60 protein-coding genes, 1 tRNA gene and 3 pseudogenes (2 of these 64 only partly in view) are annotated in these 57,138 nt (G+C 45.2%); 45 read left to right on the top strand and 19 right to left on the bottom strand.

Annotated features, from left to right (window positions below; translation table 11 throughout):
- Positions 1 to 400, bottom strand: partial view of an SDR family oxidoreductase gene (locus tag PXH59_RS09675; protein WP_285811485.1) — the 5' portion only. Its footprint begins 368 nt before the window's first position; 400 of the gene's 768 nt are visible here — the first part of the coding sequence; the start codon lies at positions 398 to 400; its stop codon lies off the left edge, out of view.
- Positions 401 to 760: 360 nt separating this feature from the next.
- Here PXH59_RS09675 and PXH59_RS09680 point away from each other — a divergent pair, with 360 nt between their 5' ends.
- Entirely contained in the window at positions 761 to 1,798 is a 1,038-nt protein-coding gene (locus tag PXH59_RS09680) for a zinc-dependent alcohol dehydrogenase family protein (protein ID WP_285811487.1), read from the top strand.
- A 186-nt stretch (positions 1,799 to 1,984) separates the two neighbouring features.
- On the opposite strand, the gene hpaR is transcribed toward PXH59_RS09680, so the two are convergent.
- Positions 1,985 to 2,434 carry a homoprotocatechuate degradation operon regulator HpaR gene (gene hpaR / locus PXH59_RS09685; protein WP_047768160.1) on the bottom strand — a complete coding sequence of 150 codons (450 nt, stop codon included), beginning with the start codon at positions 2,432 to 2,434 and terminating at the stop codon, positions 1,985 to 1,987.
- Between the two features lie 387 nt (positions 2,435 to 2,821).
- Here hpaR and PXH59_RS09690 point away from each other — a divergent pair, with 387 nt between their 5' ends.
- The 12 genes from PXH59_RS09690 (at position 2,822) to hpaC (ending at position 14,927) form a co-directional block, all read left to right on the top strand.
- Positions 2,822 to 3,454, top strand: a complete 633-nt coding sequence (locus PXH59_RS09690) for a fumarylacetoacetate hydrolase family protein (protein WP_285811488.1) — start codon at positions 2,822 to 2,824, stop codon at positions 3,452 to 3,454.
- A complete protein-coding gene (locus PXH59_RS09695; protein ID WP_285811489.1) occupies positions 3,451 to 4,215 on the top strand; it encodes a fumarylacetoacetate hydrolase family protein in 765 nt (254 codons plus the stop codon). The genes PXH59_RS09690 and PXH59_RS09695 overlap by 4 nt, the downstream gene beginning before the upstream one ends.
- Positions 4,212 to 5,678 (top strand): 5-carboxymethyl-2-hydroxymuconate semialdehyde dehydrogenase, encoded by a 1,467-nt coding sequence (hpaE, locus tag PXH59_RS09700; RefSeq protein ID WP_285811490.1) that lies wholly within the window; start codon positions 4,212 to 4,214, stop codon positions 5,676 to 5,678. Before PXH59_RS09695 ends, hpaE begins: the two co-directional genes overlap by 4 nt.
- A gap of 32 nt (positions 5,679 to 5,710) precedes the next feature.
- Complete coding sequence (hpaD, locus tag PXH59_RS09705) at positions 5,711 to 6,592, top strand: 3,4-dihydroxyphenylacetate 2,3-dioxygenase (protein WP_047768167.1); 882 nt, start codon at positions 5,711 to 5,713, stop codon at positions 6,590 to 6,592.
- Between the two features lie 12 nt (positions 6,593 to 6,604).
- Positions 6,605 to 6,994 carry a 5-carboxymethyl-2-hydroxymuconate Delta-isomerase gene (locus PXH59_RS09710; protein ID WP_285811492.1) on the top strand — a complete coding sequence of 130 codons (390 nt, stop codon included), beginning with the start codon at positions 6,605 to 6,607 and terminating at the stop codon, positions 6,992 to 6,994.
- A 24-nt stretch (positions 6,995 to 7,018) separates the two neighbouring features.
- The gene (locus PXH59_RS09715) at positions 7,019 to 8,491 is read left to right on the top strand and encodes an NAD-dependent succinate-semialdehyde dehydrogenase (RefSeq protein ID WP_285811493.1); all 1,473 of its coding nucleotides are present in this window, start codon (positions 7,019 to 7,021) and stop codon (positions 8,489 to 8,491) included.
- 5 nt (positions 8,492 to 8,496) lie between these two features.
- Positions 8,497 to 9,300 carry a 2-oxo-hept-4-ene-1,7-dioate hydratase gene (gene hpaH / locus PXH59_RS09720; protein WP_047768172.1) on the top strand — a complete coding sequence of 268 codons (804 nt, stop codon included), beginning with the start codon at positions 8,497 to 8,499 and terminating at the stop codon, positions 9,298 to 9,300.
- Positions 9,301 to 9,318: 18 nt separating this feature from the next.
- A complete protein-coding gene (gene hpaI, locus PXH59_RS09725) occupies positions 9,319 to 10,086 on the top strand; it encodes a 4-hydroxy-2-oxoheptanedioate aldolase (RefSeq protein ID WP_047768175.1) in 768 nt (255 codons plus the stop codon).
- Between the two features lie 170 nt (positions 10,087 to 10,256).
- Positions 10,257 to 11,624, top strand: a complete 1,368-nt coding sequence (gene hpaX / locus PXH59_RS09730) for a 4-hydroxyphenylacetate permease (RefSeq protein ID WP_285811494.1) — start codon at positions 10,257 to 10,259, stop codon at positions 11,622 to 11,624.
- Between the two features lie 53 nt (positions 11,625 to 11,677).
- On the top strand, positions 11,678 to 12,592 hold the full coding sequence (hpaA, locus tag PXH59_RS09735; RefSeq protein WP_285811495.1) for a 4-hydroxyphenylacetate catabolism regulatory protein HpaA: 915 nt from the start codon (positions 11,678 to 11,680) through the stop codon (positions 12,590 to 12,592).
- A gap of 234 nt (positions 12,593 to 12,826) precedes the next feature.
- A complete protein-coding gene (hpaB, locus tag PXH59_RS09740; RefSeq protein ID WP_285811496.1) occupies positions 12,827 to 14,389 on the top strand; it encodes a 4-hydroxyphenylacetate 3-monooxygenase, oxygenase component in 1,563 nt (520 codons plus the stop codon).
- Between the two features lie 19 nt (positions 14,390 to 14,408).
- Positions 14,409 to 14,927, top strand: a complete 519-nt coding sequence (hpaC, locus tag PXH59_RS09745; RefSeq protein ID WP_285811497.1) for a 4-hydroxyphenylacetate 3-monooxygenase, reductase component — start codon at positions 14,409 to 14,411, stop codon at positions 14,925 to 14,927.
- Between the two features lie 537 nt (positions 14,928 to 15,464).
- On the opposite strand, the gene fbaA is transcribed toward hpaC, so the two are convergent.
- The 4 genes from fbaA to tkt form a co-directional block, all read right to left on the bottom strand.
- Positions 15,465 to 16,541 carry a class II fructose-bisphosphate aldolase gene (fbaA, locus tag PXH59_RS09750; protein ID WP_285811498.1) on the bottom strand — a complete coding sequence of 359 codons (1,077 nt, stop codon included), beginning with the start codon at positions 16,539 to 16,541 and terminating at the stop codon, positions 15,465 to 15,467.
- A gap of 57 nt (positions 16,542 to 16,598) precedes the next feature.
- Complete coding sequence (gene pgk / locus PXH59_RS09755; RefSeq protein WP_047768189.1) at positions 16,599 to 17,765, bottom strand: phosphoglycerate kinase; 1,167 nt, start codon at positions 17,763 to 17,765, stop codon at positions 16,599 to 16,601.
- A 74-nt stretch (positions 17,766 to 17,839) separates the two neighbouring features.
- Positions 17,840 to 18,859, bottom strand: coding sequence for an erythrose-4-phosphate dehydrogenase (gene epd / locus PXH59_RS09760; RefSeq protein ID WP_285811499.1), 1,020 nt, complete (start codon positions 18,857 to 18,859; stop codon positions 17,840 to 17,842).
- Between the two features lie 289 nt (positions 18,860 to 19,148).
- Positions 19,149 to 21,143: a transketolase gene (tkt, locus tag PXH59_RS09765; RefSeq protein WP_285811500.1), complete on the bottom strand. Its 1,995-nt coding sequence runs from the start codon at positions 21,141 to 21,143 to the stop codon at positions 19,149 to 19,151.
- Positions 21,144 to 21,843: 700 nt separating this feature from the next.
- On the opposite strand from tkt, the gene PXH59_RS09770 reads away from it, so the two are divergent.
- A complete protein-coding gene (locus PXH59_RS09770; protein WP_053014216.1) occupies positions 21,844 to 22,698 on the top strand; it encodes a hypothetical protein in 855 nt (284 codons plus the stop codon).
- 277 nt (positions 22,699 to 22,975) lie between these two features.
- On the opposite strand, the gene PXH59_RS09775 is transcribed toward PXH59_RS09770, so the two are convergent.
- Positions 22,976 to 23,052, bottom strand: a tRNA-Asp gene (locus tag PXH59_RS09775).
- A gap of 137 nt (positions 23,053 to 23,189) precedes the next feature.
- On the bottom strand, positions 23,190 to 23,939 hold the full coding sequence (gene dnaQ, locus PXH59_RS09780; protein WP_047768195.1) for a DNA polymerase III subunit epsilon: 750 nt from the start codon (positions 23,937 to 23,939) through the stop codon (positions 23,190 to 23,192).
- 1 nt (position 23,940) lies between these two features.
- Here dnaQ and rnhA point away from each other — a divergent pair.
- Positions 23,941 to 24,473 (top strand): annotated as a pseudogene (rnhA, locus tag PXH59_RS09785) (ribonuclease HI).
- Here rnhA and PXH59_RS09790 read toward each other — a convergent pair.
- Positions 24,470 to 25,198: a class I SAM-dependent methyltransferase gene (locus tag PXH59_RS09790; protein ID WP_285811501.1), complete on the bottom strand. Its 729-nt coding sequence runs from the start codon at positions 25,196 to 25,198 to the stop codon at positions 24,470 to 24,472. The pseudogene rnhA and the gene PXH59_RS09790 overlap by 4 nt on opposite strands.
- Positions 25,199 to 25,250: 52 nt before the next feature.
- Here PXH59_RS09790 and gloB point away from each other — a divergent pair, with 52 nt between their 5' ends.
- From gloB to PXH59_RS09810, 4 genes are all read left to right on the top strand, one after another.
- The gene (gene gloB, locus PXH59_RS09795; protein ID WP_285811502.1) at positions 25,251 to 26,006 is read left to right on the top strand and encodes a hydroxyacylglutathione hydrolase; all 756 of its coding nucleotides are present in this window, start codon (positions 25,251 to 25,253) and stop codon (positions 26,004 to 26,006) included.
- A gap of 72 nt (positions 26,007 to 26,078) precedes the next feature.
- Positions 26,079 to 27,410, top strand: coding sequence for a murein transglycosylase D (gene mltD, locus PXH59_RS09800; protein ID WP_285811503.1), 1,332 nt, complete (start codon positions 26,079 to 26,081; stop codon positions 27,408 to 27,410).
- A 304-nt stretch (positions 27,411 to 27,714) separates the two neighbouring features.
- Positions 27,715 to 28,884 (top strand): IS701 family transposase, encoded by a 1,170-nt coding sequence (locus PXH59_RS09805; protein WP_285809069.1) that lies wholly within the window; start codon positions 27,715 to 27,717, stop codon positions 28,882 to 28,884.
- Between the two features lie 1,299 nt (positions 28,885 to 30,183).
- The gene (locus tag PXH59_RS09810; protein ID WP_285811726.1) at positions 30,184 to 32,097 is read left to right on the top strand and encodes a type VI secretion system Vgr family protein; all 1,914 of its coding nucleotides are present in this window, start codon (positions 30,184 to 30,186) and stop codon (positions 32,095 to 32,097) included.
- A gap of 24 nt (positions 32,098 to 32,121) precedes the next feature.
- Here PXH59_RS09810 and PXH59_RS09815 read toward each other — a convergent pair.
- From PXH59_RS09815 to PXH59_RS09845, 7 genes and pseudogenes are all read right to left on the bottom strand, one after another.
- Positions 32,122 to 32,828, bottom strand: a protein-coding gene (locus tag PXH59_RS09815; protein WP_285808308.1) for an IS1 family transposase whose coding sequence is annotated in 2 segments (ribosomal slippage) — positions 32,122 to 32,579 and positions 32,579 to 32,828 — 708 coding nt in all. Because the reading frame shifts where the segments join, the coding sequence is not laid out codon by codon here.
- A gap of 31 nt (positions 32,829 to 32,859) precedes the next feature.
- Positions 32,860 to 33,183 (bottom strand): antiterminator Q family protein, encoded by a 324-nt coding sequence (locus PXH59_RS09820; protein WP_285811728.1) that lies wholly within the window; start codon positions 33,181 to 33,183, stop codon positions 32,860 to 32,862.
- An 18-nt stretch (positions 33,184 to 33,201) separates the two neighbouring features.
- Positions 33,202 to 34,153: pseudogene (locus PXH59_RS09825) on the bottom strand (toprim domain-containing protein); the annotation flags it as partial.
- Positions 34,154 to 34,158: 5 nt separating this feature from the next.
- On the bottom strand, positions 34,159 to 35,739 hold the full coding sequence (locus tag PXH59_RS09830; RefSeq protein ID WP_285811730.1) for a DEAD/DEAH box helicase: 1,581 nt from the start codon (positions 35,737 to 35,739) through the stop codon (positions 34,159 to 34,161).
- A 49-nt stretch (positions 35,740 to 35,788) separates the two neighbouring features.
- Positions 35,789 to 36,280, bottom strand: a complete 492-nt coding sequence (locus PXH59_RS09835) for a hypothetical protein (RefSeq protein ID WP_285811504.1) — start codon at positions 36,278 to 36,280, stop codon at positions 35,789 to 35,791.
- A 134-nt stretch (positions 36,281 to 36,414) separates the two neighbouring features.
- Positions 36,415 to 36,714, bottom strand: coding sequence for a hypothetical protein (locus PXH59_RS09840; protein ID WP_285811505.1), 300 nt, complete (start codon positions 36,712 to 36,714; stop codon positions 36,415 to 36,417).
- Positions 36,715 to 36,987: 273 nt separating this feature from the next.
- Positions 36,988 to 37,173 carry a Cro/CI family transcriptional regulator gene (locus PXH59_RS09845; protein WP_285811506.1) on the bottom strand — a complete coding sequence of 62 codons (186 nt, stop codon included), beginning with the start codon at positions 37,171 to 37,173 and terminating at the stop codon, positions 36,988 to 36,990.
- Positions 37,174 to 37,253: 80 nt separating this feature from the next.
- Between PXH59_RS09845 and PXH59_RS09850 the strand changes: the two genes are divergently transcribed.
- The 26 genes and pseudogenes from PXH59_RS09850 (at position 37,254) to acpS (ending at position 55,518) form a co-directional block, all read left to right on the top strand.
- Entirely contained in the window at positions 37,254 to 37,901 is a 648-nt protein-coding gene (locus tag PXH59_RS09850; RefSeq protein WP_285811507.1) for a LexA family protein, read from the top strand.
- A 439-nt stretch (positions 37,902 to 38,340) separates the two neighbouring features.
- A pseudogene (locus PXH59_RS09855) lies at positions 38,341 to 39,377 on the top strand (IS630 family transposase).
- An 8-nt stretch (positions 39,378 to 39,385) separates the two neighbouring features.
- Positions 39,386 to 39,715: a transcriptional antitermination N peptide gene (locus PXH59_RS09860; RefSeq protein WP_285811508.1), complete on the top strand. Its 330-nt coding sequence runs from the start codon at positions 39,386 to 39,388 to the stop codon at positions 39,713 to 39,715.
- Between the two features lie 149 nt (positions 39,716 to 39,864).
- Entirely contained in the window at positions 39,865 to 40,635 is a 771-nt protein-coding gene (locus tag PXH59_RS09865) for a 3'-5' exonuclease (protein ID WP_285811509.1), read from the top strand.
- Positions 40,636 to 40,810: 175 nt separating this feature from the next.
- A complete protein-coding gene (locus tag PXH59_RS09870) occupies positions 40,811 to 41,212 on the top strand; it encodes a hypothetical protein (protein ID WP_285811511.1) in 402 nt (133 codons plus the stop codon).
- Positions 41,213 to 41,214: 2 nt separating this feature from the next.
- Entirely contained in the window at positions 41,215 to 41,625 is a 411-nt protein-coding gene (locus tag PXH59_RS09875) for a hypothetical protein (protein ID WP_285811513.1), read from the top strand.
- 74 nt (positions 41,626 to 41,699) lie between these two features.
- A complete protein-coding gene (locus PXH59_RS09880; RefSeq protein WP_285811514.1) occupies positions 41,700 to 42,035 on the top strand; it encodes a hypothetical protein in 336 nt (111 codons plus the stop codon).
- Positions 42,032 to 42,310 carry an ANR family transcriptional regulator gene (locus PXH59_RS09885; protein ID WP_285811515.1) on the top strand — a complete coding sequence of 93 codons (279 nt, stop codon included), beginning with the start codon at positions 42,032 to 42,034 and terminating at the stop codon, positions 42,308 to 42,310. The genes PXH59_RS09880 and PXH59_RS09885 overlap by 4 nt, the downstream gene beginning before the upstream one ends.
- Entirely contained in the window at positions 42,297 to 42,485 is a 189-nt protein-coding gene (locus PXH59_RS09890) for a PerC family transcriptional regulator (RefSeq protein ID WP_285811516.1), read from the top strand. Before PXH59_RS09885 ends, PXH59_RS09890 begins: the two co-directional genes overlap by 14 nt.
- Complete coding sequence (locus PXH59_RS09895) at positions 42,485 to 42,730, top strand: hypothetical protein (protein ID WP_285811518.1); 246 nt, start codon at positions 42,485 to 42,487, stop codon at positions 42,728 to 42,730. The genes PXH59_RS09890 and PXH59_RS09895 overlap by 1 nt, the downstream gene beginning before the upstream one ends.
- The gene (locus PXH59_RS09900) at positions 42,723 to 43,487 is read left to right on the top strand and encodes an ORF6N domain-containing protein (RefSeq protein WP_285811519.1); all 765 of its coding nucleotides are present in this window, start codon (positions 42,723 to 42,725) and stop codon (positions 43,485 to 43,487) included. The genes PXH59_RS09895 and PXH59_RS09900 overlap by 8 nt, the downstream gene beginning before the upstream one ends.
- Positions 43,484 to 44,014 carry a beta clamp domain-containing protein gene (locus PXH59_RS09905; protein ID WP_285811521.1) on the top strand — a complete coding sequence of 177 codons (531 nt, stop codon included), beginning with the start codon at positions 43,484 to 43,486 and terminating at the stop codon, positions 44,012 to 44,014. Before PXH59_RS09900 ends, PXH59_RS09905 begins: the two co-directional genes overlap by 4 nt.
- A 76-nt stretch (positions 44,015 to 44,090) precedes the next feature.
- Positions 44,091 to 44,429 (top strand): DUF551 domain-containing protein, encoded by a 339-nt coding sequence (locus tag PXH59_RS09910; protein ID WP_285811522.1) that lies wholly within the window; start codon positions 44,091 to 44,093, stop codon positions 44,427 to 44,429.
- A 105-nt stretch (positions 44,430 to 44,534) separates the two neighbouring features.
- Positions 44,535 to 44,795: a pyocin activator PrtN family protein gene (locus tag PXH59_RS09915; protein ID WP_047768541.1), complete on the top strand. Its 261-nt coding sequence runs from the start codon at positions 44,535 to 44,537 to the stop codon at positions 44,793 to 44,795.
- Between the two features lie 229 nt (positions 44,796 to 45,024).
- Positions 45,025 to 45,792 carry a tRNA(1)(Val) (adenine(37)-N(6))-methyltransferase TrmN gene (trmN, locus tag PXH59_RS09920; protein WP_047768515.1) on the top strand — a complete coding sequence of 256 codons (768 nt, stop codon included), beginning with the start codon at positions 45,025 to 45,027 and terminating at the stop codon, positions 45,790 to 45,792.
- A 278-nt stretch (positions 45,793 to 46,070) separates the two neighbouring features.
- Positions 46,071 to 46,646, top strand: a complete 576-nt coding sequence (rpoE, locus tag PXH59_RS09925) for an RNA polymerase sigma factor RpoE (protein ID WP_047768512.1) — start codon at positions 46,071 to 46,073, stop codon at positions 46,644 to 46,646.
- 45 nt (positions 46,647 to 46,691) lie between these two features.
- On the top strand, positions 46,692 to 47,339 hold the full coding sequence (gene rseA / locus PXH59_RS09930; protein WP_285811524.1) for an anti-sigma-E factor RseA: 648 nt from the start codon (positions 46,692 to 46,694) through the stop codon (positions 47,337 to 47,339).
- Positions 47,339 to 48,298: a sigma-E factor regulatory protein RseB gene (gene rseB, locus PXH59_RS09935; protein ID WP_285811525.1), complete on the top strand. Its 960-nt coding sequence runs from the start codon at positions 47,339 to 47,341 to the stop codon at positions 48,296 to 48,298. Before rseA ends, rseB begins: the two co-directional genes overlap by 1 nt.
- On the top strand, positions 48,298 to 48,762 hold the full coding sequence (gene rseC, locus PXH59_RS09940) for a SoxR-reducing system protein RseC (RefSeq protein ID WP_285811526.1): 465 nt from the start codon (positions 48,298 to 48,300) through the stop codon (positions 48,760 to 48,762). Before rseB ends, rseC begins: the two co-directional genes overlap by 1 nt.
- Before the next feature lie 228 nt (positions 48,763 to 48,990).
- On the top strand, positions 48,991 to 50,787 hold the full coding sequence (gene lepA, locus PXH59_RS09945) for a translation elongation factor 4 (protein WP_047768505.1): 1,797 nt from the start codon (positions 48,991 to 48,993) through the stop codon (positions 50,785 to 50,787).
- 22 nt (positions 50,788 to 50,809) lie between these two features.
- Positions 50,810 to 51,781 carry a signal peptidase I gene (lepB, locus tag PXH59_RS09950; RefSeq protein WP_285811527.1) on the top strand — a complete coding sequence of 324 codons (972 nt, stop codon included), beginning with the start codon at positions 50,810 to 50,812 and terminating at the stop codon, positions 51,779 to 51,781.
- Positions 51,782 to 52,008: 227 nt separating this feature from the next.
- A complete protein-coding gene (gene rnc, locus PXH59_RS09955; RefSeq protein WP_047768501.1) occupies positions 52,009 to 52,689 on the top strand; it encodes a ribonuclease III in 681 nt (226 codons plus the stop codon).
- Positions 52,686 to 53,591, top strand: a complete 906-nt coding sequence (gene era / locus PXH59_RS09960) for a GTPase Era (protein WP_285811529.1) — start codon at positions 52,686 to 52,688, stop codon at positions 53,589 to 53,591. Before rnc ends, era begins: the two co-directional genes overlap by 4 nt.
- 9 nt (positions 53,592 to 53,600) lie before the next feature.
- Positions 53,601 to 54,338, top strand: a complete 738-nt coding sequence (recO, locus tag PXH59_RS09965) for a DNA repair protein RecO (protein ID WP_285811530.1) — start codon at positions 53,601 to 53,603, stop codon at positions 54,336 to 54,338.
- Positions 54,339 to 54,406: 68 nt separating this feature from the next.
- Positions 54,407 to 55,138, top strand: a complete 732-nt coding sequence (gene pdxJ / locus PXH59_RS09970; protein WP_285811532.1) for a pyridoxine 5'-phosphate synthase — start codon at positions 54,407 to 54,409, stop codon at positions 55,136 to 55,138.
- Positions 55,138 to 55,518 carry a holo-ACP synthase gene (acpS, locus tag PXH59_RS09975; protein ID WP_047768492.1) on the top strand — a complete coding sequence of 127 codons (381 nt, stop codon included), beginning with the start codon at positions 55,138 to 55,140 and terminating at the stop codon, positions 55,516 to 55,518. The genes pdxJ and acpS overlap by 1 nt, the downstream gene beginning before the upstream one ends.
- A 2-nt stretch (positions 55,519 to 55,520) precedes the next feature.
- Here acpS and PXH59_RS09980 read toward each other — a convergent pair whose 3' ends face one another.
- The 3 genes from PXH59_RS09980 to PXH59_RS09990 form a co-directional block, all read right to left on the bottom strand.
- Positions 55,521 to 55,781, bottom strand: coding sequence for a YfhL family 4Fe-4S dicluster ferredoxin (locus PXH59_RS09980; protein ID WP_285811533.1), 261 nt, complete (start codon positions 55,779 to 55,781; stop codon positions 55,521 to 55,523).
- A 535-nt stretch (positions 55,782 to 56,316) separates the two neighbouring features.
- Complete coding sequence (locus PXH59_RS09985) at positions 56,317 to 56,865, bottom strand: IS630 family transposase (RefSeq protein ID WP_285811610.1); 549 nt, start codon at positions 56,863 to 56,865, stop codon at positions 56,317 to 56,319.
- Positions 56,834 to 57,138, bottom strand: partial view of an IS630 transposase-related protein gene (locus PXH59_RS09990; RefSeq protein WP_285808283.1) — the 3' portion only. The gene runs 19 nt beyond the window's last position; only the last 305 of its 324 coding nucleotides appear in the window; its start codon lies beyond the right edge, outside the window; it ends in the stop codon at positions 56,834 to 56,836. The genes PXH59_RS09985 and PXH59_RS09990 overlap by 32 nt, the downstream gene beginning before the upstream one ends.

Below are 57,138 nucleotides of genomic sequence, written 5' to 3' on the forward strand. Positions count from 1 at the left end.
GCGCTTTGGTCAGCAAGATAGAACCTGTTATACCTGAATTCACCGTACTGACAATATCGGCGTCATTGTCACCTTCCCCTAACCGCCCCTCCAGCCATTGAGCTGCACTTAAGATCAAAATATCGATAGGTTGATTGTCTTGTAGCAACTGAATAGCAAAATCGCTAACGGAGTGGGCATGACTCATATCGCATTGATAACCTCTGGCGATACCTCCTTCACGGCGAATAATCTCACAGGTTGCTTCCGCACTGGCTAACTGACGGGCACAGAGATCAACATATGCCCCTTCACGCGCCAGCCAAACAGAAACTGCTTGCCCAAAATCGCGTCCTCCGCCTGTTACAACAACACGCTTACCTTTTAATTTGCTTGTTCCGCTGGCTTCATTAAACATCATGTTGGCTTTCCTTATATCAGTTATCAAAGCTGGATGAGGAACCGTCACTTTGTCAGTTAGGTTTATTGATAATTTACTGTTTAGAAAGCCAATCTTACTTGATAATTTTCACCACAGCCCTACTGTTTTGTGCTGTTTTTTTGTACTATCTGAAAAAACGTTAATCATGTTTCAAATACGAACGTTTTCCTGCACATATTCGCCATATTTTATTTCACAACTGACTCAGAAAGTACTCTGAAAATCGAAAATGTTTACATCTGCTAAACTTTAGGCAACAGATAACGTCAATCGTGTGCTCTGGGTTACTGTCATTCTTAACACCATAAAATCACAACCATTACCTGTGAAGGGGGTTATATGAAAGCACTTGTTTATCATGGAGCCGGAAAAAAACGCTGGGAAGAAAAAGCACCACCCCAACTCATTGAACCAACAGATGCTATCGTCCGTATTGTCAAAACCACCATCTGTGGTACAGATCTGCATATCCTCAAGGGAGATGTTCCTACTGTCGAGCAAGGCCGAACATTGGGTCATGAAGGTATTGGGATCGTCGAATCAATTGGGGTATCGGTCCGCAATATCAAAGTCGGTGATAAGGTCATTATTTCCTGTATCACTGTCTGCGGGAGTTGCAACTATTGTAAACGCCAGCTTTATGCGCACTGTAAAGAGGGTGGCTGGATCCTGGGGCATAAAATTGATGGTACACAGGCAGAAAAAGTGCGTATTCCTCATGCTGATAATAGCCTGCATCGTCTGCCAGACGGTGTCGATGAAAACGCGGCATTAATGCTCAGTGACATCCTGCCAACAGGTCTTGAAATGGGTGTTATCAATGGCAAGGTCCAGCCGGGCCAGACCATCGCCCTAATTGGTGCGGGTCCCGTCGGGCTATCAGCATTACTGGCCTCACAATTTTACTCTCCGGCACACATCATCATGATCGATACTGATGATAACCGCCTCAGTGTTGCCCGGCAGCTTGGGGCTAACACGGTTATCAACCCGGCAAAACAAAACGTCGTAGAAGCTATCAATAAACTGACTGACGGTATTGGTGTAGACGTCGCCATTGAGTGTGTAGGTATTCCCGCAACGTTCAAAATATGTCAGGACATCATTGCAGCGGGTGGATTCATTGCTAATGTTGGTGTCCACGGCAAATCTGTTGACCTGCATCTGGAAAGCCTCTGGATAAAAAACATTACCATTACGACTGGACTGGTAAACACAAGCAGTACCCCCATGCTGCTGAAAAGTGTTCAATCCGGCAAAATTGCACCTGAAAAGCTGGTCACTCACCATTATCCATTGAGTGAAATAGAGACCGCTTATGAAATATTTGGTAATGCAGCTCAAGAGAAAGCACTGAAAATTGTTTTGTCGGCATAGTGGGTATAGGTATAACAGGAGACAATTCTTCCAGCTAAATGATGACACTGCCATTCGACTGATACAGAAAAGCCGCCGCAATATACTGCATCAATACGCTTATGCAATTCATTACGGCGGCCTTTATACTGTACTTGGCACTGCGCTTGATTTCTTGCTTTGTTAACTCATTAATAAACCTTCAACCTACAGTTTGCATTCTTCATCCAAATCTGCTTGAGAGAGGTTCCCGATAGTAATAAATTCATCCAATAGCCCTAAAAGTTGGGCCAATTTTTCTGGAGAAAAAGCGTTCTCAATCGCCTTATATCCCTCAGCGATCTGCCCTTTTGCCTGCTCATAGAGTTCCTGGCCTGCCGGAGTCAAAGAAACATACAGCTTACGCTGATCATTCATAGGCTTCATGCGGAAGATAAGTCCATCACGCTCCATACGTGTCAAAATACCTGTCAGACTTGGACGCAAGATACAAGTAAGACAAGCTAAGTCATGAAAATCAATAGAACGGCTACTCGCAAGTACACGAATAATACGCCATTGTTGTTCAGTTAAATTATAGCTCTTCAAAATAGGCCGAAAAAAACCCATAGCGGTTTCTCTCGCTTGAAGCAATGCAATTGTCAAGGATTCATGCATAAGTAAAAGTGACTCTTTAGTTAATCGCCAGTCATTCTTTATAAGTTTAACGCCCATGCTATTTATTACAGACAACATGAACACCAAAAAGCCTAACACGCTCAAAATCATCCACAAAGGGGAAAGATTTCAACATTAACAAATAAATAAAATCATCCCATCCGCAAAAAGTTAATTAAAAGTTAAATCTAATCCCAAATGACCTTGATTAAAAATATAACAGGCTGATCTTTATGTAGTAAAAATGATCAACAATAAAGTGTTGTTACATAGATCACAATTAAAACTAACAATCCCCTTAACATATTGAAGATTGCCAACACATAGCTTATTAATATATTAATAAGTGATCTTGCAACACGTCATTCAGGTTTCAAGGAGCTGTCCATGAAAGGCACTGTCTTTGCCGTTGCCCTCAATCATAGTAGCCAGATCCGTTTCTGGCATGAGGCATTTAACCAAGAACCTTATAAAACACCCCCCAAAACGCCTATTTGGTTTATCAAACCCCGCAATACCGTGATTAATTCAGGGGATATTATTCCGCATCCTGTCGGGGAAACAGTACAAAGCGGCGCAACTCTGGCGCTGTTGATTGGAAAAACAGCCCGCAAAGTTTCTGTTCAGGATGCCGAACAGTATATTGCTGGTTACGCATTGGCAAACGAAGTTAGCCTGCCTGAAACGTCATTCTACCGTCCTGCCATTAAAGCAAAATGTCGGGACGGTTTTTGTCCGATAGGCCAAATGACCAGGATCAGCTCGGTAGCATCACTCGATATTGTGACTGAAATCAACGGCCAGGAAGTTGATCGTTGGTCTACTCAAGATCTCGTCCGTTCAGCCGCTGAATTATTGGCAGCATTAAGCGAATTCGCCACCTTAAACGAAGGCGATGCAATTCTATTGGGAACGCCTCATCAGCGCGTTACTCTTCATCCTGCCGATAAGGTCACGGTCAAGGCCAAGGGCTTCTCTGACTTAGAAAATACGGTTGTATCGGCAGGAGGTCAGGCATGAGATACGCCAAAATTCATTATCAGGGTCAGGATCTCACTGTTACCGTTGACGCACAGGAAAATGTCTTCTTGCCAGATGGAAATACGGTCAGCGATGAAGCGGTTATATGGCTTCCCCCCGCCAGCGGCACACTGTTCGCATTGGGGCTAAATTATGCCGATCACGCAACAGAGCTGGAATTTAAGCCACCAGAAGAGCCACTGGTATTTATCAAAGCAGCCAATAGCTTAACCGGACACCGGCAGGTTTCTGTCCGTCCTGATAATGTGGCATATATGCATTATGAAGCAGAATTGGTTGTCGTGATGGGTAAACCTGCTCACAAAGTTTCCAGAGAAGAGTCCATGAACTACGTTGCGGGTTATACCGTTTGTAACGATTACGCCATTCGTGATTATCTGGAAAATTACTATCGGCCAAACCTGCGGGTAAAAAGCCGCGATACGCTCACCCCAATCGGTCCGTGGATCATAGATAAGCAGCAGATCGCTGATCCGCATAATCTGACCTTGAAAACATGGGTAAACGGTGAACTCCGTCAACAAGGCACAACCGCCGATTTGATCTTCGACATTCCTTTCTTAATCACCTATCTCAGTGATTTTATGACATTGCAACCCGGCGACATGATCGCCACCGGAACCCCCAAAGGGTTGTCCAACGTTGTTCCCGGGGATGAAGTTATCGTGGAAGTCGAAGGTGTTGGACGCTTAGTTAATCGCATTGTCAGCCCGCAAGAATATGAGGAGCGTTTGTCATGACCATGATTAACCATTGGATCAATGGCAAGAATATCGGCAGCAAAACCTATTTCACAACGACTAATCCTGCAACAGGTGAGGTGCTGGCTGAGGTTGCATCCGGCGGGCAGGAAGAGATTACCCAAGCCGTTGCGGCGGCCAAAGAAGCGTTCCCCAAGTGGGCAAATACCCCAATGAAAGAACGCGCCCGTTTGATGCGCCGTTTGGGTGAATTAATCGACCAAAATGTTCCCGATATTTCTGAGCTGGAAACCAAGGATACGGGTCTTCCCATCCATCAGACACAAAATGTCTTGATCCCACGGGCTTCGCAGAATTTCAGTTTTTTCGCTGAAATTTGTCAGCAGATGAACGGGCGCACTTATCCCGTTGATGACACCATGCTCAACTATACATTAATCCAGCCTGTTGGCGTTTGCGCACTGATTTCCCCGTGGAACGTGCCTTTTATGACGGCGACGTGGAAAGTCGCACCCTGTCTGGCGCTGGGAAATACGGCGGTTTTGAAGATGTCCGAACTTTCCCCGTTGACAGCCAACCGTCTGGGCGAACTGGCGTTGGAAGCCGGCATTCCGGCCGGGGTGTTAAATGTGGTACAGGGCTACGGTAACACCGCAGGCGATGCGCTGGTAAAAAATCATGATGTGCGCGCGGTCTCTTTCACCGGCGGGACCGCAACGGGTCGCCTGATCATGCAAAATGCCGGACTGAAAAAATACTCTATGGAATTAGGCGGAAAATCCCCTGTCCTCATTTTTGAGGATGCAGATATTGAACGCGCACTGGATGCCGCCCTGTTCACCATTTTCTCTCTCAATGGTGAACGCTGTACGGCGGGTTCCCGCATTTTTATCCAGGAAAGTATCTACCCCGAATTCGTCAAACGCTTTGCTGAACGCGCTAATCGGCTACGTGTCGGTGATCCCCAGGATCCGCAAACTCAGGTTGGCAGCCTGATAAGCCAGCCACACTGGGAAAAAGTCTCCAATTATATTCGGTTGGGGATCGAAGAAGGTGCCACACTGCTGGCCGGAGGTCCCGATAAACCTGCCGATTTACCTGCCCCTCTAAAAAATGGCCACTTCTTGCGCCCTACCGTATTGGCGGATGTGGATAACCGTATGCGGGTGGCACAGGAAGAGATTTTCGGCCCTGTCGCTTGTCTGCTGCCGTTTAAGAGCGAAGAAGACGGGCTGCGCATGGCTAATGATGTGGAATATGGCCTGGCCTCTTATATCTGGACACAGGATGTCAGCAAGGTTTTGCGTCTGGCACGTAATATTGAGGCCGGCATGGTGTTTGTCAATTCCCAGAACGTTCGAGATCTGCGTCAACCATTTGGCGGCATAAAAGCTTCCGGTGTGGGGCGTGAAGGCGGGGAATACAGTTTCGACGTGTTTGCCGAAGTGAAAAACGTTTGTATCTCAATGGGAAAGCACCCAATTCCTCGTTGGGGTGCTTGAATAACTGCCATCCTGATACCAGGTGAGGGTTTATGGGAAAGTTAGCGTTAGCAGCGAAAATTACACATGTCCCTTCTATGTACCTGTCTGAATTGCCAGGCAAGCATCACGGTTGCCGACAAAGCGCTATTGACGGGCACAAAGAGATCAGCCGGCGCTGCCGTGAGATGGGCGTTGATACGATTATTATTTTCGATACGCATTGGCTGGTTAACAGCGCCTATCATATTAACTGTTCCGACCATTTTTCCGGCATTTATACCAGTAATGAGTTGCCACATTTTATCCGCGATATGACCTATGAGTATGACGGCAACCCGGCGTTAGGCAGGATGATTGCAGAAGAAGCACGCCAGATGGGTGTTCGTGCTCAGTCACACGAGATCCCGAGCCTGAAACTGGAATATGGCACGCTGGTGCCCATGCGTTATATGAACAGCGACCGCCATTTCAAGGTCATTTCAATTTCTGCCTTTTGTACTGTCCATGCGTTTGACGACAGCCGTAAACTGGGAGAAGCGATTTTACGGGCGATTGAGAAATACAATGGCACGGTTGCGGTACTGGCAAGCGGTTCGCTGTCACACAGTTTCATTGACGATCAACGGGCCGAAGAAGGCATGAACAGCTATACCCGTGAGTTCGATGAGCAGATGGATCGCCGTGTCGTGCAGCTTTGGAAAGAAGGCAAGTTCGAAGAATTTTGCAAAATGTTACCGGAATATGCGCAATATTGCCGGGGAGAAGGCAACATGCATGATACCGTGATGTTGCTGGGACTGCTCGGATGGGACAAGTATGACGGCAAGGTGGAATTTTTGACGGAATTGTTTGCCAGTTCCGGGACGGGGCAGGTTAACGCGGTTTTCCCGCTGCCGGATTATTTTGTTAACCAAAAGAAAACGGATGCCTGACAGGAGAAAACCATGCCACATTTTTATGCTGAATGTACTGAAAATATCCGTGATGAAGCCAGATTGCCGGCATTATTTGCCAAAGTGAATCAGGCGCTGGCGGATACAGGCATTTTTCCGCTGGGCGGTATCCGCAGCCGTGCCATTTGGTTGGATACCTGGCAAATGGCGGATGGTAAGCAGGATTACGCCTTCGTTCATATGACACTGAAAATAGGTGCCGGACGCAACCTTGAGGATCAACAAAAAGTCGGAAAAATGTTGTTTGACTTAATCAAGGCGCATTTCAACGAATTGATGGCACAGCGTTATCTGGGCCTCTCTTTCACGATGGAAGAACTTGATCCGGTGCTGAATTATAAATCCAATAATGTTCATAGCCTGTTTAAAACAAAAAAGTAACGATTTTAGTGAGAAGAAGAAACTATGACGAATCATCTGGATATACCATTGCTGCGTCAACAGGCCTATATCAACGGTCAATGGGTTGATGCAGAAAATAAAGCGACTTTTGAAGTCATTAACCCGGCCAATGATAAGATCATTGCCAATGTCAGTGACCTGGGCGCCAAAGAGACACAGTCTGCCATTGAAGCCGCCCAGAATGCCCTGCCTGCATGGCGGTCGTTGACAGCAAAACAGCGTAGCCAAAAGCTCAAGCAATGGTTCCATCTGGTGATGGAAAACCAAACCGCCTTAGCAGAAATACTGAGCATGGAACAAGGCAAATCCCACACCGAGGCAATGGGCGAAATTGCTTACGGTGCCAGTTTTATCGAATGGTTTGCGGAAGAAGGCAAACGCATGTATGGCGAAACATTGCCTTCGCCAATGCCGGGCCGCCGTCTCGCCACCATCAAACAACCGATTGGCGTCGTTGCGGCTATTACACCGTGGAATTTCCCCAATGCGATGATCACCCGTAAAGTGGCCCCTGCACTGGCGGCGGGATGTACGGTGGTTCTGAAACCTGCGGCTGAAACGCCCCTTTCTGCGCTGGCTTTAGTCGTCCTGGCGGAACAGGCAGGCATACCGGCTGGCGTCTTCAATATCGTCACAGGAATGGATGCCAAAGCCATGGGTGAAGTGCTGACCTCAAGCCCTATCGTGCGCAAACTTTCGTTCACCGGCTCTACGCGGGTTGGCAAGTTATTAATGGCACAAAGCGCCGATACGGTGAAAAAACTCTCCCTCGAACTGGGTGGCAATGCGCCTTTTATCGTGTTTGATGATGCCGATCTTGATGCGGCGGTAGCGGGCGCAATGGCGGCGAAATTCCGTAACAGCGGGCAAACCTGTGTGTGTGCCAACCGTATTTTGGTACAGGAAGGGATTTATGAGGCTTTTGCCGAACGTCTGGCTCATGCAGTCAAACAGCTTCGGGTGGGGCCAGCCACTGATAGCGCATCACAGCAAGGCCCGCTGATTAATCAGGCGGCTGTAGAAAAAGTACGGGCGCATATCAGTGATGCCGTTTCCAACGGCGCACGCATCCTGACGGGAGGAAAATCCCACACGCTGGGGGGGTTGTTCTTTGAGCCAACGGTACTGACAGATGTTACTGAATTCATGTTAGTTGCTCACGAAGAAACCTTCGGCCCTCTGGCTCCACTGTTCAAATTCCGTGATGAAGACGAGGCTATCCGCATTGCTAACAGTACTGAATTTGGCCTGGCTGCTTATTTCTATTCCCGTGATATTGGCCGAATTTACCGTGTGGCGGAAGCGTTGGAAAGTGGCATGGTAGGTATCAATGAAGGTTTGATTTCCAACGAAATCGCGCCATTTGGCGGGATCAAGCAATCGGGGCTGGGACGTGAGGGTTCACGTTACGGTATTGAGGATTATCTGGAAGTGAAATACCTCTGTTTTGGCGGGTTGGAAGCGAAAGGAGCTTAACCCCTATGCTACAGCAAGAAATCGTATCACGCGCCGCACGCCGTTTACATCAGGCAGAGCAAAGCCGTGAGCAAATCCGACAAATCTCATTGGACTATCCAGAGATAACAATTGAGGATGCTTACGCCATTCAACGTGAATGGGTGAATTTAAAAATCAAGGAGGGCCGAATTCTCAAGGGACATAAGATTGGTCTGACCTCCAAGGCCATGCAAGCCAGTTCACAGATTAATGAACCGGATTATGGTGCCCTGCTGGATGATATGTTTTTTCAAGACGGCGGTGATATTCCTTGTGAACGCTTTATTGTGCCCCGTATTGAGACCGAACTGGCCTTTGTGCTGGCAAAACCCTTGCGAGGCCCGAACTGTACGCTGTTTGATGTGTATAACGCAACAGATTACGTCATTCCCGCCCTGGAACTGATTGATGCCCGTTGTCACAACATCGATCCCGAAACGCAGCGTCCACGCAAGGTATTCGATACGATTTCTGACAATGCCGCCAATGGTGGGGTGATTATCGGGGGGCGGCCGATCAAGCCAGATGAACTGGATCTGCGCTGGGTTAGTGCCCTGCTCTACCGTAATGGTGTGATTGAAGAATCCGGCGTGGCGGCCGCAGTTCTCAATCATCCCGCCAATGGTGTGGCATGGCTTGCCAATAAACTGGCACCACATGGTGTTCAACTTGAAGCAGGCCAGATTATTCTGGCTGGATCTTTTACCCGTCCAGTCCCGGCACGTAAAGGTGATACCTTTCATGTGGATTATGGCGTGTTAGGGTCAATTAGCTGTCACTTTGTTTAAATCTGTCGAGGTAACACCATGGATCAGCTAACAAATAAATTTAAACATGCCCTGAAAGCAGGGCATCCACAAATCGGATTATGGCTTGGGTTATGCAGCGGGTATAGCGCGGAAATACTGGCAGGAACAGGATTTGATTGGCTGTTGATTGATGGTGAACACGCGCCCAATGAGATTTCCACCATTCTTGCCCAATTACAAGGCATGGCCCCTTACCCAAGCCAGCCGGTTGTTCGTCCGGCATGGAATGATCCGGTGATCGTCAAACCGTTGCTGGATATTGGTGCCCAGACGTTATTGTTCCCGATGATTCAAAATGCGGCGCAAGCGCGTGACGCGGTCAGGGCGACTCGCTATCCCCCCACGGGTATTCGTGGCGTAGGCAGTGCTCTGGCACGCGCTTCCCGCTGGAACCGCATTCCTGACTATCTGTCTCGTGCCAATGACGAAATTTGTGTATTAGTACAGGCAGAAACCCGTGAGGCCCTGCAAAACCTACCGGAGATAGCGGCTGTCGAAGGCGTTGATGGTGTGTTTATCGGCCCGGCCGATCTCAGTGCGGATATGGGCCACATCGGTAACCCGCAACATCCTGAAGTTCAGGCTGCCATCGACCAAGCCATTGTTCAGATCCAGTCTGCCGGCAAGGCTGCCGGCATTTTGATGACCAATGTCGATGCAGCTAAACATTATCTTAATTTGGGGGCGCTGTTCGTTGCCGTAGGGGTTGATACCATCCTATTAACCGGAGCAGCCCATGCTTTGGCAAAGCATTTCGGCAAATAATCAGCCAATCATCGACAAAAAACAATGCCCCGGAATGGCTGATGTTGATCACGACACCAGCCATAGCAATTGAAGTTTCTAATCTCTGAGCAAACAAGCACATATAACTAATAGATTTCAAATCCCCGCCCAAAGGAAAATCAAGCCACTCACAAAACAAGGAAACAGCGATGAGCATTTCACCTGATACTATACCAAAATCCGAAAATCCCCCCCATCAACCTAAAAAACTGACCGCCCAACAGCAAAGTGTCATCAATAAATTATTCCGACGCCTGATCCTCTTTCTCTTTGTCCTGTTTGTTTTCTCTTTTTTGGATCGTATCAATATTGGGTTTGCTGGTTTGACGATGGGAAAAGATCTCGGTTTAACATCCACCATGTTCGGTTTGGCTGCTACGCTGTTTTACGCCACTTACGTTATTTTCGGCATTCCCAGCAATGTGATGTTGAGTATTGTGGGAGCTCGTCGCTGGATTGCGACCATCATGGTGTTATGGGGGATCGCTTCCACCGCCACAATGTTTGCCACGGGTTCCACGAGCCTGTATATCCTGCGGATGTTGGTGGGCATTGCGGAAGCAGGCTTTTTGCCGGGGATTTTGGTTTATCTGACTTATTGGTTTCCGGCCTATTATCGTGCGCGTGCCAATGCGCTGTTTATGGTTGCCATGCCCGTAACGATGGCGTTTGGTTCACTCATTTCCGGTTATATTCTGGCAATGGATGGCATCTGGGATCTGCGTGGTTGGCAGTGGTTGTTTTTGCTGGAAGGCTTCCCTTCTGTTTTACTTGGTTTTGCTGTCTGGTGTTATCTGGATGATTCACCAGAAAAGGCCAAATGGTTAACTCGTGAAGATAAGCAGTGCCTTCACGAGATGATAGAAAACGATAAGCTTTCTATAACCCAGCCCAATGAACAGATTCAACCGCAAAAAAACCGCTTATGGCGCGAAGTTTTTACCCCAATGGTATTGATGTACACCTTCGCTTATTTCTGCCTGACCAACACCTTAAGTGCCATTAATATCTGGACGCCACAGATTATGCAAAGTTTCAATCAGGGCAGCAGCCATGTGATGATCGGCATTTTGACTGCCATTCCACAATTCTGCACGATCTTGGGCATGGTTTACTGGAGCCGCCGCTCAGACCGCCGGCAAGAACGCAAAATGCACACAGCCTTACCCTACCTGTTTGCCGCCGCAGGTTGGATTTTAACTTCACTGACTAATAACAGCATAGTGCAACTGTTGGGGATCATTATGGCTTCCACCGGATCGTTTACCGCTATGGCGGTATTCTGGACAACGCCAGATCAATCGATTAGCTTGCGTGCCCGCGCCGTGGGGATCGCGGTGATCAATGCTACGGGTAATGTGGGGTCTGCCGTCAGTCCTTTACTGATCGGCTGGTTAAAAGATCAAACAGGGCATTTTAACACCGGGCTTTATTTCGTAGCCGGATTACTCATCATCGGTGCGTTAATCGTTTTTCTGATCCCGATGAAACATTCACGGCCACAGGCAAGCGCATAAATAACGAGCAACTATTGATACCTTAGCCAACAATAAGATACAGGAGGAAATTGATGACTGTATCCAATGTGCCCAAAGCCAATAAATCCATCATCACTAATATCGATATCAGCAAGGACTATGACGAAACTCGGGGATCGGATGATGTTCACTACCAAACTTTTGGTCATATGGCGGCATTTTTCGGGCGTAATATGCAGGCGCATCGCCATAACGGTTTTTTCCAACTCCATTATCTGGTGACAGGACGAATCGAACTGCAATTAGACGCACAGCATTATTCCGTACAAGCCCCTCTGTTTATCCTGACGCCACCTTCTGTTCCCCACGCCTTTTTTACGCAGGAAGATACGGATGGTTATGTACTGACCGTCCGTCAGGAGCTGATCACTCCATTGCTCGGTTCACTTTATCCCACCCATCGAGAACTGGTTGATATTCCGGCTATCTGTCTTTCCGTCGCGGATAAATATGATGAATTGGAAACATTCAACCATTATTGGGCACTGATTAGGCGTGAGTCTGCCAACCCATTCACCGGACGAGAACAAGTACTAACTTTCCTGGCTCAATCTCTGTTTACCTTTTTGCTACGTAGTATTCCCCTTGACGATCATCATTGCGGTGGTGTCAGAGGAGAATTGAAACTGTTTCAGCGCTTTAACCGATTGATTGATCAACACTATCACCAGCATCTTGCCGTGCCAGAATATGCAGAAAAATTGGGAATTACAGAATCACGCCTAAAGGATATGTGCCGACGCTTTGCCAATCGACCACCAAAAAAGCTGATCTTTGACCGACTACTGCGGGAAGCAAAACGGTTATTGCTGTTTAGTGATAGTCCCGTATTTGAGATAGCGTACCAGCTTGGGTTTAAAGATCCTGCTTACTTCACCCGATTTTTTAATCGGTTAGTGGGGTGTTCACCGAGTGTCTGGCGGGAGAGAAATGTAATTGGGGAATAAACCGGGATAAGCAAGCAAAAAATAATGATTACCAAAACACAAAGCCGATCACATTTACGCAACAAACTCTCTGCTTTTATCGAAAAGTACCAGTAAATCCTCCGAAAGTCTCTTCTAAAAGAGCCGTTTAATCGCTTCAATCAAACAGTGAAACAAACATAAAATTAACAACCACCCCCCCCCCATATGGATAACAAATCAAAATAAGGGGATTTTTTGGAGCATGAGGTTGCTATGAGACTAGAAAATTTGCGTGCTGATCATAAACGCCCATTTACCAGTAAAGAATACCTGAATTCACTTCAGGATAGCCGCGAGATTTACATCTATGGTGAACGGGTCAAAGATGTCACAACACACCCGGCTTTCCGCAATGCGGCTGCTTCAATCGGTCAACTGTATGATGCCCTTCATGCCCCGGAAACCCACGATGTACTCTGCTGGGATACCGATACCGGCAGTGGTGGCTACACGCACAAATTCTTCCGTTTCGCCACCAGCGCTGATGATATCCGCCAGCAGCGCGATGCTATTGCTGAGTGGTCACGCCTAAATTATGGCTGGATGGGGCGTTCACCCGATTATAAAGCGGCATTCTGCTGCTCACTGGGTGCTTATCCTAAATATTATGGACAATTCGCTGACAATGCCCGTATCTGGTATAAGCGCATTCAGGAAAGCTGTGTCTATTTCAATCATGCGATTGTTAATCCACCGATTGATCGCCATAAACCCGCAGATCAGGTCAAAGATGTTTTTATCCAGATAGAAAAAGAGACAGATGCCGGAATTATTGTCAGTGGTGCCAAAGTCGTTGCCACCAATTCAGCCCTGACGCACTATAATTTTATCGGTTTTGGCTCTGCACAAGTTATGGGAGATAATCCTGATTTTGCCCTTATGTTTGTTGCACCAATGGATGCCGATGGCGTGAAATTAATCTCCCGCGCCTCTTATGAATTGGTGGCCGGTGCGACTGGCTCCCCCTTTGATTACCCCCTTTCCAGTCGGTTTGATGAAAATGACGCCATTCTGGTCATGGATAAGGTATTAATTCCGTGGGAAAACGTGTTAATTTATCGCGATTTTGATCGCGCCCGTAATTGGGCGGTGCAAAGTGGTTTTGCGCGGCTATTCCCCATGCAAGCCTGTGTACGTCTTGCCGTTAAGCTCGATTTCATGACGGCACTGTTGCAAAAAAGCCTTGAATGCACTGGCGTGGTGGAATTCCGCGGTGTTCAGGCTGATTTGGGAGAAGTCGTTGCATGGCGCAATCTGTTCTGGTCACTGACAGATGCGATGTGGGCAGAAGCCAAGCCGTGGGAAAATGGCGCTTATTTGCCTGATATTCAAGCAATTCAGACTTATCGCGTGATGGCTCCCATGGCTTACACAAAAATCAAGAATATTATTGAAAGCAATGTCACCAGCGGCTTGATTTATTTGCCATCCAGTGTGCGTGACATGAATAATCCTGAGATCAATAAGTATCTTGAAAAATATGTCCGTGGCTCAAATGGTATTGATCATGTGGAACGGATCAAAATCTTGAAATTAATGTGGGATGCCATTGGCAGTGAGTTCGGTGGTCGCCATGAATTATACGAAATTAATTATGCCGGCAGTCAGGACGAAATTCGCCTGCAATGCCTGCGTCACGCCCATGGTTCCGGCAATATGAAGAAAATGATGGCATTGGTCGATCGCTGCCTTTCTGACTATGATGTGAAGGGTTGGAGCCGTCCCCATTTACACAATAACTGTGATATTAACCTGTTAGATAAGCTGCTGAAATAAATCAGGAGCAGGAGCTAGTATGTCTGTAGAAAATAAACATCGCTTGCGTTTCAGGGATGCGATGGCAAGCCTTTCCGCTGCGGTGAATATCATCACCACGGATGGTTCTGCGGGACGTTGCGGTATGACTGCAACGGCGGTGTGCTCAGTGACAGATACGCCTCCGACTCTGATGGTATGTATTAATCGCGATAGCGCCATGAATCCGGTATTTCAGGAAAATGGTCATCTGTGTGTCAATATCCTGGATCATGAACAGGAATTGATGGCACGCCATTTCGCGGGCATGACGGGCATCAGCATGGAAGAGCGCTTTAATTGGGATATCTGGAAAACTGGCATACTGGGACAACCCTTGCTACAAGGGGCACTCGCCAATTTAGAGGGATGTATTAAGCAAGTACAGGAAGTCGGTACTCACTATGTCTATCTGGTGGAAATAAAACAGATCCTTGTTCGTGAAGAAGGTCATGGCCTTATTTACTTTAAGCGTAATTTTCATCCAGTGATGGATAAAAATATGGCAGCCGTTATTTAAAAACAGCGCATTAAAACAGAAATATTCTTAACACAACCTCCTGACATGAAAGCTCCTTAACAAAGAGCTTTCATCTCTCAATTCTTATCAATATCTTTTTAATGGATATTTAATAGATTTAGCACTGAATATTGGCCAAAAATTTCAGTCTGAAAATCCTCAATCTCATTTCAAAATACATAATTAAAAATTCATATATAAATAAAAGGAATTCAATTTCATAACCTTTTTTATTTCATCTACCTCGATTAAACAACTGAACAACCATACTGCCCATCGCCTACCCCCTGGTGCTAGTTTTACTCTCGGATGACGTGTAATAAGCAAGCTATTTCCTGTAATTATTATCAATAAATAACAAACTCACTTTGATTTAATATTATGAAAACGTAACCTGCTTGATTAAACAAATTTTCCACCCGTTGATAAATCGAATTATAGGAAGAGAAATACCAAGTTAAAAGCTGGCTAATTCAAAAAGAATTTAGCCAGCTTTTACATAAAATCAGTAATAATTTTTATCTAAATAGCCATTTATTACAGCACATCAACCGCATTCAGCTCTTTAAAGGCCTGTTCCAGACGAATAACCATAGAAGCCTGAGCAGCACGCAGCCAAACCCGTGGGTCGTAGAATTTCTTGTTAGGCTTATCTGCGCCTTCTGGGTTACCCAACTGGCCTTGCAGGTAACCTTCGTTCTTTTTGTAGTAATTCAGAATACCTTCCCAAGTTGCCCACTGGGTATCGGTATCGATATTCATTTTCACTACACCGTAGCTCACGGCTTCCTGAATCTCTTCTGCGGTAGAGCCTGAGCCACCGTGGAAGACAAAGTCCAGGCTGTTGTGTGGCAGGTTGAATTTTTCAGAAACGTAATCCTGTGAGTTGCGCAGGATTTTTGGCGTCAGTTTAACGTTGCCTGGTTTGTATACACCGTGAACATTACCGAAAGAAGCCGCGATGGTGAAACGTGGGCTGATAGCGTTCAGTTTCTCATACGCATAAGCCACATCTTCCGGCTGAGTGTACAGGGAAGAACTGTCCAGATGGGAGTTATCAACACCATCTTCTTCACCACCAGTACAACCCAGTTCGATTTCCAGTGTCATGTCGATTTTTGCCATGCGTGCCAGATATTGACTGCAAATCTCGATATTTTCTTCCAGAGATTCTTCTGACAGGTCGATCATATGAGAGGAGAACAGCGGTTTGCCAGTTTGTGCGTAGTGTTTCTCACCCGCATCCAGCAGACCGTCGATCCATGGTAGCAGTTTACGGGCACAATGGTCGGTATGCAGGATAACCGGCACACCATAATGTTCTGCCATCTGGTGAACGTGGTGAGCACCCGAAATAGCACCAATAATCGCCGCTTGCTGACCTTCTGCTTTCAGCCCCTTACCGGCAATGAAAGAGGCACCACCGTTGGAAAACTGGATAATGACCGGAGCACGTACTTTTGCCGCCGTTTCCAACACTGCGTTGATGGAATCAGTACCAACGCAGTTAACCGCTGGCAACGCGAAATTGTTTTCTTTAGCGATGGCAAAGACTTTTTGAACATCATCACCAGTGATGACACCCGGTTTTACGAAATCAAAAATTTTAGACATGTTACGTGGTCCTGTATTGACATTGAACAGGCAGCCAATGCTGCCTGTTATCACAACTTAATTACTTTTAGCACGTTCTTCCAGCATCACAACGGCGGGCAGTTTTTTGCCTTCAACGAACTCAAGGAAAGCACCACCACCAGTAGAGATGTAAGAGATCTTGTCAGCAATTTCGAACAGATCGATTGCCGCCAAGGTATCACCGCCACCTGCGATTGAGAAAGCATCACTTTCAGCAATTGCACGGGCAATAATTTCGGTTCCTTTACGGAAGTTAGGAAATTCAAACACACCGACCGGGCCATTCCACAAAATGGTCCTGGCGCTTTTCAGGATTTCAGCCAGACGTTCGGCAGAAGCATCACCCAGGTCAAGGATCTGCTCTTCATCTTTAATTTCGCTGGTCGATTTCAGCGTCGCTTGCGCAGTCTCAGAGAATTCTGTCGCAACACGAACATCGGTAGGGACTGGGATGTCACAGCTTTCCATCAGTTTTTTCGCTTCAGGAATCAAATCATCTTCGTACAGTGAACGGCCAACATTATGCCCTTCTGCGGCAACAAACGTATTGGCAATTCCACCACCGACGATCAGCTGATCGGCAATTTTGGTCAGTGAATCAAGAACAGTCAGTTTGGTTGAAACCTTAGAGCCACCCACAATCGCCACCATTGGACGAGCAGGATTGTGCAGTGCCTTACCCAACGCTTCCAGCTCACCAGACAGCAGCGGACCAGCACAAGCAATTGGAGCAAACTTGGCAACGCCGTGAGTGGATGCCTGAGCACGATGTGCAGTACCAAAAGCATCCATTACATACACATCACACAGTGCAGCATACTGCTTCGACAACATTTCATCGTCTTTTTTCTCACCTTTGTTGAAGCGAACGTTTTCCAGAACAACGAGTTCGCCTTCCGCCACGTCAACACCATCCAGATAGTTTTTTTCCAGACGAACAGGAGAAGAAAGTGCTTCTTTCAGATAATCAACGACAGGTTGCAGAGAGAACGCTTCGTTGTATTCCCCCTCAGTCGGACGTCCCAGGTGAGAAGTAACCATGACCTTGGCTCCCTGACTCAACGCAGCCTCAATCGTCGGCAAAGATGCACGGATACGTGCATCAGAGGTAACTTTGCCATCTTTTACAGGCACATTCAGATCAGAACGGATCAAGACACGTTTACCCGCCAGATCTAAATCAGTCATCTTAATTACAGACATGGTGAATCCTCTCATTGATTCTTTATAAAATTACTCAATCTTCTGCTGTGTGCCGTTTGTGACACAACAAATGATTATTTGAAACCGGTTGCGGCCATTGTCAGCGTCGTATCAATCATACGATTGGCAAAGCCCCACTCATTGTCACACCACATCAGGGTTTTAATCAGGTGTTTCCCGCTCACCCTCGTTTGTGTGCCATCCACAATAGCACTGTGGGGATCGTGGTTAAAATCCGTTGAAACCAACGGCAAATCCGTGTAATTCACTATACCACGAAACTCCCTGACCGCTGATTTTTGCAGGATCTGGTTCACATCTTCAACATTCACTGCCGAGCGGACGGTGACACTTAAATCAATGGCCGTCACATTGATAGTGGGCACCCGAACAGAAATCGCCTCAAACCGATCATTGAATTTAGGAAAAACACGTGTGATCCCCGCAGCCAGTTTTGTATCAACAGGAATAATGGATTGACTAGCCGCCCGGGTTCGACGTAAATCACAGTGATAAGCATCAATCACGGGTTGATCATTCATTGATGCGTGGATGGTTGTCACCGTACCTGATTCAATATTGAACGCATCATCCAACACTTTGATGATTGGAATAATGCAGTTTGTTGTACAGGATGCATTAGAAACAATACGATCTTCAGCAACCAATGAATGGTGATTGACACCATATACCACAGTCGCATCCAGATTATTTCCCCCTGGATGTGAAAACAGGACTTTTTTAGCCCCACTCGCGATATGAGACTCTCCGTCTGCCCGCTCACCATATTTACCCGTGCAGTCAAGTACAATATCAATATCCAGCGCTTTCCACGGCAGGGCTGAGATATTCGGTTGATGAAATAACCGAATACTGTTTTCTCCTACTTGCAGTAAATCATTATTCAGGCGTACATCCCATGCAAAACGCCCATGACTGGAATCGTATTTCAATAAGTGAGCAATGCCTTGTGCATCTGCCAACTCATTGATAGCGATCACTGAAATTTCAGCTTGACGCCCGGATTCGTAAAGAGCACGCAACACGCTGCGCCCAACTCTCCCGAAACCGTTAATCGCTACCCTGATAGTCATGTTACTCCCTGAATTTCTCTGTAGTTACGCAACCGCTTAGGATAACTGAGCAATGTCTACTTGTACTGATAATTCATCACAAAATTAACCAGATTGTGACATACAAGACATTTTATAAACTAAATCACACAGTTAACTGAAACGGTTCAGCCACTATGGAAGCAGATTACGAGAAAACAAGAGTGATGGCAAGCGTCATTCGTCACATGATGGAGGAAAAATTGAACAAAAAAAGAGCGCATTCGCTCTAAAATTGATACGAATGCGCTTAATATGGGTTATTTGCCGGTTATTTCAACAAACTCGTTGCCTTGGCTACTACATTTTCAACCGTGAAGCCAAATTCTTTGAGCAGAATATCAGCAGGTGCAGATTCACCGAAAGTATTCATACCGACGATAGCACCATTGATACCAACATATTTGAACCAGTAATCAGAGATACCCGCTTCGATGGCAACACGGGCAGAAACTGCTGCTGGCAGTACCGCTTCACGATATGCTGCCTCTTGCTTATCGAAAGCATCGGTTGATGGCATAGAAACCACACGAACCTGACGACCTTCAGCGGTCAGTTGCTCAGCCGCTTTCACCGCCAATTCCACTTCGGAACCCGTAGCAATCAGGATCAACTCAGGCTGGCCTGCACAATCTTTCAGGATGTAAGCCCCTTTTTCGATATTCGCTAATTGCTCAGTAGTACGATCCTGTTGTGCCAGATTTTGACGGGAGAAGATCAATGCCGTTGGACCATCTTTGCGCTCAATGGCATATTTCCATGCCACCGCAGATTCAACCTGGTCACATGGACGCCATGTGCTCATATTTGGCGTTACGCGCAGGCTGGCAATTTGTTCGACGGGTTGGTGAGTTGGGCCATCTTCACCCAGCCCGATGGAATCGTGGGTATAAACGAAGATGCTACGCACTTTCATCAAAGCCGCCATGCGTACAGCATTACGGGCATATTCCACGAACATCAGGAATGTGGCGCCATAAGGCACAAAACCACCATGTAATGCGATACCGTTCATGATGGCAGACATACCGAATTCACGCACACCATAGTGAATGTAATTACCGTCCTGCACATCGTTCAAAGGCTTAGAACCAGACCATATGGTCAGATTACTTGGTGCTAAGTCAGCAGAGCCACCCATGAATTCTGGCAGAACTTTACCGAAGGCTTCCAGTGCATTTTGTGATGCCTTACGGCTCGCAATAGAAGCCGGGTTCTGTTGCAGCTTTTCAATGAATGCCTTAGACTCAGCTTCCCAGTTCGCTGGCAATTCACTGCGGGTACGCCGGTTAAATTCAGCAGCCAGTTCTGGATAAGCGTGTGCATAGGCAGCAAATTTCTCTTCCCAAGTGGCTTCTTTAACCTTGCCTGTTTCCTGGGCGTTCCAGCCAGCGTAAATGTCCTGAGGAATGTCAAACGCAGGATATTCCCACCCCAGTGCCTTACGGGTTGCTTCAATTTCAGCATCCCCCAGCGGGGCACCGTGACATTCTTCTTTGCCTGCTTTGTTTGGTGAGCCAAAGCCGATGATGGTTTTGCACATCAACAGGGATGGCTTGCCCGTCTCTTTGCGGGCTGCTTCAATAGCCGCCACAATCGCGTCAGAATCATGGCCGTCTACGCCACGGATAACATGCCAGCCATAGGCTTCAAAACGTGCTGCGGTATCATCGGTGAACCAACCTTCTACCTCACCATCGATAGAAATGCCGTTGTCATCATAGAATGCGATCAATTTGCCCAGTTTCAGTGTACCCGCCAAAGAGCAAACTTCATGGGAGATGCCTTCCATCATACAGCCGTCACCCATGAATACATAAGTATAGTGATCGACGATATCATGCCCCGGACGATTGAACTGCGCTGCCAGTGTGCGTTCTGCAATCGCAAAACCGACGGCATTGGCAATACCCTGTCCCAATGGGCCAGTCGTAGTTTCTACGCCCGGAGTATAGCCATATTCTGGGTGGCCTGGAGTTTTAGAGTGTAGTTGACGGAAATTCTTCAAATCGTCAATAGAAACATCATAACCCGTCAAGTGCAGAAGACTGTATATCAGCATGGAGCCGTGGCCATTGGATAACACGAAACGGTCACGATCAACCCAGCCAGGATGAGAAGGGTTATGGTTTAAATAATCACGCCACAGCACTTCGGCAATATCAGCCATTCCCATTGGTGCGCCAGGATGCCCTGATTTTGCTTTCTGCACAGCGTCCATGCTCAAGAAGCGGATAGCATTAGCAAGGGTTTTACGAGTGGTCATTCTTTACTCCAAGTCGGATAAAAGCGTTAGTGAACTAAGAACTAATTTTCGCAGCGCAGCATACAAACCGCAATCATTAATACCAGAAATTAATGCCAGATGATAAGGAGAACTATCTTAATTTCTCCTTGACAATAATTCTTTGATTTACCTCGTTGCTTTGGTGCCCTATCGAGATAAAGCGGACAACTGAAGGTGTTATTGCGCAAATAAGGAATGATTTCCCAGCGTGACTTGCGCAATAAAAAACTACGTATTAGACACGATACCCAATAGGTTAATCAAGGTCAAAAAGGCGAGTTCTTCAGCCAAATTAAGATGAGAATAACGAACAAAATTCACTTGTAATATATTTTGATGTCAACAGCAATTTTGGTGATATCTCTGTTCCAGGGATACATTCTCTTGCTTACATGCCATAGATTGACAGTCTATTGGGAATAGATAATTCTTCTATAAAAAATAAAAAAACAAAATAAAAACTTATAAATAAACCATTCATGGATAGCTATCATTATTCTATTTTTTATTTTAAAAAAATTATCACAAAATATAAAAATAACCCATAAAAATAGGTCATCAGCTCAATAAAATTAAATTATTAGATGATAAAAAAAAGTAATTTGCATTAATACTATAAAAAGGTGAGGTTATAGATTCACCATCATTTCATGACACTAAAAAATATTAAGGGAATAACATGAGGAAAATAATAATTTTTATTTCTTTATATTTATTGGGATTGCAAATAGCTTTTGCTGACGTTAATTCAATAAATACAAACTCTGGTTATAATCTCGCAACAGAATTAACCCAAAGATACAACGATACTGGAAATAACTGTGGAGATGGAGATCATCCGGCATTTTTATGCTCCGGGATTTTATTGAGAGGAACAGTCCCTTCAGATTACTATTATTCTTGGAATCCAAGTCCACACTCACAAAGTAGCGGTGGTGTCTCATTTTCTTATTTGAGAACTGATTCTAAACTTATTACATTAGATGCTGGTTACACAAATGGTTTCATTTTTGCTCCTTATTTATCCGCATCGGCAAATAATAAAAAACATCCCGAAGCTCTTTGCTACTTCCCTATCAATGCAGTTTCTGCCGACAGAGATGACAAAGGATGTGGTGCTACTCCGGGTATTCCCCGCAGTGCTCCTTGTCAACAACTTGGAATTACTACTGCCCAACAGTGGATAAAAAATGGAAGCGATGAAGAGAGTCAGTGTGGTTTTGATGTGAGCATTAAGTCAGGGGAAAATCATGCTGATGCCTTCATACAGGGAGTTCAGGCGCGTTTACAGCTCTCGCTAGCAATAAATAATGAGTTAATATTGGCGACCTGGTCCCAAAATATTCCCAATGAATTACCCATCGAAGCCTTTTTTTATCTTCCAGGAGGGCTTAACGGTGCGCAACATGATCAAAAGGAATTTTATAATGTCACTGGAAAAATAATACCGATAATACAGATAGATCTTCCTGCCGATTATTCTCAAGATGCTACTTTTACTTATAATAAAGAGGATCAAGTCATTAACAATTAAAATAAAGATCAGGAAATAAACCTAAAGATCAAAGTTAGTTTAATTAAGCACTATATGCGATAAACTTCAAGTTGCAATCTGCAAGACGACGCGAGGCCTTATATTTCCCCGCTTCGCGGGGAAATATAACACGCATCTTGAAATTGAATTGGTATAACACCAAAAATAAAACCATAAAAATATTATAAATCTACTTTTGTAGATAAAAAATAACAGCTAATAATCATTATAAAAAAAACAAAAAGCCCCGAGTCAAAAACTCAGGGCTTATAAATTCTGGCGGTGCGGACGGGACTCGAACCCGCGACCCCCGGCGTGACAGGCCGGTATTCTAACCAACTGAACTACCGCACCGCGTGGTGTTCTGGTTGAGAACGGGGTGGATAATACGGGTTACGATAAAATCCGTCAATCGCTTTTTATAACAAAATAGTTTGCTTGCACGTTTTTTAGCCTCAACTATGCATTTACCACCATTTTGCCGCAGTTTATCAATGTATCTGCTCAGGTTTTATACGCCAAAGACAGCTTCCCCCCTTCTTTTCCACCAAATCCAAACGAGATTCATGCTGAATTAATTCTTCATCGGAAGCATAAACAATTTTCAGCCCTGCCTGTGGGCGAGTAATCTTTTGGATTTCTGCAACCTGCGTACTGCCTGACGTTTCTCCTTCCATCGAAAAAGCCAATGATGTCTGACCACCTGTCATTGACAGATAAACATCAGCCAGAATTTCGGCATCGAGTAATGCCCCGTGGAGAGTACGTTTTGAATTATCGATATGGTAACGGTCACATAACGCATCGAGATTATTACGCTTACCAGGGAAAAGTTTCCTCGCCAATACCAAACTATCTGTAATGGTACAAAACTCAGCAGTGGGTGGAATATCTCGATTCAATTTACTGAATTCATAATCCATAAAGCCGATATCAAACGTTGCGTTATGAATAATCAACTCAGCACCACGGATAAACTCAATAAATTCATCAGCGATATCAGCAAATTTCGGTTTATCCTGCAAAAATTCATCACTAATACCGTGAATTTCAAACGCTTCGGGATCAACTAAGCGTTCTGGCTTGATATAAATATGAAAATGGCGTCCTGTCAGACGACGATTGATAACCTCCACGGCACCAATTTCAATGATGTTGTGTCCCTCATAGTGAACACCTAACTTGTTCATACCGGTTGTTTCGGTATCGAGGACTATTTGGCGGGTAATAGCAGTGCTCATAATGTTTTTTTGTGTCAGACTTAGATTTTTGATTAAAGATAATATAGGAAGAGTCTACCAAAAATGAACAAACAGGTAGAAATTTTCACCGATGGTTCTTGCCTCGGCAATCCTGGTCCTGGCGGATATGGCGTTTTACTCCGCTACCAACAGCAAGAAAAAACGTTGAGTGGCGGTTATTTTCACACAACCAATAACCGCATGGAATTAATGGCAGCCATAATAGGATTGGAAGCGCTCAAACGTCCCTGTACCGTAATCTTGACGACAGACAGCCAGTATGTGCGTCAAGGGATCACTCAATGGATCCATAACTGGAAAAAACGCGGCTGGAAAAAAGCAGACAAATCTCCCGTCGTCAATGTCGATCTCTGGCAGCGGCTCGATAAAACTATCTCGCGGCATGACATTGATTGGCGCTGGGTCAAAGGCCACGCTGGACATCGGGAAAATGAACGGTGTGATGAGCTGGCTCGCACAGCCGCGAATAACCCTACTCAAACGGATGATGGCTATATCGAAAGCGAAAATTAACCCCCCCACTCATCGTGTCGGTGAATATTTTTCGCCGCCCCCAGTGCATTACTGAATCTTGGTTTCATCAATGTTGTCCGCATGGGGTTTAATGTCAACGGTATTGTCCGTTTGCGGGCAATAATCACATTCAGGCAACCCAATATTGACATGCAGGAGTTATCAAAACGCGTTCCGCTTTGCCACGGTAATACATGGAAGTTGGCATGATGGATAACTTCATAATTAAGAAGACGCAGCCAATCCAATTGACGCAGCGTTGAAAACATTTGAGCTTTGCAAGATTGCCGACGATATACCGGAGCAATCATTTTCTTGAAACCTAATATACTCATTGGATTAAAACCACTGATAACCAGCCAACCATCATCTATCATGATCCTATCGACTTCTCTCAAAAGCCAATGTGGATCAATACTATAAGTCAACATATGCGCCAACAAACAAGCATCGACAGATTTAGTTGCAAAAGGGAGGTAACAGGGATCAGTAATGACATTCATATTTTGCCCTTGTAACCCTATATTGACTTGATGGCTGACCAAACAGGAACGAGTATCAATTTCGGCACTTAAGTTGCCGATTTTCACTAAATGAAAACCAAAGATCTTGGGCCACCACGGTTCCAATTGATGTTCCAGAGCGACGCGGTAATATTCTCCCCACGGTAACGCGGCCCAAGAAACAGGGAGGGTTATTTGCTTAATTGAACGTGCTGATCGCATGTCATCTTCCTTTCAACCTACTTATAAACCTACTATAAAAATGAGGCATATAATGGAGCTTATCAGGATACCCGCCCTTTCAGATAACTACATTTGGTTACTTTGTGATGAAAACAAACATTGTGCCATTATTGATCCTGCTGAATCACGACCTGTGATTGATATTCTAGCAGCAAATCAACTTATTCCGGCTGCGATTCTACTGACACACCACCATGATGATCACGTTGGCGGTGTTCCCGGGCTACTCAAACAATACCCTGAATTACCTGTATATGGCCCTGAAGAGACACAAAACAAAGGAGCTACTCAGATTGTCCATGAAGAGAACACCGTTGAAATAGGAAATTTTTCTTTCCGGATCATAGCACTACCAGGACATACACTTGGTCACATTGCATTCTATCAGGCTCCCTATCTGTTTTGTGGAGATACGCTGTTTTCTGGCGGCTGTGGACGACTGTTTGAAGGTACAGCCGAACAAATGTTTTCCTCTCTGGAGAAAATTTCATCATTACCCGATGATACGTTGATCTGCTGTGCTCACGAATACACGGCGGCGAATATGAAATTTGCAAAAACAGTATTACCTGACAATCAGAATATTCACGATTATTATCAAGAAACGCTTAAATTACGTGAAAATAACCAAGCAACAATCCCAACAGATTTACAAACAGAGAAAAAAATCAATGTTTTCTTAAATTGCCACGATATTGATTTACAAAAAAATATCGGTATCAAACCTAATTCAACGCCACTTTCTTCTATTTTTCAGCGATTAAGGGCTTATAAAGATCGATTTTAATTTTATTGGGTTGTCTTCCACGTAATAGGCCAGTATTATTGCTCACCTTTTAGGCAGGCATTAGAAAAGAACATGAAGACAAAAACGATCTTGTTCACCTCTGTTCTTCTTGCTGGGTGTCAATCGAGTCTGCAAACAGAGGCTCCTTCCCAGCAACAAGCACAGAAGATGTCTTCAACGAATCAGAAAACAAACGGTATTGCAGAATCAGATGATCCTGCAAACTGGAAGGTGAGTCCGACAGCCCAACAAGATTTGTGGGGACATATTCGCGATGAGTTGAAGATGGAAATTCCTGATAATAGCAGGGTGAGCGAACAACAAAGTTACTATTTGAAACACAAAGGCCATATCCAAAATGTAATATTGCGTGCAGAACCGTACATTTATTGGATAGTTGAGCAGCTTGATAATCGACATATGCCAATGGAGCTGGTATTGCTGCCCATCGTGGAGAGTGCCTTTGACCCCCATGCGACTTCCTACGCCAAGGCGGCAGGATTATGGCAGATTATCCCAAGTACTGGCCGTCATTATGGCCTGAAACAAGATAAATGGTACGATGCCCGTCGTGACATTGCGGCATCAACAACCGTTGCTCTTGATATGCTTGAATATCTCAACACACGATTCAATGGGGATTGGCTTTTGACCATTGCCGCTTACAACAGTGGCGAAGGCAGGGTTATACGTGCAATCAAAGACAATAAAGCACAAGGGAAACCAACAGATTTCTGGTCGCTGTCATTGCCTCGGGAAACAATGCACTATGTTCCCAAGATATTGGCTCTGAGTAATATCATTCGCCATAACGAACAGTTTGGTTTCAAACTTCCTAAGCCTGACAACCAACACGCTTTGGCAAAGGTTGAAGTAGGGCAACAGATCATGTTGTCACAAGCGGCCGAACTATCTGGGCTATCATTGACATCAATCAGGGCATATAACCCGGGCTATAAACAAGGTATGACGTCTCCTTATGGGCCGCATTACATCATGCTACCAAGGAAGAACGTTAATCAATTTAAGACGTCTCTGGCAAATAAAAACGTCTTGAATGACATCAACCTGGCGGTTAAACACAATACCTACAAATTACAGCAACAAAGTCATTATACCGTTCGTGCCGGCGATACATTGTCAGCGATTGCAAAGCGCTTCAAGACCACTCACCGAGAGTTACAAAGACTGAACAGCTTAAAAACGGCTGATCGGCTCAAGATCGGGCAAGTGCTGAAAATCGATAATAGCAACCCAGTCACCTATCAAGTGCACAAAGGTGATTCATTTTTCAGCATCGCCAAACGTCACGGTGTAAATCTTAATGATTTGATCAATTGGAATAAAAACATCAAAGTCAGAGAGATAAAACCAGGTATGGCTTTGACACTTTATCTTGAATAAATAATCTTATTCTCGCCAATACATGACTCCCTTCCTTTTGGATAGGGAGTTTATTTTATATACTCGATAAACTTCAAGTTGCAATCCGCAAGACGACGCGAGGCCTGATATTTCCCCGCTGCGCGGGAAAATATAACACGCATCTTGAAGTTGGATTGGGATAGTTATTGGAGTGACGACCTATTCCTGTAACCACTCAGGTAATGGGAAAAAAAGCTACTATCACTCTAGTACTACAGTCGTAATGTGTATTGTGTCATGATAGCTATCGTCCTTCTTTCTAACCCTCTAAGGGAGGTGCCACATGGCCTCACCTGTTAATCTCTGGGAACAGGAACTCCTGACCACCCATTCCCGTCTGACTCCGCTGTTTCATTCTGCAAGTTCTCAACAACGTTGTCTGGATTATCTTCGCGGATTACTCAGTGATGTGGAACGTAAAAATGGCTGGCAACTGGCTGAATGGCTGGGTGAACGCTCACCGGATGGTATTCAATATTTTCTGGAACGAGCCCATTGGGATGCTGAAGCCGCTCGCGATATCTTACGTGATTATGTCACCGCACATTTGGCTGATGAGCAAGGGATCCTCATTATCGATGAAACCGGTTTTATCAAAAAAGGGACGCATTCTGCCGGGGTACAGCGTCAGTATAGTGGCACGGCGGGACGGGTTGAAAACAGTCAGATAGGGGTCTTCCTGTGTTACGCCGGCAACGGCGGCCATGCCTTCATTGACCGGGCTTTATATCTGCCCAAACAGTGGACGGAGGATCGCCCCCGCTGTGATGCCGCTGGCATTCCCGACTCGGTCAGTTTTGCAACCAAACCCCAGCTCGCCCGGCACATGCTGGCGCGCGCATTCAAGGCCAATATCCCCTGTCGCTGGGTCACCGCCGATGCGGTCTATGGACATGATCGCTGCTTGCGATGCTGGCTGGAATCTCAGCATCAACCGTTTGTCTTAGCGATCCCCAAAAATGAACGCCTCTGGTGGCAAACACCACACTACACCCGAGCAGACACCATTGCAGCCAGTCTGACCGCTGACGACTGGGAAAAACAGTCAGCCGGGAGGGGAACAAAAGGTGAACGGTGGTATGACTGGGCTCGGATCCCGCTCTGGCGGTTACAAGTCAATGCAGAGGAAAGGCGTTATGGCCATTATCTGCTAATACGGCGTAATCGGGATGAGAAACAGGAACTGGCCTACTATGTTGTCTATGCCCTCAAAGAGCAGGCCGCTCTCAAGACGTTGATTCAAGTGGCTGGCCATCGCTGGGAAATCGAAAGCGGTTTTGAGGAAACGAAAGGGGAATGCGGTCTGGATCATTACGAAGTGCGGCAGTGGCACAGCTGGTATCGGCATATTACGTTGTCATTATTGGCGCATGCGGTGCTGGCAGTTTTGCGAATACAGGAGAAAAAAAACGCCGGCGGGACTGATAGCCCTGAGTGTAGCAGAACTGCGTAAACTCCTGTCAAAACTGATGAGAAAAACAGGAGAAACCCTAAAGCAGATTTTATCTTGGTCAACCTGGCGACGACGACATCAGTATCGCGCACAACAATGCCATTATCGTCGGCGGAATAGCCTTATGATTACAGAACGATTACGACTGTAGTACTAGGGCAGAAATCTGCTCTTTAACATTTGGAATAGTGATGCACTTTGCCGTTGAATTCGCCAAAATCTTTTTCCAAAATAACCTTTTTTGTGAATAAGTTCACAAAATAGAAATGATCAGGGTTATTCTAAAAATCATATCCATTTTTTTACTTGTAATTCATTGTGTTATAAAAATACCCCCAGTTTTGGCACAAAATCATTCAGTATGATGCACTCACCAGAGTGAATCTTGCGAAAATTTATTTTACAACGGCAAAGTTTTTAACTTTTTACGCTGTGATTGTACAAAACGCCTTTTTTCTCCCCTTGATTTTATTTGGTTTTTAATTGTCCATTCCTTATTATTTCCGGCAGATTTTTTTATCACGAACGGAACAAATCATTCTGGCTTAACCGGACATTTCTGCCTTATTCAAAACAGGAAGCGCCCTATTTTCAGCTTATTGTCAGACTGAAAAAGCAGGTGCGCAGAATAAGCTCTTTCCTGCCGAATATGGCGATGTGCCTGTTAAGCCCATTGCCATTTTATATTCCATCGGCATGACTTCAGGGAGACAGACCGTGTCAGAGAAAGAGAAAAAGCCCCTCACAACATTGCAGGAAGGAAAAACGCTGTTAGAACAGGGACAGGACGCAATAACAAAACAGGCTAAAGAACGGTTAGCGGATGCAGGCGGTAACGCCAGCGATCTCCTCCGTTCCGTCACAGGAATAGCCGGCAAAGTCGGATTACCGGATGGGGTGGGCAAAGCCGCCACTATGCTCGATTCTGTGAGCGGAATTGCCGGCAAGGTCGGATTGACAGACGGAGCGGGCAAAGCACTTGGCGGTCTCAGTACTGACAGCCTGATCAACGGGGGCGGCTTTGCCGGCGGGGCAGGCAAAGCACTCGGGGGTCTCAGTGCCGACAGCCTGATCAGCGGTGGCGGCTTTGCTGGCGGGGCAGGCAAAGTTCTCAAAGGTCTCAGTGCCGGCAGCCTGATCAGCGGCGGCGGCTTTGCCGGCGGGGCAGGTAAATCACTCGGTAGTCTCAGTACTGGCAGCCTGCTCCCCGGCGGGAGTTTTGCCAGCGGGACCAGCAAAGCACTCGGTGCGCCGGGGCTGGCCGCCAAAGCCGTGGCGGGTAATCTGGGGGCAGAAAAAATCCTGCAACAACTGGGCCAAATACTGGGGCTGGGCGGTGGAGCCGACCCCAGCGGCCTGCTGTTCACCCTGACGGCGGGCAGATTGCCGGCGCAAACCTTTGTCGTCACCGATTTCAGTCTGGACGAACATTTCTCGCGCCCATTCCTACTGGAAGTGGGGCTGGCCAGTGCCGACTCCGCCATTGACTTTCCGCTGGTGCTTGACCGCACGGCAACGCTCACTGTCCTGCTCAATGGTGTTGAACAGCGCAGCGTCACGGGCATCGTCACCCGCTTTGAGCAAGGCAACACCGGCCTGCACCAGACCACCTACCGGATGAGCATCCGCCCCGACCTGTGGCGCACCACCCTGCGCCAGAACTCGCGTATCTTCCAGCAACTCAATATCACCGGCATCATCACCAATATCCTCAAAGAGCACAGCATCCGCGACGTGGTGTTCAACCTGCGCCACCCGCACCCGGAGCGCGAATTCTGCGTACAGTACCAGGAAAGTGACTTCAATTTCCTGCAACGATTGACCGCGGAAGAGGGGATTTTCTACTTCTTCGAATGCAGCAACGGGCGTAACACGCTGGTGTTTGCCGATGACTGCGGCTCGGTACCACCGGGCATCCGCCTGCCCTATCAACCGGGCGAGGGCAGCACGCTGGGTGAACCGGCGGTCAGCAGCCTGACCCACAGCGCCCAGGTGCGTCCGGCTCAAGTGCAACTTAAGGATTACACCTTCAAAAATCCCGCATGGCCAGCCGAATTTCATCAGCAGATACGGGACGAAAACCTGCAACAGCTCTACTACGAACACTACGATTATCCGGGGCGTTTCAAGGATGAGGCGCACGGCAAAGCCTTCACCCGCTACCGTCTTGAAGCGCTGCGTAGCAACGCCATGACCGGAGAAGGCAGCGGCAATGCGATAGCCCTGCAACCGGGCAGACTGTTCATCCTCGATAATCATCCCCGCTTAGACCTGAACCAATCATGGCAGACCGTCTCCACCCGCCACAGCGGCAGCCAGCCGCAGGCACTGGAAACGAGCAGCGCAGGCTCCGGCACCACGCTGAACAGCCACTTCTACTTTATCCGCCAGAACCAGCACTGGCGCCCGGCACCGTTACCCAAACCCGTCATCGATGGCCCGCAAATCGCCAAGGTAGTGGGGCCGGCCGGGGAAGAAATATTCTGTGACCAGTACGGGCGGGTGCGCCTGCAATTCCCGTGGGATCGCTATGGCAAGAGTGATGACCAAAGCTCCTGCTGGATCCGCGTCACCCAACCGTGGGCGGGGCAAGGCTGGGGGATGCTGGCTATCCCGCGTATCGGGCAGGAAGTGGTGGTGGATTTCCTGCACGGCGACCCGGATCAGCCCATCGTCACCGGTCGCACCTACCATGCCAGCAACCTTCCGCCGGGTGCCTTACCGGGCAGCAAAACCCAGATGGCCTTCCGCTCCAAAACCCATAAAGGCGAGGGTTACAATGAACTGCTGTTTGAGGATGCGAAAGGCAGTGAACGGCTGGCCCTGCATGCGCAAAAAGACATGACGACTCTGGTACTCAATAACCGCGATACCCATGTGCTCGCCAACCACAGCGAAACGGTGGAGAAAAACCAGACCATCAAGGTTAATGAGAATAAAGCGGAGACCGTCACCCTCAACAGCACGGAAACGGTGCAGGAAGTGCGCAAACTCACCACAGGCAAGGACTACATTATCACGGTCGGGACGCACAAGCAGGTCAACGTCAGCAATACCCTCTCCATCACGGCCGGGGATGTGATTGAGCTGCGCTGCGGCGCGAGTGTCCTGCGCATGGACAGTGCCGGCAAAATCACAATACAGGGCAGTGAGTTCAAATTTGAGGCCAGCGGGGCAGTACAAATCACCGGTAAAGATATCGATCTGAACTAAAAGGACAGGTCATGCACCCAATAGTTAGATAACCTTTGGAAGATAGTATTCACGCTCAATGAAAGTGCCTATCACTTTGTCATGCATTTCTTCGGATTTGGAATAACAGATCGTTTTCCGATTCAGTCTCTTGATGCGAGTACGTAAGGTCAGATTGGTTCTTTCGATACGTTGAGTAAATTTCTTCCCTCTAAAGTGTTTTTCCTCAGAAAGGCAATCGTAAACGGCATAATTATCGGTACAGAAAAATTGAATTTCGAAAGGAGCCAGAAGTGCCAGCAATTTGCTCAGTGTTTTCCTGCTGCGATCCCCCAATACGTGCGCGATTATTTGCTTTTGCTCCGGTTCCCAGGCATACCAAAGCCAGCGCTGATTCTTCTTGTTACCGACAAAAGACCATTGTTCATCAATTTCGCAGATAATATGAATATTATTTGCGGCCAGCGGCAGTGTAGTTACCTGTCTGGGTTCGAGTTTTTTAGGGTACGAAGAACGGTGTTGATACCCACCTTCAGGACACGAGCGGTGTCTCTGATACCGCCATTATTCGCAGCCATATCCACAATCTGATCTTTCATTCCGGGTTTGCAGGCTTGGTAGGTGTAATTCAGTTGAAAGGTTTTACGGCAGGCATAACAGTGATAACGCTGATGTCCGCTGCTTCCTTTTCCATGCCCTTTGACCTCTTCCGCTTTGTGACAGTAACGACAAACCACATCAACTTTAGCCATATCTCACCAGTAATAAAAAGTGGGGAGTTTACTACAACAATCTAATGATTGGAAGCATGACCTCTTTCCGCACAGTTCCATCCGAACACTTCCGCCATTTCGCGATCTTTCTCAGTGAGATGCCATATACGTAGTGTAATATCACCAACTCGTATTCATCAGGACGATGTTTTTTTAACCTGGCAACACAACCATCAACCATAATCCCTTCATCATCTGTGCACTGGAAGCGTGATTTACTGGTATACGGTAGCAGTCCTTTAAAACCTGCCGCTATTGGCGACCAATCCACATCGCTATTGTCTGCCGCAGCCCATGCTCCCCAGCGTTCCAGTACTAATTGAATATCACGCATTATGCCATCTCCCGTGCTTTTTTTCATAAATATCAACTCTCTCGCTTCATCCCCGTTCTGGAGCATGTCGTTGAAGTCGCCACTGTCCGGCCAGCGAACACTGACCTTTTCTACGTCGTTATGGGCGGATAAATTCTTGCGGGCGCACTCCATCGCAGCTGCGTGACCTGTCGCGCTCCAGTCGGTATCGGCAAAGACAACGAGGTGTTTCACCCCCTGCGGGGCAATGAATTTCGCCATGTGCCCGGCATTCATGGTTGACCAAGTATTGACACCGTAAATTTGCTTACAGGACAGTGCTGTCTCGATCCCTTCTGCAATACCCAGCGTTGAATCGACCGGAAAAAGACGGATCGCCACCGATTGAACGTGTGCCAAATAACTATCTTCTTGTAATGAGTTCATTTTCTTAACAACGTCTAGCGAGGCTTTTCGATCCCCGTCTAAATACGTCCGATGCAGGTAGCACGCCAGCCCTTTTGAATCGGTAGCCAGCGCCCAGATCGCTTGCAGTGTTCCGTTATGCACTGGTTGTTCGGCGCAATACCGCACATTGTCGGCAGGCAGAACGTGAATGCCCCGGTTTCTCAGGTAGGCCTCGCCCGATGTCCCTTTCAGGCCGGGTAAACCAGCGTAGCAGCCAGTGACTCTGTTTCTGAACGTGGTGATGTTCGTCTCTTTTTTTCACCACGCTGCGTTTATCGGACTGGATACCCAGTAGCAGATCAATCTCATCGGCTAGCGTTTTATACTCCTTACCCTGTGTCAGGGTGAGCAGTTTCCAGCCATCACCCGCATTGCAGGTGCAAATAAACGTCCCTCTGCCATCACGATCATCAATGCGAAACTTCCCTTTCTGCCCGCATATCGGACACTTCCCTTTAAAGTGGTGCTTTCCCGTCACGGGCGGCAATTTGTAATAAGCGAAGATTTCAGGCCAGCGGCCGATAACAGCATCAGCGGTTTTTATTCTGTTCACTGTGTGTCTCCCTGATATGATGGTGCACCTAATTTTTCACGTATTTCACGTACCTTATGGCGGGCCACTTCAAGGTTTAGCCCCTGCTGTTCGTGGCTGGACGGCTGTTCGGCTTTCTTGCGGCTTTTCGCCCACGCAATCTGTTTGTGTTTGATGAAGTTATTCACTTCGGGTGTCAGTTCCTGAGGAGCATCATGGAACCCACGCGGCCAGATGCCGAATTTGTCTTTAAACGTGTTGGATACCCAACCGTCACTGACCGCCTTACCCTGTGAAGCCCGCTGGTTCTGGTAATATTTCAGCTGTGAATAGAAACTCTGCTTTTCAGCCTGCGTGTAGATACGCTCTTTCTTGCTGAGCTTCTGAATGGTGCGGCTGGTATCCACCTCAACATCCTTGCCTGCCAGTGGCTTAAACCCACACTTCGGACAGACATAAACGCCAGCGGGCTTCATGTAATGACAGGATGAGCACTCTTTCGGTAATTTCTCGTGCTTTTCCTGCTCCCGGTGACTGGCGTGGGTTTTCATGCCGTCGTTCTTGCGGGGCAGTTCGTCATATTCGATATCGTCGGGATAGCCGAGGCGGTGAACAGTACCGGAGTGATCCAGAATGACGCACCGGTCCTTACCCTTGGCGGTACGTAAGCCTCTGCCGATTGACTGGAGCCAGCGGATTTCTGACTTAGTAGGACGGGCGTAAATGATGCACCGCACGTCACTGTCAAAACCCGCCACCAGCACGCCCACATTGACGATGATTTTCGTTGCGCCCTGCTCAAAGCGATGAATAATCAGGTCACGCTCATCATGCGGGGTATTGGCGGTCATTACCTCCGCATTCACACCAGCACGGTTAAACCCCATCGTGACGAAATTGGCGTGACTGACATTCACGCAGAAACACACGGTTGGCAGGTTTTCACCCAATTTCAGCCAACTGCTGACCACATCGCCGACCAAATCAGCCCCGCACATGATCTCGGCGATTTCGTCTTCTTTGTAGTCGCTGCCGTACTCAGCGCTTTGAGATGATTTCACCCCGGTTAAATCGGGTTTAGTGGGGGCATAAAACTCATAAGCACTCAGATCACCCCGCTGGATTAACTCTTTTATCGTGGTTGGCTTTATCAGCCTCTGGTAGTAGTGACCCAAGAACGGCGAGAAAGGGGTTCCCGACAAGCCGATCACCTTGCAGTCCGTCTCGGTGGTCAGCCGGGTGATTTCTTCCAGTATCTTTTTACGCTTCAGGTGCGCTTCATCAATCACCAGCAGATTAATATCTTCGGGGAAGTCACGACGGATCAGCGTGTCAGCCGACGCAATCTGAATCAGTTTTGTCGGGTCTTGATGGGGGTGGTCACGCCAGATAAAAGCGATTTCATCCTCCGGTAATCCATACTCGATAAAGCGCTGCGCAGTCTGATTTATCAACACGGTAAACGGGCAGATCATCATGACCTTCATCCCCTTTGATACAAAGCCGTCAATAATGAATGCTGACAGGGCTGTCTTGCCTGCACCTGTGGGGGCGTACACCATGAAAGAATTAAAGCGCTTCCAGTCTTGACGCAGCATGTTCAAAGCACGTTCCTGAGCAAACTTAGGGGTAATTTCTAGCATGACGTTACTCCCTGTTTATTTTTCTGTGCTGCCGTGTGATAATTCGCGCAGGTACCTTTCCGTCAATAAACAGCGGAATGCTGTCGATAAATGCGCCACGGTTGAGGAATTTATTTACTTCGGCTGTAGTGATGATCGGGTAGGCCTTGACTAATCCGAACAAAGTTACCGCCATTGATTCGTCACGCCATGAACTCTTACCTTTGCCGTTTCGGATGGCAGCAATCAGTGCGTCTTGGTGATTGAGGCTCAGCAAATCGTAATCACCGACCACGATGTAATGAGTACTCAGTGCTTCCAGATTTACGGGCTTTGCGTGACTGTTGTGGGGCTTATGCGCTTTCCGCTCCGGTGCGTTTGCTTTGACCATTGCCATTGCTTCGGTTTCTGACATCCCCGCTGACACTAGCTCAGCCACGGCGCGTGCTGGTTTCCAGTTCACAAAAGCACGGTGTTTTTGGATGATCTTTTCTGCTTCTTCTTTTTTGATAATCATTCTCATTTAGTCCAAAAAAATAGGGGGGTACATATTTATTACTTTTTCGTCATTGCCAGTTTTTTTTTGGCTTTTCCCCACTTTGATAATCATTCTCACTTGGCTGTTTTTTCATGTTCAGCCCCAGTGATCTCCTAACCACCGTTCCCACTGCCAGAAGACACAGCCATTTCGGTGTTATCTGTTAGCTCCCAGTCCGAAGCAACCTCCAAATTGGGCTGTGTCCTTGGCTGTGCTTTCGGGGCTAACAACGGTGCTTCTGTATAACCTTTCATCGATCTGTGATTTTTCTTGAAAAACAGTCTGAGCCACGTGTTGGCGGCCCTAGCGCCTGTGTTATCCCTGCGGTACGGAACGGGATCTTCATCCCGACGAAGTTTGTAGATGTCTGCGTATTTATTCCTTGCATATTCCCGCATGGTTGAGTTGGACATGGCGGAAAGAATCTTCTGAATAAATTCCGCGTCACCCGGCTGATAAATTTCGGGCATTATTACGTTGTGGATTGGATATATATTCACGGTTGGAATTTGCCTTTTTGCGCGCATTGATAGACGCGTTCTATGTGCAAAATTACTGAGGTGAGATTTTGATTAAATTTTGTTTGATAAAAATAAAAATAAAGAGTTGTCGTCTATCCTGACGATAGGCGATATATTAAAAGCGTGCTTTTTCAGCACAGAGATGTTAAAGAGCGGATGTTGCTACTATGCAATTTTGTTGTATAAATTCGGTCTATATTTCAATTGACCATTGGTTATCCGGTTTAGTTTGAGAGCTGCTCGCTCAGGAATGATCTTTTTCCATTGAGAAACAGCCGCGTCGGATACATGTAATTTCTCAGCGATAATTCTCTGGCTACCGAAAAACTTAATTGCTTCATCTTTGAACATGTCTATAATCTCCATTTAAGTTAACTTGAATTATTCAACTAAAGGAATCTTAAGTCAAGAAGATTTAAGATCACTTAACTATGAAAACATCTATCGGCGTGCGCATCAGATTGTGCAGAAAAAGACTTAACCTCACCCAACGAGAACTCGGCAAACTTGTTGGGGTTTCACATGTGGCCATTTCTCAATGGGAAAAAGAAGAGACTGAACCCAAAGGAGATAATTTACTGGCACTAGCATCCGCTCTAGGATGTTCACCTGAATACATTCTTAAAGACGCATTTGTTGACAATTTGGACATTTCTATAAAACCCAATAGGACAGAACAAGGATATCCGTTAATTAGTTGGAATTGTGCTGGAAATTGGAGTGAAGTGGTGAAGCCCTACCATAGAAAATCCATTGATGGCTGGCATAAAACCACCGTTAGTTGTTCTGGTGATTCCTTTTGGTTGGAAGTAAAAGGTGACTCAATGACATCGCCATCCGGACTGAGTATACCGGAAGGAATGATGATTTTAGTGGATCCCGAAATAACGCCAACTAACCGTAAATTGGTTGTCGCTAAATTAGGGGACGAAAACGAAGTAACATTTAAACAGTACATTGTTGATGCTGGCAATCATTACCTTAAACCCCTCAACCCACAGTACAGAATGGTATCAATCAATGGGAATTGTAAAATCATTGGTGTTGTTGTGGATGTAAGAATAGCAAGACTTCCATAGCCTTATAAACATACAACCAGAAACCCTCTACGGAGGGTTTTTATCTGCCCATATCTACCTCTCTTTGTTTTCCTTTTTTATTTTAGGCAATATAAAATCAAGATATCTTTATTTTAACTTAAGTAATTTTAAGTTTGCTGTTGACTTACTTGTTAAGTTAACTTAAAACGCATCGAACAGGCAGGACGCCCACGAAGTAGCCGCCAGTGGCATATGAATGACTGGATGATTCGATAATCAGTAATACCGAATTGTAACAATACCAGATTTACCACCGCTGCTCTTTAACAGATAGCGCTGAAAAAGCGCACCATTCTTACCAGTTAATTGCTGACTGAGATGTGAAAACTACTCAATCAAAAATTAACTAAGGGGGATATATACCTATCGCCATTGAAGATGCTTGATTTCTTATCCAAACCAGATCATGCTTGCAACCATGAAAATTCATCTGACACCAGAACAAAAACGCGCCCTCGAATTGATGCATGATACTACTCGTGATAGTCGAGTCTGTGATCGCATCAAGGCCGTGCTTTTAGCGTCAGAGGGCTGGACTGCCCAGATGATTGCACAGGCCTTGCGTATTCATGAAAGTACGGTAAGCCGTCACCTAAAAGATTTCATCGCGCAGGAAAAGCTCACCCCGGAAAATGGCGGCTCTGAAAGCCATCTCTCTGCCGAACAAACCGCCGACCTGATTGACTATTTGACGACAAATTTGATGCATACTACCACTCAAATTGTGGCCTATGTCCGAACACGTTGGCAGGTCTCTTTCAGCGTGGGCGGAATAACGAAATGGCTTCACCGCCAAGGTTTCAGCTACAAAAAACCAAGGGAGTGCTTCATAAATTCGATGCGAATAAACAGCAACAATTTATTGATTACTACCAATCTCTGAAAGATGAAGCGGGTCAGAATGAGCCTATCCTATTTATTGATGCGGTGCATCCTTCACAATCCACAAAGCTCAGCTATGGCTGGATGAAAGCGGGAAAGAATCAGGTAAAAGAGATCGAAACCACCGGCAGTCGTACCCGTCTCAATATTCTGGGTGCCCTCAATTTACAACGTATTGAAGACACCGTGATCCGTGAATATCCGAGCATCAATGCTGAAAATATCGCGTATTTCTTCGGGGCGATCCGGGAAACTTACCCGCTTTCGCAAAAAATCCATATTATTCTGGATGGTGCGGGTTACCACCGAGCCGAGTTGGTGAAAGATATTGCGTATGTCCTGAATATTGAATTGCATTACCTACCGCCTTACAGCCCAAACCTCAATCCGATAGAGCGATTGTGGAAATATATGAATGAGCAAGTGCGTAACAATGTCTATTTTCCGAATGCGAAGACGTTCCGTCAAACCCTTCGTCACTTTTTTCATGTCACTTTGCCCGAAAAAGCGAAAGAACTGACGACTCGACTGACTGACAATTTTCAGATTTTAAAACCGGCATCTTCAAGTTAGATTGGTATATGCATAATTTTCATGGCTATGATAATGCAAGAAAAAGAAGGCACGAGCGCAGAAAAGAGCTTCAAGAAGCGCATAACATCAACACTCAATTACAAAAAGCATTCAGTAATATTGATAGTATTAAATCAGAAATATCAATAGAGCCATCACGTTCAATATTATCTCTGAACAGAAAAGCAATGGATCGGGTAGAGAAAGCAATATCAATTAAAAATACTCCGATGCATGATAATTTAAGCAATTGCTGCTTACCTAACACAGCTATTTATTCAACTAAAACAAAATTCCGCCGCAGCTCTAAATCTGGGGAGATTACAGCGAGAGCGTAAGCATGGAAGCCGAAAGCTAGCATACTGACATATTTTTGCGATCGATAAATTTCTCTATGTGACAAAAGTCTCTTTAATCAATAACAATAATACGAACAAAACGATGCATATGTACAATGACCTATTATTTCATTATATAGGTTATAAATATGCTAAATCGTAAACAGATAAAATTATTTACAGAGACATTATTAGAGGAAGATACTATTGTATTGGATACAGAAACAACGGGCTTAAAAAACGATGATGAAATCATTGAAATTAGTATTATAAATTCTCATGGTGATATTTTATTAGACACGCTAATTAAACCACAAAAAATCATTCCTTCTGATGCTATAAAAATACATGGTATCACAAATGAAGATGTTAAACATGCGCCAACATGGAGTGATATTTATAAAAAATACAGAGAAATAGTTAAAGGAAAAACAGTTATTATTTACAACAAATCCTATGACACAAGGATTATTAGGAAAACATGTAAAAAATATGAATTGCCTACACCAAGAATAAAATCAGAATGTGCAATGCTGTTATACGCAGAATATTACGGTGAAATAAATAAAAGAACGGGTGATTACAAATGGCATAAACTTACTGACGCAATTTATGACAGTGATATATTAGTTTTTGGTGAAGCTCATAGAGCGCTTACAGACGCTCGAATGACACTAGAGCTAATAAAGTTTATGGCCTACAAAGATTGCAAGATTCCCGACAACACATTGCGTTCAATATATCCCCCCATTGATCATGAATCTTATAAACATGAACGTGAAATTAAGGAGATAGAGCGACAAACGCGTGAAATTAAAGAAAAATTGAAAAAAGAAGAAAACGACAGATCGTTTTCAAAGCGCTTTAATATGATATTTGTTTTTTTATTTATATTGTTTTTAATTTGGCTCTTTGCTTAAAGGCACAAAAGACCAGATTATCTATATAGGTGCCGTAATGTTTTCAATTAAACCCCACCGATGATTGTTAATCAACTCCAGCTCATTTCAAGGTAAGCTGGAGTGAGTTAATAATTGATACAAAACAGAATAAATTAATTTTGATTTATAAAGAAAATAAAAAAGGATAAATGACATGAACAGATTAATTGGCGCTAAATCTTATTTACAGAGCGCACTTGAACTTAATGAAGAAATGCAGGCTGTATTACTTCCGTTGTTAAAAGTGGTTGAAAATGAAGCTAGCGCTGATACTCACGCAATGTTACGCGCTGTACGCACATTATCAATGAATCAATATCGGGACATTAACGAATTAGATTGTATTCTTGATGCAGTTATCGAAACAAAAAAAACAAGTTCTAATTTGAAAATAGAATTAGAACCAGCTAGAAATGCAATTGAAAGTTCAAGGGTGCTAATAAGTAATCTTATTGATGCCGGAGAAGATAATGATACCACTACTGCATTGGTCATAATATCAGAATATATTATTGCAGCAGGACAAGAAATAGCACGAGTCAGAGGAGTAGAATAACCATGACAACATTTAAACCCATTGAAAACGTAACTGATTTGGAAATCCTGATCGAACCACGTGAAGTTTATGTCGTTCGTGGTGCCAACAAAGCGTATTTGAGTGAGAGTGGCGCGTTAAATAAACTGGCCTATGTTCGGGCGCAGAGAGAGTTTAACAAGGAAGGCAAGGAAAGTAACTTCCCCAGCAAAAAAGTTAAGCAGGAAGACGGAACCACTGCATTTGAACTTGGCAAGATGCGCCCTGAGTTTATGGAACGGCAAGCTCAGGTGCTGGAAGAACTGAAAGCCGATATCAGGCGAGAGAAAGAAAAGATAGCACTACAGAAAAAGTATTCAAAAGCAATGAATGAAATTAATTCATTACATGAAAAGATATCTGAGTTAGAAATACAGATAGCCGAATTAGAATAATAAAAACAACAATACAAATTTAATTACAGCGCCATCGCTGGGGGATTGCTCACTCCAAAAACGGAGAATAGAAAATGACACAATCAGCTTTGCTTGAAAGAAAGCGAAAGACTCTTATTTACGTCAAACTCAGTGCATTACAAAAGAAACATGGTTGTCACTCTGTTATTGTAAAGGCAGGGAGATTTAATTACCAACTGGATTTAGACGAAGAAATATTGAATATAGCCTTAATCCGATTTTTTGAATTAGATGTATTTGCACTTAAGAGCAGACAGGAAGCAGAGGAACTTATTGTAAGGACATATAACAGTTTTTACACCAAGTTTGGAAATTTAACCAAAGAGGGCAATGAGTTTATGAATGAGATATTGAAACTCATTGCCAAGAAAACGGAGTCAATAACATGACAAAGAAAACATATTTGGATTTTGCTAATACAGCCATCCAGAAAGAGAAAGAAGAAAAGTACGACCTTGCCGCCGAATATTGGGGAAAAGCTAAAAACTTAGCAACCAGTCTTAATACTCAACTATGGGCTGAATATCGCCAATTACATAATGAAAAAAGACACTCATTACATAACAGTTACAGCAAGGTGTTAAGAATCAATGAAAATAAGCGCATAGCTTCGGAATTAAAAAAGCACATGAGAAAGCAGGTGGTGAATAATGACAGTATATGAACAGACAAAGGAATTAGCACAACTCTTAGAATACAGAAGTTTATTTCGTCGTGCTGCTGAGAAATGGGGTGAGGCTCTTTCATTATCCCATGATAAAAAACAAGAGCAGGAATGTATCAAAAATAATTTGCGCTGTGTCCGAAAAGCACAAATCAAAATACAGGAGGGGTGGTAATGGCGAAAATAAAAAAAAGAAGTAAAACCCGACAGGGACTTTATGGAATATATTTACCACATATTCACTATATGCGTTTTTCAGGCTGCGAAACAACGGGCGAGGATATTTTAAATAACCAAAAAGAATTTAATGGCTCACCGGAGCAAATTTTAAATAGTCCATATAACACACCGTTAACCAGAAATCAGCGTCGATTATTAAAAAAGATGGGATATAAATCAGAGGATATTGAGCATGACTAATAAAAATGAAGTAATCACCATTAATAAAACCCAAATGCCTGTCGTGGAATATCAAGAGCAGCGTGTTGTGACGTTTTCAATGATTGATCAGGTTCACGCGAGACCAGAGGGAACAGCCGGAAGAAACTTTCGTGAACACAAACCCCGATTCATTGAGGATGTAGATTACTACGAACTAGGTTCCGACGAAATTCGTCGCAACCTTCCCGGTGGTGTATTTTCAGACTTCACACCTAAAGGTGTTGTCATTACTGAGTCTGGTTACTTGATGTTGGTTAAATCTTTCACTGACGACTTAGCTTGGCAGATTCAACGGGAATTAGTGAACAGCTACTTTCGTGCACCACAAACAGCACTGAGCGAGCTTGAAATGATAGCCAGAATCGCCAGTCATACCGCCCAACAGCAACGCCAAATTAACCACGTTGAAGAAAAAGTGGATCAGGTGCAAGAAACTGTCGAGCAAATCAAGCGCGGGACTATCCCCGTAGGTTGGATTGGGTTCTCTCTGGCTGCGACCGAATCAGGGCTAACCAATAGCAAATGCCGCACTCTGGCTGAGCAGTACAACGTTCCTACACAAAGTGTCACTGTTATGACGCCGGATGGACAGCCCCGCCCGATGAAGGTCGTATTCAAAGAAGATTTCATGAGTGCGTTCCGATTGATGATGGGGGAAGCAGAAAAACGTGGCACTCGCTGGTCGCATCCCAAGATGGGGATCTTTCAGGTTATTGGATGGGAGGATAAGCAATGATTATTAACTCCAATTTATTACGCGCCGCATTGGTCTGTGTGGCTAAAAAAGACCCGCATTATTACCTGTGTGGCGTGCATATCACCCCTAAATATCTGGAAGCAACAAACGGCCACGTGGCCTTACGGTTGGAGCATGGTATTAACACTCGCCGTAAAGCTATCGCCCAGTTTCACGGGAAAATCCCAAAGAAAGCAGAGACAACGGAACTACATTTCACCAAAGAGCCTTATGCCGTGCACAGAGATATTGCGGGGGTGAGGGTTGGGTTTACCGTCTTATCAACACTGGATGGCCGCTTTCCTGATTTAGACCGGGTTATCCCAAAGAAAGTGGAAAACGTCATTCCTCACTTTCAAGCGGAATACTTGGCCTATCCTCACAAAATGTTTGGGGATGATTCGAAGTTTATTCCTGTTTCTATGTATCCATCCGGTATGACAGGCGCCTGTTTAATGAAGTTTGGCGACAACATCAATCAGCGTTATGGCGATCCTCTGTTTGTCGTCATGCCATGTCGAGTGTAATTGCAGGGAGACCGAAAATGACAAATGAGCACCGCCAAAAAGTGGGCCACGAAATAAAAAAGAGGGAGGAACAGCAATGATCAGCATCGATAACGCACAAAATGAAATTGGTTTATCCGGTCACATCGACGACGGGCGCGAATGGGCAGACTGGTTGTTGAAGAAGGCGGATGCAAATAATAATCCGCCAGTCATTCCTTGGGTCAGTGTTCAAGAAAGAATGCCAGAGAATGATGGTGCATGGCTTCGCCTGTGTCTTGTTTATGTTTCTTTTGGTTCTATTTCCCGTGCAGGTTACGACTACTGGGATACCGACACGCAGCAATGGTCAGAACACGAAAACGATGAAGTCACGCACTGGTGCTATATGGATGATGTTCCTGCTCCAATGAAAGGGGTAAGTTATGACCAATAACTCATTCCATCTCACACAAATCATCGCCTCAGTATGGGGCGATCCGGCTGATATCACCGATGCAATCTGGCATGCAGGATACCGGAAAGGAGTTGAGAAATGAAGATGAACACGACGTTCTTGTTAATGGCGGAATTTGAAACTTCGCAAATTCCTTTGTCGGCCATAGCAGAAAGATACCTCAAAATGAGTCCCGGAACTGCGGAACGCAAAGCAAATGAAGGAAAGCTGAATATTCCTACATACAAATTAACTGACAGTCAAAAATCACCGAGAATCGTTCATGTGAATGATCTGGCTGCATACATTGACGAACAAAGAGAGCTGGCCGTAAAAGAAGTGGAAAGAATGCAGGCTAAAAAATAAGCTAGCAAAACCCGTCAAAACTATATGGGTGCTATAGTATCAGCACCCCAATAGCACCCCAATAGCACCCCTATGTTATATATATTATTGATTAATAAAATAATGACAGCGATTATAAACAGGTTAGTCGTATTCTTCATCCTATAAAAGCATCCAATAGGCAGGTTACTTTTATCCATCGTCCATAAGATTTATGCTATGAGAAATTCTAATTTCAGCAGAATAGGTTATGGCATCGATACAGAAACCCGCTTTTCGCCGCGGTGGTTTTACATTTAAACAGTTTTTTGTTGGACATGATAAATGTGCGATGAAAGTCGGGACGGATGGTGTGTTGTTGGGCGCCTGGGCACCAGTATATAACAGGAAAAGATGTCTGGATATTGGATGTGGCAGTGGTTTGATTGCGTTGATGATAGCCCAACGTACAAAAGAAGATACCTTTATTGATGCGGTGGAGCTGGATGGCCTTGCTGCAATGCAGGCTGTGGATAATGTACAGCAATCACCGTGGCCTTCTCGCATTACGGTATATCAGCAGGATATTCACGGTTTCGTGCGACAACATATGCAACAAAATGCGTTGCGGAAAATTAACGCGCAATACGATTTGATTGTTAGCAATCCTCCCTACTTTGAGCCGGCGATTGCATGTCGAAACAAAGCTCGCAATCAGGCGCGTTATACGGAGTCATTGACGCATCAGGGGTTATTGGCGTGTGTACGGTCATTGCTTACGCCGACAGGGTTATTTTGTCTGGTACTCCCTTATGAAATTGGTGAACAATTTGAAAAAATGGCGTCAGATTTGGGGTGGTTTACCCATTTCCGCGTCAATGTTCGTGACAGGCAAGATAAGCCGTTGCATCGTTTATTATTGGGATTGTCACGGCAAGAACAGGACATCCAGGTGAGTGAATTAACGATTCGTTCCTCAGATGACACATATTCAGACGACTTTCGTCAGTTAATAACGGATTTTTATCTTTATTATTGAAGGTGTTAGCACTATTGAGATGGAGAATTGGATTTTTCGGTATAATAAAACAAAGGTTTTCTTTTTCTCAGTTTAAAATCGCGTGTCCTGTGAAATAGTGGCTATGATTTAGAAAATACAATACGAAAATAACAGGTGGTTGTAATCAAAATGACAACTAAAGTTGAACTTCACAGTGAACTGATACTCAAAGTCATGCTTGTTCGGGAAATCAGAACATCATATTGGTTTAATTTAAGTATAAATGTGGAGTTTTACCTCAGGAGAGTGAACCTCGGATGAGCGAGCAGTTAACGGATCAAATGCTGATTGAACGCGTCCAGAAGGGCGACCAAAAAGCATTTAATTTGCTGGTGATGAGATACCAGCACAAAGTAGCGAGCCTGATTGCTCGTTACGTACCTCAAAGCGACGTTCCCGATGTTGCTCAGGAGGTTTTTATTAAGACTTATCGGGCACTTTCTTCTTTCCGGGGTGATAGTGCATTTTATACATGGTTGTACCGTATTGCCGTTAATACTGCGAAAAATTATTTAGTTGCTCAGGGGCGCCGTCCACCATCCAATGATCTGGATGCCAACGATGCAGAGAATTATGATACGTCAAGTTCATTAAAAGAAATTTCGAACCCTGAGAACTTAATGTTGTCTGAAGAATTGAAGGAAGTGGTTTTCCGCACTATTGAATCGCTTCCAGAAGATTTGCGAGTCGCGATTACATTGAGGGAATTGGATGGATTGAGCTATGAAGAAATAGCCGACATCATGGAATGCCCTGTAGGTACTGTGCGTTCACGAATTTTTCGGGCAAGGGAAGCAATTGATAATAAAGTTCAACCACTGATCCAACAATAACTAGTGGAAACAGTGGGACAAAACAATATTGAAGGGTACTTTGGCATGCAAAGAGAAAAACTTTCCGCATTAATGGATGGAGAAGCTCTTGATAGTGAAGTAATTCATTTGGTCTCTGAAGATGCGGTCATGCAGAAACAGTGGGAGCGCTATCATCTGGTGCGTGATGTGCTGCGTGGCGATGTGGGGGATGTATTGCATTTGGATATTGCAAGTCAAGTCGCGTTGGCGCTTGAAAAAGAACCCATTCATATTAATCCAGCGGCTGTTCTGGAATCTCAGCCAAAACCTGAAACATGGGCTAACATGCCATTCTGGCATAAAATCCGCGCATGGAAGAGCCAAATTGCACAAATTGGTGTTGCAGCCTGTGTATCGCTGACCGTGATTATCGGTGTCCAGCAGTATAATAGTAATAGCAGTGTTGAAACAGATAACCAATTTGAGGCACCCGCTTTTAACACATTGCCTGTGATGGGGACAGCCTCAACAGTTGGTTTAGCTTCCCCAGCCGAAGAAGAAACTTTCGGTGGTGATTTGAGTATGCAAGTGCGAGAAAGCAATAAGCGAATTGATGCGATGTTGCAGCAATATGAACTCGCCCGGCGCATTCACTCTGAAAAAAATCATGGGGTCACTCAGGCTAATCCGGCTCCTGAAGAGCAAGTGCCACAACCGTCACAACAACCGTGATGAAACGGACTTGGGTTGTCGTTTTTTTATTGGCGAGTAGCCTGATAAATCCTCTAAAGGCCTCAGCGCAACAGAACAATGCTGAGGCTTTGTTACAGGATATGAGTAAGTCCGTGCAAACGCTGGATTATGAGCTTGGCTTCATCATCTTAGCACAGCAATTTCTCATTCCCTTACGTTACCGTCATGCCATTATTAATGGGCAGGTTATTGCTCAAATCATCCAAATGGATGGCTCACGTAGAGAGATTATCCAGCGCGGTGACCAAATCAGCTATTACGAACCTGGATTAGACTCATTTAGTATCCGTGGCGCTTATATCGTCGATTATCTTCCGCCGATCATCTTTGCCGATTTTGCACAATTGCAAAAATTTTATCGTTTTATTGATGCAGGCAGCACGAATGTCGGCGATCATCCTGTGAATTTTGTACGCATCATATCGAAAGATAAATCCCGCTATAACTATAATCTGCTGATTGATGAGAAAAATCATCTCCCTTTGCTGATAGACCTATTAGATAAGGATAATAAAACAGTCATTGAGCAATTCCGTGTCGTGTCATCAACGGTGAATGGCTATATTAAAACGGAATTGAATGTGATTACTGATTTGAAACTACCTCCTATGCTACTTATTCCTCCGGCTGATAAGTTGAAATTCAATTGGCTGGTTGGAAAAATGCCTGACGGCTTCAAAGAAATTTCACGTAACAGCCGGAAACTATCAGAGACAGAATGGTTAGAATCCATCATGTATAGTGATGGATTGTTTAATTTTTCTGTCAATGTGGTGAACTCAGATAAAAAGGTTGTTGATGAACAACCATTTCGACAAGGCAGAAGAACGGTTTATACTTTGGCCAGAGGCAAAAACAGCATAACAGTCATTGGTGAGCTGCCTTTCTCAACAGCCGAACAAATTGCAGCAAGTGTGACGATTACGGGGAAAAACTGATGGTTAAAGAGTGGGCAACGGTTATCCGTTGGCACAAAGGCCGGGCATTATTACGTTATGGTTCATCTTCAGGCTGCGGTAGCTGTCAAACCAAAACAGCCTGTGGTTCTTATTTACTGGAAAAGATAGGGCCGGAAAGCATCCATCAGTTGGAACTGGAAATTTCTCAACCCCTCCAACCGGGTCAGAAGGTGGAAGTAGGCATTCCTGAAAGCAGCCTGCTACGTTCAGCTATGTTGGTTTATTTGACACCCTTATTGGGTTTGTTTTTGGGGGCAGTATTTTTCCAATTTTGGACGCCTGTCCAATTATGGATCTGCTTAGGGGGGATTGGCGGTGGAGTCGCTGGTTTCTTCATTGCCCGCAAAATTGCTGCATATTGGGATAATTTGCAAGCGTACCAGCCTGTCGTGTTACAAATTGGCTTACCGCCTGATTCGATTAAGGTTCTACAGCAAGAATAATCTGTTTTACCCTACGAGTTTCAATTTTAATTTATCATTACTGAAAATAACTGGGTCATACTGAAAATGACAGACATGGCTAAGTTTTCACGGGTTTGGTTTTCGCGGGTTTGGCATGTAGAATACAGCGCTTCAGGCCAGTGGCCGAACCAATAAACTGTCGCTTTATGTCCATCAATGTGTCCATAGGCGAATGATTCAGAAATATTAAGGCAAAAAGATTTAATAATGAAGCAAATAAGAAATTTCTCCATTATCGCCCACATTGACCACGGTAAGTCCACGCTCTCTGACCGGATTATTCAAATCTGTGGTGGACTGTCTGATCGCGAAATGGCAGCACAAGTACTGGATTCAATGGATCTGGAACGTGAACGTGGGATCACGATCAAAGCACAAAGTGTCACTCTTGATTACAAGGCAAATGACGGGCAAGTTTACCAATTAAACTTTATCGATACGCCGGGGCATGTTGACTTCTCTTACGAAGTTTCCCGTTCACTGGCGGCTTGTGAAGGAGCCTTGCTGGTTGTTGACGCAGGCCAGGGAGTGGAAGCCCAAACATTGGCTAACTGCTATACCGCCATTGAAATGGATCTGGAAGTGGTTCCGGTTCTGAATAAAATTGACCTCCCTGCTGCCGAACCAGAGCGTGTTGCTGAAGAAATCGAAGACATTGTTGGTATTGATGCAACAGATGCTGTTCGCTGTTCTGCAAAAACGGGGGTAGGTGTACAGGATGTTATTGAACGTCTGGTGAAAGAGATACCGTCACCGGAAGGCGATCCTGACGCGCCATTACAGGCCCTGATTATTGACTCATGGTTTGATAATTACCTTGGTGTTGTTTCACTTGTCCGCATCAAAAACGGTACGTTGCGTAAGGGTGACAAAATTAAGGTCATGAGCACCGGACAGGTATATAACGCTGATCGTCTGGGTATCTTCACACCGAAACGTATTGACCGTGATATATTGAATTGCGGTGAAGTGGGCTGGTTGGTTTGTGCCATCAAAGATATTTTGGGGGCACCCGTTGGGGATACCCTGACAACGGCCCGTCAGCCTGCGGAAAAAGCACTCCCTGGTTTTAAAAAGGTCAAACCTCAGGTTTATGCGGGTCTGTTCCCAATAAGCTCTGATGACTATGAATCATTCCGTGATGCGTTGGGTAAATTGAGCTTAAATGACGCTTCATTATTCTATGAACCAGAAAGTTCCACTGCGTTGGGCTTCGGTTTCCGTTGTGGTTTCCTCGGCTTGCTGCACATGGAAATCATTCAGGAACGTCTGGAGCGTGAATATGATCTCGATTTGATCACAACGGCACCAACCGTTGTTTATGAAGTTGAGACAACCAGTGGTGATATTATTTACGTTGATAGTCCATCCAAGTTGCCGCCATTGAACAATATTGAGGAGCTGCGTGAACCGATTGCAGAATGTCACATGTTGTTGCCGAAAGAGTACCTTGGTAACGTCATTACACTCTGCGTAGAAAAACGCGGTGTGCAGACAAATATGGTTTATCACGGTAATCAGGTTGCACTGACTTATGAGATTCCAATGGCTGAAGTGGTTCTGGATTTCTTTGACCGTTTGAAATCAACCTCTCGTGGCTACGCCTCGTTGGATTACAATTTCATCCGTTTCCAGGACTCGGACATGGTTCGTGTGGATGTCTTGATTAACAATGAGCGAGTTGATGCTCTGGCATTGATTACTCACCGCGAGAATTCTCAATACCGTGGTCGTGAGCTGGTGGAAAAAATGAAGGAGCTTATCCCACGCCAGCAATTTGATATTGCCATTCAGGCTGCCATAGGAACTCACATTATTGCACGTTCTACCGTTAAGCAATTACGTAAAAACGTACTGGCGAAATGTTATGGTGGTGACGTCAGTCGTAAGAAAAAATTATTGCAGAAACAGAAAGAAGGTAAAAAACGCATGAAGCAGGTCGGAAATGTTGAACTGCCGCAGGAAGCCTTCTTAGCGATTCTGCATGTTGGCAAAGATAATTAACACAAGGTCGTAAGGAGTTCAAATGGCTAACACTTTTGCCTTGATATTAACGTTAGCAACGTTAATTACCGGTATTCTTTGGTGCATAGAACGATTTAAGTTCGCACCTGAACGTAAGAAAAGATTTGCTCACATCCAGGAACAGGCGACAGGCACAGAAGCTCAGGAAGCTTTGGCTAAAGGACTTAACAAACCGTCATGGGTTGAAACACTTGCCTCTGTCTTTCCGGTGTTAGCCATTGTATTGGTTCTGCGCTCTTTTGTTTATGAACCTTTTCAGATCCCTTCTGGTTCAATGATGCCGACATTGTTGATCGGGGATTTCATTCTGGTTGAAAAATTTGCTTATGGTTTAAAAGATCCCATTACGCAAACAACCTTGTATAAGACTGGCGAGCCTAAACGTGGAGATATTGCGGTTTTCAAATATCCGAAGAACCCAAGCATAGATTTTGTAAAACGCATTATTGGTTTGCCTGGGGATAAGATCGTTTACGATTACGTCAATAAAGAGCTTCAGGTTTACCCTGGCTGTGGCTGGAATACACAATGTAAGGGCGATTTACCTGTTACTTACCGGAATGTGTTCCCAAGTGAATGGACAATAAAAGAAAATATGACACCAGAAGGCGTTCGTATAGGTGGTGTTTATCAAGTGCCTGTCGATGAACCCGTCGGGCCATACGCTCTTCGCCAGGATGAAAGAGTCGAAACTTTAGGTCATGTGTCGCATCATATTTTGACCATTCCTGTAATACAACGTTTCCCTGGTTTCTCTCAAGAAGGCTTGCCAATGGGGACTTGGGTTGTTCCTGAGGGGCAATATTTTGCCATGGGTGATAACCGTGACAATAGTGATGATAGTCGTTCATGGGGATTTGTACCGGAGAAAAATCTGGTAGGCCGTGCAACCGCTATTTGGATGAGCTTTGAAAAACAGGAAGGTGAATGGCCTACTGGCGTGCGTTTCAGTCGAATTGGTGGAATTCACTAATATTTATATATTAGCGCAGCATTAATTTATCTCACAGTGTAGAATATTCTTTCAAACGAGATGACTGGTTCCTGAAGAGGATGAATACTTCGGGAACCAGTGCAAACGCAACAGTTTTGTAAGGCATATCGCAAAAAATGTTCCCAAGATAAATTGTGAATGGGTATCGCCTCACAGGTCTGTTGCGTGTGCTTTTATTTGATGAATTCTAACTGAATTGGTAGCACATGAACCCCATAATAACGAGCCGGTTACAACATAAGCTAGGATATAGCTTTAAACAGCACGATTTGTTGCTTCAAGCGTTGACTCACCGCAGTGCCAGCAGTAAGCATAATGAACGTTTGGAATTTCTTGGTGACTCAATCCTGAGTTTTGTCATTGCTAATGCCCTTTACCATCGTTTTCCCCGTGTTGATGAAGGGGACATGAGTCGCATGCGGGCAACATTGGTGCGTGGTAATACTCTGGCGGAGCTAGCCAGAGAGTTTGAGTTAGGTGAATGCCTGCGTTTGGGACCGGGTGAGTTAAAGAGTGGCGGACATCGTCGCGAATCCATTTTAGCAGATAGCATTGAAGCTTTGATTGGTGCTACTTTTCTTGATAGCGATATTCAGACAGTTGAAAAGATTATCCTGAATTGGTATGAAACCCGTTTGAATGAAATTAGCCCGGGCGATAAGCAAAAAGATCCTAAAACACGTTTACAAGAATATTTGCAAGGGCGCCATCTGCCGTTGCCTACATATCTGGTTGTTCAGGTTCGTGGGGAAGCACACGATCAGGAATTTACAATTCACTGTCAGGTCAGTGGATTTGAACAACCTGTCAGAGGAGTCGGTTCCAGTCGCCGCAAGGCAGAACAGGCGGCTGCGGAACAAGCATTAAAACAACTGGAGCTTGAATGAGCGAAGAAAAAAACTATTGCGGATTCGTTGCAATAGTCGGTCGGCCTAATGTTGGTAAGTCAACGTTATTGAATCAATTATTGGGCCAAAAAGTATCCATCACTTCCCGTAAACCTCAAACAACGCGGCATCGCATCATGGGGATCCATACGGAAGGGGCTTATCAAACCATCTATGTTGATACACCGGGTCTGCATATTGAAGAAAAGCGGGCGATCAACCGCCTGATGAACCGTGCGGCGAGCAGCTCCATTGGTGATGTCGAACTGGTTATTTTTGTTGTAGAAGGTACGCATTGGACACCTGATGATGAAATGGTGGTGAATAAGTTACGTCATTTGCGTTGTCCCGTCCTACTGGCTATCAATAAAGTGGACAATGTGACGGATAAAACCCTTCTTCTGCCACATATCGGTTTTCTTAGCCAACAGATGAATTTTATCGATGTTGTGCCGATTAGCGCTGAAAAAGGCATGAATGTTGATACCATTGCCAACCTGGTGCGTGATCATATGCCCCAGGCGGATCATCACTTCCCTGAGGATTACATTACTGATCGCTCACAGCGTTTTATGGCGTCAGAAATCATCCGTGAAAAACTGATGCGTTTTTTGGGTGAGGAACTCCCCTATTCCGTGACAGTGGAAATTGAGCAATTTGTTACCAATGAACGTGGCGGTTACACCATCCACGGTTTGATTCTGGTAGAGCGCGATGGCCAGAAGAAAATGGTGATTGGTAATAAAGGAAGCAAAATCAAGAAGATTGGCATAGAAGCCCGTCAAGATATGGAAAAGCTGTTTGATATGAAAATCCACCTGGAATTGTGGGTGAAAGTGAAAGCGGGTTGGGCTGATGATGAACGAGCGCTGCGTAGCCTCGGTTACATCGACGACTTATAAGGCTGATGTGTGGACGGCTGGCAGAGAGCCTTTGTGCTTCATGGGCGCCCTTACAGTGAAACCAGTTTATTGCTGGATTTTTTTACTGAAAATGAAGGGCGGGTACGTGTTTTAGCGAAAGGGGCACGCAGCCGTCGCTCCAACCTTAAAGGTTGCTTGCAACCTTTCACCCCGCTGCTTATTTGTTGGAGTGGGCGGGGTGAAATCAAGACATTAAGAGATGCAGAGCCTGTCTCATTGGCTCTCCCCTTAACGGGAAGTGTGCTCTACAGCGGTTTGTATGTGAATGAACTCTTATCCCGACTCCTTGAGCACGGAACGGCATATCCCGCACTTTTTTTTGATTACCTCCAATGTTTACAATCGCTTGCAGCGAGTGAATACACACCAGAATGTGCATTGCGTCGTTTTGAATTAGCGCTACTCACCAATATGGGATACGGGATAGATTATCTTCACTGTGCGGGCAGTGGTGAACCGGTATCGGATACCATGACATACCGTTATCGTGAAGAAAAAGGGTTTATCGCCAGTTTGGTTGTGGATCATTACTGTTTTACAGGTTATGAACTCAAGGCATTGGCAAGTCGTGAATTTCCCGATCAGGTAACCTTGAAAGCAGCGAAGCGTTTTACTCGCATTGCCTTGAAACCTTATCTGGGGGGGAAACCGTTAAAAAGCCGTGAGCTGTTTCGTCAATTCGTACGTAAAAAAACGGATAACCCCAACAAGAAAAATGAAAACTAAAGTAAGCCACTTTTTCATGATGAAGAGTGTAGACTTTATTAAATCTTATATTATTGCAGGAGCTAAAAATGGCTGAGGTATTGTTAGGTATCAACATTGATCACATTGCAACCTTGCGTAATGCCCGTGGGACACAATACCCTGATCCCGTTCAGGCTGCATTTGTTGCAGAGCAAGCGGGTGCAGATGGTATAACCGTTCACCTACGTGAAGATCGCCGCCATATTACTGACAGAGATGTTCAATTATTAAAAAATACAATCCAAACCCGCATGAACCTTGAAATGGCGGTCACAGATGAGATGGTGGAGATTGCTTGCCAAATCAAACCTGCTTTCTGTTGTTTAGTCCCTGAAAAGCGTCAAGAGGTCACAACCGAAGGGGGATTGGCTGTGTCTGGACAAAAAGCGCACATTGCTGCGGCGGTTAAGACTTTATCAGAAGCGGGGATTTTAGTGTCTTTGTTCATTGATGCGGATCACCAGCAAATTGATGCTGCTGTCGAAGTTGGAGCGCCATTTATTGAAATTCACACGGGTGCGTATGCAGATGCAGGGAATGAGGTACAGCAGGAAAAAGAATTTCAGCGTATCAGAGAAGCTGCAACTTACGCAGCCGCTAAAGGGCTTAAAGTCAATGCAGGCCACGGCTTGACCTACCACAATGTGCAGCGTATTGCCGCCTTACCTGAAATTTATGAATTGAATATAGGACATGCCATTATTGGTCGTGCTGTATTCAGTGGCCTGTCTGCGGCTGTTACGGATATGAAAACTTTATTACGGGAAGCTCGCCGTTAATGGCCATTCTTGGATTAGGCACAGATATTGTTGAAATATCCCGCATTGAAGAAATTGTCGGGCGTTCAGGCGAACGTCTGGCAAGGCGAATTCTGAGTGACAGGGAATGGCAGCAATATCAACAGCATAATCAGCCTGTCCGCTTCCTGGCAAAACGGTTTGCTGTCAAGGAAGCGGCAGCTAAAGCGTTTGGAACAGGTATCCGCAATGGACTGGCCTTTAATCAATTTGAAGTGACTAATGATCCACTGGGAAAACCCACTTTGAAACTTCATGGAGAGGCCGCAGTGCTGGCTAACAAACTGCGGGTAAAATCGATGCATGTCACACTCGCAGATGAACGACGTTATGCCTGTGCGACGGTGATATTGGAAAATTAAATTCAGATCTTATCAGCATGATGTAGAAGCACAAACTTATCCCATAACTGCTCTTCAGTTTCCTGATGATTAGGATCAAGAATAATGGTGTTCGTAATCGGGCAGACAGATTGGCAAGTTGGTTTTTCGTAGTGCCCGATACACTCGGTACAGCGTTCAGGCTCAATTTCGTAGATCTCTGTGCCCATTGTGATGGCCTGATTAGGGCATTCGGGTTCACACATATCACAATTGATACAGCGTTTGGTAATTAATAGTGCCATTTCAACCTTTTTCCGTTATTTTCTATCAATATCAACGAATTATTCACTTTCTAAATCTACCGCTTTTAGTAATATACTGCGCTTTTATACACTATAAATTACCTTAATGAACCCTAAACCGTAACACAATAGCTATTTTTAGTGTCTAAAATAGAAAAATAGTGTAGTGCCTGAGTCAGGAATTCAACGTTTTGATATTACGGAGTTTATAATGGAAAACACATAGTAACACAAACGCTTAAAACCCCTGAAAACGACGCATATTTAAGCGCTCTGGTTAATTGGGACTCGTGTAAACCTCTTTATGCTAGCTCACACATGCAACTCTGTGTTACGGCTGCAAAAACTATCTTAAAGCATTTGGGTAAGCCACGTTGATCTATAGTTAAATCAATACAATTTGACATAATCAACATGTATCATAATTAGTGTAGTGGCATGATAGTTTATGACATTTTTTCCTGAAAACAGGGGAAGTGTTCAATGCAATCATCTGTCAACCTCTTGGAACAAGAACTTCTCTCATATAGCAGAATCAACATAACCTGACACACTCGATGTGCTCGGTGAACACCTCATCAACTGAACATCTTTTTTGTCTTCTTATCGCTTTTGCCCCACCCCATTTGTGTTCTATGGGATTCAAGTCCGGACTATAAGCGGGCAGCCACTCTAATTGATATTGACTCTCTGCTATCGCTTGTATCGTATCAAGTCGTTTATGAAAACGCGCATTATCCATGACTATCACGGCACCGTGTGGGAGTTTGGGCAATAAATCCTGCGTCACCCACGCATGAAAGACATCGGCGTTAATGTTGCCAGTAAATAAGCTTAAGGTGATGAACGTATTTTCGAGAATGGCTCCAATCACGTTAATACGGCCTTTCGCGTGCCAATCCTGTGTACCAAAACAACGCTGCCCTTTCTCTGAATACCCGTATATCCGTGGCATTGACTGCGCGAAACCACTTTCATCCAAATACACAATCGGTTTGCCTTCCTGTTTATAGCCGCTGATGCGCTCGACAAACGCCTGACGAAGCTGAGGATCAGCGCGAGGATGTTTTAAGGTTTTTTTTATGAGTGAGGCGAAGCCGTTTCAACGCGTAATGAATCGCCGATTGTGAGACCCCTAAGCGCTTTGCTCTTTCCCATTGATAGTCATCAGGAAAATTTTGGACATCCGCGATGAGCACCTCATCAGGAATTTTCATGGGAGGCTTATCACGCGTCATGCAAGGTTCTATTTTATGACTCCACCGGAACAGGGTACGAATAGAAATCTCAAAATGGGCACTCGTTTGTTCGAAAGTCAACGAATGCTTATCTTTGTATGCCAGTACTCTTTTTCGAA

The sequence above is a fragment of the Xenorhabdus bakwenae genome, assembly GCF_030272115.1.
GTDB classification, from domain to species: domain Bacteria; phylum Pseudomonadota; class Gammaproteobacteria; order Enterobacterales; family Enterobacteriaceae; genus Xenorhabdus; species Xenorhabdus bakwenae.

Excerpts from the sequence above, each read along its gene's own strand:
- hpaR (WP_047768160.1), bottom strand. The coding sequence starts at position 2,434 with ATGCATGAATCCTTGACAATTGCATTGCTTCAAGCGAGAGAAACCGCT.
- rnc (WP_047768501.1), top strand. The coding sequence starts at position 52,009 with ATGAACCCCATAATAACGAGCCGGTTACAACATAAGCTAGGATATAGC.
- hpaD (WP_047768167.1), top strand. The coding sequence starts at position 5,711 with ATGGGAAAGTTAGCGTTAGCAGCGAAAATTACACATGTCCCTTCTATG.
- PXH59_RS09895 (WP_285811518.1), top strand. The coding sequence starts at position 42,485 with ATGGCGAAAATAAAAAAAAGAAGTAAAACCCGACAGGGACTTTATGGA.
- lepB (WP_285811527.1), top strand. The coding sequence starts at position 50,810 with ATGGCTAACACTTTTGCCTTGATATTAACGTTAGCAACGTTAATTACC.
- PXH59_RS09690 (WP_285811488.1), top strand. The coding sequence starts at position 2,822 with ATGAAAGGCACTGTCTTTGCCGTTGCCCTCAATCATAGTAGCCAGATC.
- mltD (WP_285811503.1), top strand. The coding sequence starts at position 26,079 with ATGAAGACAAAAACGATCTTGTTCACCTCTGTTCTTCTTGCTGGGTGT.
- PXH59_RS09770 (WP_053014216.1), top strand. The coding sequence starts at position 21,844 with ATGAGGAAAATAATAATTTTTATTTCTTTATATTTATTGGGATTGCAA.
- rseB (WP_285811525.1), top strand. The coding sequence starts at position 47,339 with ATGAAACGGACTTGGGTTGTCGTTTTTTTATTGGCGAGTAGCCTGATA.
- hpaA (WP_285811495.1), top strand. The coding sequence starts at position 11,678 with ATGACTGTATCCAATGTGCCCAAAGCCAATAAATCCATCATCACTAAT.
- dnaQ (WP_047768195.1), bottom strand. The coding sequence starts at position 23,939 with ATGAGCACTGCTATTACCCGCCAAATAGTCCTCGATACCGAAACAACC.
- PXH59_RS09900 (WP_285811519.1), top strand. The coding sequence starts at position 42,723 with ATGACTAATAAAAATGAAGTAATCACCATTAATAAAACCCAAATGCCT.
- PXH59_RS09820 (WP_285811728.1), bottom strand. The coding sequence starts at position 33,183 with ATGCGTGATATTCAATTAGTACTGGAACGCTGGGGAGCATGGGCTGCG.
- tkt (WP_285811500.1), bottom strand. The coding sequence starts at position 21,143 with ATGACCACTCGTAAAACCCTTGCTAATGCTATCCGCTTCTTGAGCATG.
- PXH59_RS09905 (WP_285811521.1), top strand. The coding sequence starts at position 43,484 with ATGATTATTAACTCCAATTTATTACGCGCCGCATTGGTCTGTGTGGCT.
- PXH59_RS09885 (WP_285811515.1), top strand. The coding sequence starts at position 42,032 with ATGACAAAGAAAACATATTTGGATTTTGCTAATACAGCCATCCAGAAA.
- PXH59_RS09890 (WP_285811516.1), top strand. The coding sequence starts at position 42,297 with ATGACAGTATATGAACAGACAAAGGAATTAGCACAACTCTTAGAATAC.
- epd (WP_285811499.1), bottom strand. The coding sequence starts at position 18,859 with ATGACTATCAGGGTAGCGATTAACGGTTTCGGGAGAGTTGGGCGCAGC.
- PXH59_RS09875 (WP_285811513.1), top strand. The coding sequence starts at position 41,215 with ATGACAACATTTAAACCCATTGAAAACGTAACTGATTTGGAAATCCTG.
- PXH59_RS09980 (WP_285811533.1), bottom strand. The coding sequence starts at position 55,781 with ATGGCACTATTAATTACCAAACGCTGTATCAATTGTGATATGTGTGAA.
- PXH59_RS09845 (WP_285811506.1), bottom strand. The coding sequence starts at position 37,173 with ATGTTCAAAGATGAAGCAATTAAGTTTTTCGGTAGCCAGAGAATTATC.
- PXH59_RS09805 (WP_285809069.1), top strand. The coding sequence starts at position 27,715 with ATGGCCTCACCTGTTAATCTCTGGGAACAGGAACTCCTGACCACCCAT.
- lepA (WP_047768505.1), top strand. The coding sequence starts at position 48,991 with ATGAAGCAAATAAGAAATTTCTCCATTATCGCCCACATTGACCACGGT.
- PXH59_RS09830 (WP_285811730.1), bottom strand. The coding sequence starts at position 35,739 with ATGCTGCGTCAAGACTGGAAGCGCTTTAATTCTTTCATGGTGTACGCC.
- pdxJ (WP_285811532.1), top strand. The coding sequence starts at position 54,407 with ATGGCTGAGGTATTGTTAGGTATCAACATTGATCACATTGCAACCTTG.
- hpaE (WP_285811490.1), top strand. The coding sequence starts at position 4,212 with ATGACCATGATTAACCATTGGATCAATGGCAAGAATATCGGCAGCAAA.
- PXH59_RS09710 (WP_285811492.1), top strand. The coding sequence starts at position 6,605 with ATGCCACATTTTTATGCTGAATGTACTGAAAATATCCGTGATGAAGCC.
- acpS (WP_047768492.1), top strand. The coding sequence starts at position 55,138 with ATGGCCATTCTTGGATTAGGCACAGATATTGTTGAAATATCCCGCATT.
- PXH59_RS09835 (WP_285811504.1), bottom strand. The coding sequence starts at position 36,280 with ATGATTATCAAAAAAGAAGAAGCAGAAAAGATCATCCAAAAACACCGT.
- hpaH (WP_047768172.1), top strand. The coding sequence starts at position 8,497 with ATGCTACAGCAAGAAATCGTATCACGCGCCGCACGCCGTTTACATCAG.
- fbaA (WP_285811498.1), bottom strand. The coding sequence starts at position 16,541 with ATGTCTAAAATTTTTGATTTCGTAAAACCGGGTGTCATCACTGGTGAT.
- era (WP_285811529.1), top strand. The coding sequence starts at position 52,686 with ATGAGCGAAGAAAAAAACTATTGCGGATTCGTTGCAATAGTCGGTCGG.
- rseC (WP_285811526.1), top strand. The coding sequence starts at position 48,298 with ATGGTTAAAGAGTGGGCAACGGTTATCCGTTGGCACAAAGGCCGGGCA.
- PXH59_RS09915 (WP_047768541.1), top strand. The coding sequence starts at position 44,535 with ATGAACACGACGTTCTTGTTAATGGCGGAATTTGAAACTTCGCAAATT.
- PXH59_RS09715 (WP_285811493.1), top strand. The coding sequence starts at position 7,019 with ATGACGAATCATCTGGATATACCATTGCTGCGTCAACAGGCCTATATC.
- PXH59_RS09680 (WP_285811487.1), top strand. The coding sequence starts at position 761 with ATGAAAGCACTTGTTTATCATGGAGCCGGAAAAAAACGCTGGGAAGAA.
- PXH59_RS09840 (WP_285811505.1), bottom strand. The coding sequence starts at position 36,714 with ATGTCCAACTCAACCATGCGGGAATATGCAAGGAATAAATACGCAGAC.
- hpaI (WP_047768175.1), top strand. The coding sequence starts at position 9,319 with ATGGATCAGCTAACAAATAAATTTAAACATGCCCTGAAAGCAGGGCAT.
- PXH59_RS09790 (WP_285811501.1), bottom strand. The coding sequence starts at position 25,198 with ATGCGATCAGCACGTTCAATTAAGCAAATAACCCTCCCTGTTTCTTGG.
- PXH59_RS09880 (WP_285811514.1), top strand. The coding sequence starts at position 41,700 with ATGACACAATCAGCTTTGCTTGAAAGAAAGCGAAAGACTCTTATTTAC.
- hpaB (WP_285811496.1), top strand. The coding sequence starts at position 12,827 with ATGAGACTAGAAAATTTGCGTGCTGATCATAAACGCCCATTTACCAGT.
- hpaX (WP_285811494.1), top strand. The coding sequence starts at position 10,257 with ATGAGCATTTCACCTGATACTATACCAAAATCCGAAAATCCCCCCCAT.
- gloB (WP_285811502.1), top strand. The coding sequence starts at position 25,251 with ATGGAGCTTATCAGGATACCCGCCCTTTCAGATAACTACATTTGGTTA.
- trmN (WP_047768515.1), top strand. The coding sequence starts at position 45,025 with ATGGCATCGATACAGAAACCCGCTTTTCGCCGCGGTGGTTTTACATTT.
- PXH59_RS09910 (WP_285811522.1), top strand. The coding sequence starts at position 44,091 with ATGATCAGCATCGATAACGCACAAAATGAAATTGGTTTATCCGGTCAC.
- pgk (WP_047768189.1), bottom strand. The coding sequence starts at position 17,765 with ATGTCTGTAATTAAGATGACTGATTTAGATCTGGCGGGTAAACGTGTC.
- PXH59_RS09695 (WP_285811489.1), top strand. The coding sequence starts at position 3,451 with ATGAGATACGCCAAAATTCATTATCAGGGTCAGGATCTCACTGTTACC.
- rseA (WP_285811524.1), top strand. The coding sequence starts at position 46,692 with ATGCAAAGAGAAAAACTTTCCGCATTAATGGATGGAGAAGCTCTTGAT.
- PXH59_RS09850 (WP_285811507.1), top strand. The coding sequence starts at position 37,254 with ATGAAAACATCTATCGGCGTGCGCATCAGATTGTGCAGAAAAAGACTT.
- hpaC (WP_285811497.1), top strand. The coding sequence starts at position 14,409 with ATGTCTGTAGAAAATAAACATCGCTTGCGTTTCAGGGATGCGATGGCA.
- PXH59_RS09870 (WP_285811511.1), top strand. The coding sequence starts at position 40,811 with ATGAACAGATTAATTGGCGCTAAATCTTATTTACAGAGCGCACTTGAA.
- PXH59_RS09860 (WP_285811508.1), top strand. The coding sequence starts at position 39,386 with ATGCATAATTTTCATGGCTATGATAATGCAAGAAAAAGAAGGCACGAG.
- PXH59_RS09865 (WP_285811509.1), top strand. The coding sequence starts at position 39,865 with ATGCTAAATCGTAAACAGATAAAATTATTTACAGAGACATTATTAGAG.
- rpoE (WP_047768512.1), top strand. The coding sequence starts at position 46,071 with ATGAGCGAGCAGTTAACGGATCAAATGCTGATTGAACGCGTCCAGAAG.